Raw genomic sequence first — 57,671 nt, 5'->3', positions numbered from 1 at the left:
CGAGAGGTCGCCTGGAGAAATTAGTTTCCAAGTTAGGCCTGATCGAAATATTGGGTGTATTCGAAAACCCATTGCAAGCAATTGACGTTTTAAGACAGCACGAGGTAGATCTCATTTTATCGGATATAGATATGCCTGAAATGGATGGAATTACCTTTCTCAAAGGACTTGCTCATCCACCATTTGTTGTTTTTATAACTGGGCATTATGAGTATGCGGTCGATGGATTTGAGCTGGATGTGATCGATTATATCTTAAAGCCACTCCTGACGGAAGAGCGCTTGATCAAGGCAATTGAAAAAGTTCAAAAGGCAATTTTGTTTTCTAGAAGGGGCCCACAAGGTGAAAGAAAGGCGATTAAGATAAAGGATCGGAACAAAACTATTTTTATAGATCCGGCGGATATTTTCTATCTAAATGCCTGGGGGGATTACATTCAAATTTATACGTTAGAAGGTATGCAAACGTTGCTGTCTACCATGAAAGATATGGAAGCAGAACTACCTTGGGATATGTTTGCTCGTATGCATCGGTCCTATATTGTCAATATCAAACAGATCAAGGGTGTTGAGGCAAGTAAAGTCATTCTGAAAAATGGGACAGAACTCGGTATCGGTTTACAATATCGTAATCAACTTTTCGCGAAGATGGGACTTATATAATTTATCGGATTCATACGTTCTTTCTGTTTTCCAATTTGCATTTTATAATAGCCAAGCATAAAGTGGTAAACAGCAAGTTCATGTAAGCGTTGATCGGACATGAACAATCGGTTAATAAACATATGAATGTAGCTTGATAGTAACGATGTTCGGGCCGACTTGAATTCGTCTAGATCGGTATGGCTCCGTAAGGTGTTAAATATGTTGTATTGAAGTGCATTTAGTTTCTTCTGGGAGTTTTCCGTGTTGTCTAAAGGTTTGTCGAACCAGTCTTTTTTCTCTTTGAACTTCTTGTTGAGATGAATCCAAAGGTTTTTATTATTATCAAATTCTTGCTGATAAAGCGTATTCATCTGTAGGCAGAAATCTCTTTTTTCGATCAGCGTAAATTTTGCAGCTTCTAATAGCGACTCAATATTTTCGAAAGCCAGGCGCCATCGATCATTGTTTGAAGTACTTTGTTGAATAACCTTCAGTACCGTTTCGCTCTGTTGATAGAATAGCTCCTCACTAAGTTCCATACAAAATGGGGTATAGCGTTCAATCTCCCGTGTATAAGTGTCAACGGATAGCGTTGATATCTGACCATCTTTAATAAACTGTTCTAATAGGGTATTCAGCGTGGATATAACGGAATAATACTGGCTTGGATCTGAAAGCTCAACTCTAAACCTAATGTGGGGCGATGGATCGTTGTACCGTATAAAAAACCATTTTTTTAGGACATTTTGCTGACTAATTGTCGCTACGATAATGGGGAAAACTTCCTTTAACAAGGTGTCTGCAAAATGTAAACCACAATAGATCTTGGCGTAAAGCCATTCACTGCCCAAAGGGAAGCATCTTTTTAGGTTATTGTCTTGCGGAGCTGATTCATTTGTGAAAGTCTCCTGTTGTGATTCTATTGGAATAATGATTTCGTTGGCAAAAATATGTCCATCTTTATCCCTGGCTACTGATGAATAGTCATTCAGGATATATTCGGTTAATATGGTCTCTCTTTTGCACATATGATCCAATACGATTTCTATGCAAAAAGGATTGTCTAAATTTATCAACAGTTCATTATCGCCGCTGCTGATGATGACCATTGCAGGGATTGCTAATTCCGCTTGTATATTTTTTATGAAAGCCTGAGGGTTACTGGGGTATTTCGCTATTTTTTGAATTCGCCACTGGGCTCTAGACAAGATAATATTTTTGTAGCTTATTCTTGGGAGCCTCGGCTGCTCTTTCATAATCCCCCAATTCCAGGAAAGATCCAACCTATTATTTTGGAACTGAAAATCTGCGAGAAACTTGTAAATATTCATACCCTGTTCAAAATTGTGGGCCGTCGTCAAACGGGGGATAACCATTTTATTGAATTTCTTGGACCACAAGATTAGACGCTGTCCTTTAAGGAACAGGTATAAGTCATTAACATCAATTTGCTCTTGTTCTTCGTCGATTGTTGGGCTTAGGCAAATTGATGCCTTTCGCAGCGCAGGTCTATAAATTATATTACCAGCATTATTGTCTGGGTAATGACAAATCTCGGCAAGTATTGCATTGGGAAAATGCTGCTGCTCTTTGTTGGCCGATTCTTTTAATTTGTTATGCAATTCTTCATCCAAATGTGCAAATCTGGAAATTAAGTTTCCTGATGACGAACCACCAATAGTACCTAGATTGAAGAATAAATTTTCCTGACATGAACTTCTAAGGAGATTGCCGATGGCATAGAATGAAGAAGGGATAGTATGGACTGTTTGTTTACGCTGTTTAGCGATATGATCTAGATCTTTGCCGGTCAGCCGAATTTCGGTGAATTGATTTTTTACACTTTCTACAAATTTTTCAATGACCAGATCTTGATAATGGTGGTCCCCATATTTTTTTTCGCCCGTCGGAGGGATGTTTTTAACTTCCCCGAGTATTTCATCCGTTATATTGTAAACACCTTCTTGACGTCCGTAACCAATCCCAATATCGGGGTCTAGAGCTGTCGTTAGCGGGACCATTCTATCTTCATATTTAACAGAGAACGCAGCTCTAAACTGGTCAAAATCTGTTAACTTAGCCTGGCTGCAAAGTGGTAGTAAATCCTGAAATTGATCTCTTATGTGATTTAATGCGGTATCTGATAAGTTATTTTCGTCCATCCCCATGAGGAGGTCCCCCTGTAACGAATTGGTCATATCAAGGTCTGGAGCTAAAGGCTGCAATAATTTAAGGATGGCGTTTTGGATCTCAATGACAGATTGAGAACTATGAAGCCATTTTTTTACTGTTAATAAAGGATTTAAATAATTTTCCACCTTATCCACTCTTTCAAGCGAGGTTATCAGGCTGTCCAGATAACCTCGGCCAATTACATTGGGCTGTAATTCAGAAGATATGATTCCAAGGCTGATGAGGTTATTGACGAATAGGCTCGCATGCGTTGTTGATGCTCCAAGACCTTGCAGCAGATCGATTAATGATTGATAGTGGCTGGTTCTCTTATTGCGTTCAAAGTATTGGATGACTCGATCCAAAACTGGAGTAAGCCTTATGCGTTTTAGGATATGCTGTCCTTTCTTCCCATTTGCCACTTTTTGATAATATTTGTAATATTTACCATCTAAGTATAAGGTCGGATTGATACGATAATAGAGTTGACTGTAAATTCTTTTGTCTTTTGATAGCTGTTCAATAATTCCTGTCAAAATGGTGGCATCCAGTTTTAATACAGCTTTATTCGCATTAGCCCTAATTAACGATACCTTTTTTTCGGAGACGGTAAGGTTCCCAAAAGATACCCCTGCGAATAACCCGAAAGGCGTACTTCTGGTGCTCATCCTAATCGCATATTTGAGTAGTGAAGCGATCATTTTTGAGCTGCTCTCTTTCTTATATTCAAGCCATTTTTGAACCTCTACAGAGAAGGCAGGGCTCGCCAAAAATAAGGCTTCTTTTAATTGCTCATCTTGAAACAAATGACGAAGTTTCTCTTCCATTTCATTTCTCTCTTTTATCGTTAAAAGATCAACGGTAAATGCAGCTGGAAGTAGCGGCGTGCGCAGAAGAAAATAATCGGATAAGTGGAATAATGACATGAATTAGTAGGACTAGTATTGCATGACTTGTTTTATACAAGACTGAAACATTTCGGGCGAAATTGGTTTTTGTAGCGCAAAATGCTTCCTATTTTTGATAAATTCCGGATAATGCCAGCGTGACACAGCGGACGTAATGATCAGGATAGGAATATCAGCGATCAATTCGGCAAGTGTATTAATATTACCGCCGCTAACAATGAGATCGAGGAATAGGATGTCTGCAGATTTTAGATCATGACTAAATAATGCTGGATTTTCAATGTCTTCAACCATCTTTATCAATTGAAGATCTGGAAACATGTGAATGTATTCAACTATCTTTTTTGTCGCCAGGGGTTCATCCTCAATGAGAATACATTTAAGCTTGGGTGAAGTCATATACTCGGTTCTTTTTTTATTTAGTAGGCAATAAAGACGATTGCTGTAAAGGCGCCTACCAGAACGCCTTCACAGCATTATCCTCTTTTATATTACTTTTGAAGATGTAACTGTCTTAATAGTTACCAGTTCCATATCATCAAAATCAAAAAATGAGATCGGTTCGACCACGCAGACAGTTTGTACATCCAATACAAAATCCTCCGCTAAAAAATTTTCAATGTTTTCCATAGTTATACGTTTAAATTGTAAACAAATGTGCTTTCTATGAAAAAGAACAACGAAAAATATCGACAGAATTGAAAATGAATCGGACGAACTAAAGAATCTATTCGACGAAAAAATAGCGCCTGTTCCTATTTCTGTTCGCAGTGTATTAGACGCTGTTCGAATAGTCTGCCAGATTATAATTAGCATTGAAAGAAGGTCCATCGTATGCTGTTGGAAAATTCGACGAAACAGCATTTGAGTACGATGAAATAGCAGCTACTTCATTGTAGGATTCCATCTGGTTCATTATTTTAGACCTATCTATTTTAGCAGCGAAAAACCATTTCTTTAGCCATTAAAGCCATATAGCGTAAATAGATAAACTAATGAGAGGGCTTGAGGTAAGTCCTTCCAAAAAAGCATCTGCCAAATAAATAGGTGAGTAGTGTGGGCGCGTAAAACAATTGAGAATATGAATTTATCTAATGAAATGCACAGTTTTTTGAAAAGAGAAGGTTTACGGTTATTTAGAAAAAAAGTAAGCTGGCAGACCTCTGCGAAATATCAGATCTATGCAGATGGGAAAACAAAGATTGGTGTCGCATTTGACAGAATTCAAAATTTTATCGATGAAAATACCAATGCATCCGGCTGGAGTGGAATGGAAACGATTAAACTCGAAGAACGCGGTGATTATATTATCTATGGTTTTGTTGAAGAAGTTGAAAGCTAAAGAAGAATTGAGTTCAACCTGTCGTATCGTATTATCGAATAAATATTACAAATCAATTCCCTAATTGTGTAATGATTTCGATGTTATTTGTGGCCAAATTTGTTGTGTAAAATAAAACAATCAGTTATGGCGACAGATATTTATAAAGATACGGTTTATCTACCTTTAGAAGATGTTGAAAGTGAACATTGTGCTTCAATTGTCGAAAAAGGACTAGCTCAGGTCAAAGGCTTGGCGAGCTATCGGGTGGAATTGAATAATCATAGAGCTGTTATCGTACCTAAAGATAGCGAAGCGGTCGTTAGCAGTGTAAAGACGATCAAAGATCTTGGTTATGGTGTTTCTACATTGACCAAGACATTTCCAGTTCTTGGGATGACTTGTGCCTCATGTGCCAGTAGCGCCGAAAGTATGGCGAAATATGAACAAGGGGTTGTTAATGCGTCTGTAAATTTTGCAACCGGAAACCTTACGGTTGAGTATTTGCCTAATATTACGGATCATTTAAAAATCCAGAAAGCAGTCCAGGCTGGTGGCTATGATTTATTAATCGAAGATGAATCTACACAGCAGGAAACTTTGGAGGCTATTCACGCAGCTAAATTTCACAAGCTTAAAATCAAAACACGATGGGCAGTATTGCTATCGCTTCCCATAGTCGTGATTGGTATGTTCTTTATGGATATGCCGTACGCAAATCCTATTATGTGGCTGTTTTCTACACCTGTAGTTCTTTGGCTAGGCAAGGACTTTTTTGTCAATGCGTGGAAACAAGCGAAACACCGTTCGGCCAATATGGATACACTCGTTGCATTAAGCACTGGAATAGCCTACATATTTAGTGTATTTAATATGCTCTTTGCTGAATTTTGGCATCAACGTGGCTTGCATGCACATGTGTATTTTGAGGCCGCCTCTGTTGTCATTGCTTTTATTTTATTGGGTAAATTGCTGGAGGAAAAGGCCAAAGGCAACACCTCATCTGCCATTAAAAAGCTAATGGGGTTGCAGCCCAAGACGGTTATGGTCATTCAATCGGATGGGGTAGAGTGTCAGGTCCCTATAGAAGCCGTTAATACCGGCGATATCATTCTGGTAAAACCAGGAGAGAAGATCGCTGTCGATGGTGTTGTTATCAGTGGAAATTCCTATGTTGACGAAAGTATGTTAAGCGGGGAGCCGGTCCCGGTTTTAAAAACGGGAAATGAGCAGGTATTTGCAGGGACGATCAATCAGAAGGGCAGTTTTCAATTCAAAGCTACAAAAGTTGGTCGGGAAACAATGCTTGCACAGATCATTAAAATGGTACAGGATGCACAGGGAAGTAAGGCTCCTGTTCAAAAACTGGTCGATCGAATTGCTGGTGTATTCGTTCCTGTTGTCATTGGTATTGCTATTTTAACTTTTCTACTGTGGTTTACTTTAGGTGGAGAAAACCATCTGGTACAGGGTTTATTGGCGGCAGTAACAGTTTTAGTTATTGCTTGTCCTTGTGCACTAGGTTTAGCAACTCCTACAGCGATCATGGTTGGAGTGGGTAAGGGAGCTGAACAGGGGATTTTAATTAAGGATGCGGAAAGTCTGGAGCTGGCCAAAAAGGTAAGTGCAGTTGTTTTGGATAAAACCGGTACTATTACGGAAGGAAAACCTGTTGTCACTGACGTGTATTGGAAAAATAATGAAGATAATTTGAAAGGTATCCTGTTGAGCTTGGAGAAACAGTCAGAACATCCATTGGCAGAAGCTGTTGTAGGGTATTTTAATGATGTGAAAGTTACTCCAATATCCTTTATCGAAAGTATTACGGGGAAGGGTGTAAAGGGCAGTGAAGGAATCGAAACTTACTACGTAGGGAATCGGAGGTTGTTGGATGAAAATAGAATTACAATTTCGACAGAATTGATGGAACATGCTACTCTATGGGGAAATCAATCGAAAACAGTGATCTGGTTTGCCAATAGTCATACTGCATTAGCTGTAATTGCCATTGCGGACCGGATTAAGGAAACTTCTGTACGCGCTATCAAGGAGATGCAAGCAATGGGAATTGAACTATATATGCTGACTGGTGACAACGAGGCTACAGCCAGGGCCATCGCTGCGGAAACAGGTCTTCAGCATTACAAAGCTGAGGTATTGCCAGAGCACAAAGCCGATTTTGTTAAGGAATTACAGCAAAGGGGACAGGTGGTCGCTATGGTTGGGGACGGTATTAATGACAGTACAGCCTTAGCAACAGCGGATGTCAGTATTGCAATGGGAAAAGGAAGTGATATTGCAATGGATGTAGCGAAAATGACAATTATTTCTTCTGATTTGACGAAGATACCCCAGGCAATTCGACTTTCGAAACAAACGGTCGCAACGATTAAGCAAAACTTGTTTTGGGCGTTTATTTATAATTTAATTGGGATTCCCCTCGCTGCAGGTATTCTGTATCCATTCAATGGCTTCCTTTTAAACCCGATGATAGCTGGAGCTGCAATGGCATTGAGCAGTGTAAGTGTCGTCAGTAATAGCTTGCGGCTTCGTTGGAAAAAATAGCTAACTATGGTTAAGCTGTAGACCTCGTTTTAAACGGTAAATATTGTAAAACAAAATAGAAAAACTATAAGTATAGCCGATTGATTAAAGGGATCTTTGTATAGATAATTAAATAGATTAATAACATTAAAATTAAATAACATGGAAAGCAAAGAACTTCAATTCAAAACAAACCTTACTTGCGGGGGATGTGTATCCAAAGTAAGTGCAGATTTGGATAGTGTGGACGGTATCTGTGAATGGAATGTTGACACCACAAATGCAGACAAAATTCTGACTGTAAAATCTGAAGGTGTTTCGGAGGAAGAAATAATTGAAATTATCAAAAAGAAGGGTTTTAATGCAGTGACCTACTCCGCATAATTGTTCCATAAATCTATAGAAGCCTCACACCCTAAAAGTTGGACAAAACCTTTAGGGTGTTTTTATGAAGTATAATTATGAGACGAAACTGAGCTCAGTTTTATTAGTATTAAATTTGGGGTTTACCTTTTATCCATTTTAATTTTAGATTCCTGTTAATTAAAATGGATAAACATATCTTTAAAATTAAGTGTCATTTTAGAAAATTGGCGGATAATATCTTGTCCTATATTTCCATACACGGTTTCATTCTTGATCTTCGATTTTAATAGGCTTATCTTTTTAAGAGCGATGGGTTTATCGCCGATATGGAATGTATGTTGTATGACAAAGCCATCATATTCAACGTTACCACCTGCGCCACCCATGGCGACTTTGGTCGGTATACCATATTTTTCGATATACTGTTTGTAGGTTTCGTAAAATGGCGCATAAAGGATTGTTTTTTCCGCTCCTGTATCAAAGGTATAGTGCTTTCCATCAATGGCAATAAGGGGTGATAACCCATCTATTGCAAGATTTGAAGCCTTTTTTGCAACTGTAGGTCTCTTGGGTACAATAAAAACATTATCTTGTGTAAGCTGTACTTCTTGCATTGCTTCTATGACTGGGAAGCCTATTATGCCATTGATCTGATAGCCAATTTGTGGGATATAAAGTGCACTGTCTGGGAAAACCAGAAATATAGCATTCGATATGTTGATGTTACCAAGTTTTAATTGTTTACAGACTGCTAAATCGGCTTTGATAGCAATACCTGTAATTGCGTCTACATCAATATCTGCAGGGATAATATCCATATGAAGTCGTTTGGCCACGGATTTCGAAACTGTCGATAGGTTTGCTCCGGTGTCAAATATGAAACTTGCTGTATCGCCGTCAACCTCTACTTTTAGATTCTTTAAGCCGGCTTTATCTTTCGTCATTTTAAGACGGGTATCGTCGTTGATTTGTATACGCTGCGGTCTTACATGATCAAGTGCCGACCAGATTTTTAGATTGTTTCGGAGATCCGCTCTTGTATCTGTTGACAGCAAGGGATCGAATTCGAGTAGGATTTTCTGCGTTGTCTGTTTTGCCCTAGCGTAATCCTTCAATTTGACAAAATTATCTTCCTGAATACGTCGTATTTTTAGTCGCAGTGTGTCTGGCAATTCTTCTGTTGCTGTGTTCAGCAATGCGATTTTTTTGTTTGAAGTGATGGGGCTGTTAAAGGCATTATCGAGTATTGCCAAAATAAAAAGTTGCTCATGGGCGTTTAAGAAAGTTTTATTTACCTTAAGCAGGTCGCGGGCGGTGAAGAAATCTTTTGATGCTATTAGCTGATATAGGTTGTTGAATTTAGTCGACGTGCCTTGCCCGAAATTAAGCTGGGGGGCGATGAAAAACAGGAAATATGTTAACAAGTATTTTTTGAAATGATTTGACGCGAGATTCATGATGTATTCAATAGATTGTCTTTTGTTCAGTAATATGTTCACGCTTTTAAATGTCGGAAAAGTTCTTGTTATTTTTTTAATTTTATTATTGCTTATTTTATTATTGATCAATGGTTTATGTTGTGGAGTTGTGTGCCATACTTGTGGTGTTGGATAATTAAGGTTAAATTAGCTATTGTTTTGAGAAATTTCTCCTAGGAGGATTGGATTGACGAGATCTCCGAATTCGGATTTAATCTTTTAACCCTTACTTTAAGAGAACGATTAGTGAACAGGATTTATTTTTAATAGAATAATTTAATGAAACAAAAGACGATGAATATTAGGTTTAATAGCGGGGTTATTTTTTTTGGTCTTACGGCTTTATCGACCAGTTTATTTTTTGGATGTGGAAACACAGGAACTAAAAAAGAGATCAAGGCCGAAAAGGTGGAGGAACCTGCTGCAGCTACTGTACCCACAACGCAGGAGTTATCTTTTAAGGATAAAGAGGGTAAGGTTCTTCAATTAAGTGCTTTAAAAGGTAAGGTCGTGTTTATCAATTTCTGGGCGACCTGGTGTCCTCCTTGTATTCATGAACTACCTTCTATTGACCAGCTTAGGCAATCGCTTAAAGATAATAAGGATATCGTTTTCCTCATGGTGGATGTTGATGGCGACATGGAGAAGTCTTCAGCATTCATGGCGGAAAACAAGTATGATCTGCCCCTTTATATAGCAGAGGGTGACATTCCTGCAGAATTCTTAGGGCAGTCCATCCCGACAACGGTGATCTTGGATAAAACTGGAAAGATCGTAGAGCGTTTGGAAGGAAGCCGTGACTATGGAACTCCTGAAATAAAAAAAGCATTGCAGGATATCGCGAGCGGCAGTTAAAGATCCATCGTTGTAATCGCTATTTTCTATGGATGGAGAATAGAATTTGAAGAGAAAAAACAGTATTTTCGCGGTGTCAAGTTAATTTACAGCTATGTCCGAACTTCAAGAGCAGACTGCAGTCAGAACGACTTATTTTAGTATTGTAGGCAATGCATTACTAGCATTGTTAAAATGGCTAGCTGGTTTCTTTGGAAACTCCTATGCCTTGATTGCGGATGCAATTGAGTCAACAGCGGACATATTCTCTTCATTTTTAGTGCTTCTAGGTTTAAAATATGCGCAACGACCTGCCGACGACAATCACCCGTATGGTCATGGTCGGGTAGAACCCCTCATTACATTTATTGTCGTTGGTTTTCTCATCGTTTCTGCAACCATAATTGCTTATGAAAGTATTGAGAATATAGGAACGCCACATGACCTGCCAAAGCCTTGGACCCTATTTGTTCTTGGCGGGATCATTGTATGGAAAGAAATTTCTTATAGGATCGTTATGAAGAAAAGTAAAGAAACAAATAGTTCTTCACTTCGTGCAGACGCTTGGCACCATCGAAGCGATGCGATAACGTCAGTTGCAGCATTCATTGGGATATCTATTGCATTGTTGCTCGGAAAAGGATATGAAAATGCGGATGACTATGCGGCATTATTTGCTGCTGGATTTATACTGTATAACTGTTATCATATTTTCAGACCGGCGCTTGGCGAGATAATGGATGAAAATGTATACGATGAGGTCATTGATAATATCCGGGAAGAAGCATTAAAGGTAGATGGGATAAAAGCCACAGAAAAATGTTTTGTCCGCAAATCCGGGGCTAAATATCATGTCGATCTGCACGCTATTGTTGATAGTGAAATTACCGTAAGGGAAGGGCATGAGCTGGCGCATAAACTCAAAGACCATTTGGTTGCGCATATTCCCGATCTCGGTCATGTGATGATCCATATTGAACCGAACGAATGTCTTTGGGAAGCAAATTGAAATGGCAGCACATGTTACTTTGAACCGTGCCACCATTTGATTTTTTAGAACCTTAGGTGTTTTCAGCTTCAAGCAATTCGATCTGCCATTTAATCTGATCCGCTTTAATAGGGTAATCGACATTATTTCTTAAGCTTTCATAAATGGCTTCAAACAGCTGATTGTAATCTCCTTTATGTGGTGTTACTAAAGACTCATGTTTTTGATTTGATGCGTCTATCGTAAAAAGTTTCCCCTCTTGGCCGGCTGGCTCAAGGCCATAAGATGGATTGTCAGGTAACATACCATCTAGCAATTGCTGTTCTTGCACATCCGTCATATTCTTGATAAAACTCCCTTTTGTACCATGCAAAACAAAGGCGGGCTGCGGAGAGGCGACAAGTAGACTGCCTGTTAAATATACGTTCAGTCCAGCTGGATAATAGAGCTGATAGTGAAAATAATCTGCAACTTTAGAATCCGGCCTGTTAATGGATGTTGTTTTGGTAAATTTAACCGGCTTTCCAAAAAGTGAGATTGCCTGATCAATAAGGTGAGGGCCTAGGTCATAAGTAATGCCATTGGAAATATATTGCGTATCTTCCTTAAAGTATTTTTGCCCCAATTCCATTTTATAGCGATCAAATCTGAAATGCACTTCAATCAGCTTTCCTAATTCTCCGCTGTCGATTACCTTTTTAATGTCTAAAAAGTGACCATCATACCGTCTGTTTTGATAGAAAAATAATTGTTTACCTTGTTTTTTGCTGATGGCAAGAAGAGTATCGAATTGCGTAGCGTCATCAACGGCAGGTTTTTCTATCAATACATGTTTTCCTGCTTCTAGAGCCTCTTTGGCATATTGGAAATGTGTATAGTTTGGTGTATTCACAATGACCAGTTCGATGCTTTCATCCGCTAGGAATTCAGCGATGCTATTATAGCTTTTTATTGCCGGATAAAATTCATGTGCTGCTTTTTTCGACCGTTCTACAACAGCGCTGAGATTGAAATGTGGATTGGTATGTATAAATGGTGCGTGAAAAACACGTCCTGACATGCCAAAACTCAGTATTCCTGTGTTAATTTGAGTGTGTTTCATGTTGATTTAAATTACTTTAGCGTTGTCTTGTTAGTTGTTAGACTTCAATATAAACTTTAATGCTACTGCGTGATATTCTTATTCCGTGTTTGATTCTCCAATGCGGTTTGCATATAAATGTGTTACGCCATCTTCTGTTGCCAAAAGACATACCGAACACAGCTGATAAAAAAGTGAATGTTCTACAACCCCTGTAATGAGTTTGATTTGTTTATTCAAATCAAAAATATCGGGCAGTTTAGAAAAATAAATGTCTGCCAGGAAATTACCTCTCTCAGAAAGGAGAGGACCCGATTTTTGTCCAGATTTTCGTAATACAATGTCGGATATCGTTGTAGAATAACTTGATTTTAGTTTTTTAAGTACCGATAGCCAAGCTTCGGGTATAATTTCAACACATAGTGGGTACTTTGTGCTAAGTTTTTCGACCATCTTTGAGCCATCGACCAAGAGAATAAACTGCTGTGCCATATTCGCCATAATCTTCTCACCCGTGTGTACGCCGCCGCCACTTTTGAATGCATTTAAATGAATGTCCACCTGATCACAGCTGTCAAAATAATAGTCCAGGGTTGTTAGGATACTGTTATCAACACAAATAAGTCCATTCTCTTGGAGCAGCATTTTGGTTTCCAAAGAAGGCGATGTAAATTTTAAGCGGGATCTAAAGCTGATACTACTGGCGATTAATTCGATGAAATAAGCTATTGTTGATCCAACACCTAATCCAATGAGCTGATCGGGTTCTAATAGTTGAAGAGCAGCTTTGGCAGCTTCCTGTTTGAGATTGTTCATAAACGGTAAACTTATAAGATTGTAATACCTTGTGCGGCATAAGGCTGTAAAATGCGGTCAAAAGGATCCTTTTCTGTAATTAAATAACTGATATCAGAGACGGGGCATGTTAGGAAAGAAGCCAAGGTATCCAGCTTATTGCTTGTTGTGGCAGCAACAATGTTCATTGAATTTTTACATAGTACTCTTTTGACATCTGCTTCTTCGTGTGTTCTTGATGTAAGTCCGCGGTAGAGATCCAGGCTACATACACCTATGAAGCTGATATCCGCGTATATTTTTTCAAATGTAGCGATGGTTTGCTGTCCTTGCATAGTAAGTGATGATTTGCAGAAAGTGCCACCAGCAAAAATCAAGGTGATGTTTGGGAAGTTGGCAAGTATATTGGCTATTGGGAGGCTATGTGTGACAACAGTAAGGATTAGGCTATCGGGAATATTTCCAGCAATTGTCTGTGTTGTTGTGCCGCCATCGAAAAAGACAACTTGATGATTTTTCAATAGTGTGATCGATTTTTCTGCTATGGATTGTTTCTCCATAACATCAAGGTTGTTTCGGTCGTATATGTCGAACGGCATGTTTGACCGTAGCGTGGCGCCACCCCGAATAGCACGAAGCAAGCCGGCGTCGGATAACTCTTTAAGATCACGTCGGACGGTATGTTCAGAGACACCAAGTTCGGCCGCTAAGTCTGTCATCGCTAATTTTCTTTCCTTTTTGATTTTCACTAATATAAAATCGTGGCGTTCTTCTTTGGATATCATGCTATAAATATAATGGTTTTGTGCTATATGTTGCAATATTTGACCTTATATTTGTTGTTATGTTGCAATATATTGCAATATGATAAGTTGTTTATCGATAAATTGTTTATTAGTTTTTTGGGGATGGCTTCCAATTCAATTTTTGATGAACTTGTTTTTATGGTATTTATTTCTTTCAAATAGCGTTATATTTGTGAATGATCGGGGGTAGATTCACTCACCTTTCTGTTGTAACCAATTCTAATTTTCGCCTTTACAGGTTTGCATCTTAAGCATGGGAGATCAAATAAAACATGAATGTTATCGTTAGAATTGCAGGTTCTATTGTATTCGTCTTTTTATGTAGCTGTAGCGTACAGCCTGGCGGAAAGCTTAAGAAAGAACAATGGGTATTAGGAGGCTTTGAGCGGCCCAAAGGTATCAATCCAATTATTGAGCCTGATACGAGTTCGGTATTTTATGATCCAATTCTGAAGAAGGATATTCGATGGGAGGACAACGATACTTTTAATCCTGCTGCAGTGGTAAAGGGAGATAGTGTCTATGTCATTTATCGTGCAGAAGATCGGACAGGGAAGGCTATTGGCCACCGGACTTCTCGACTGGGATTAGCAGCTAGTGCTGACGGTATTCATTTTGAACGACAGAAAACACCGGTATTTTATCCAGCTTCTGATGAGCAGCAGGATAACGAGTGGCCCGGCGGGACGGAAGATCCCCGCTTAGCACAGACGGAGGACGGGCGTTTTGTGCTATTTTATACCCAATGGAATCGGAAGGTGCCACGCTTAGGTTTAGCAATATCCACTGATCTGAAACACTGGACTAAGTATGGCCCCATTTTTAAAAAATCGAAAAACAGGCCCACTCTTGTTGATGAACCGCATAAATCAGCTTCTATTGTGACAGTAATGAAAGGTAACAGGCAGGTCATAGCTGAAATCAATGGGAAATATTGGTTGTACTGGGGGGAACATGGTGTGTATGGCGCCACATCTGATAATTTGATTGATTGGGAGCCCGTAACAGATAAAAAGGGGGGATTGATCGCTTTTATTTCGCCGAGGGATGGTTATTTTGATAGTTCATTGACGGAGTGCGGTCCCCCGGCGGTTTTGACTGATAAAGGAATTGTATTGCTGTACAATGGTAAGAATCATGCTGAGAAAGGAGATAAGCGTTTTAATAAAAATACTTATTCGGCTGGGCAGGTTTTATTTGATCCACGAGATCCGACAAGCGTATTGGCTCGAATGGATGTTCCGTTTTTGCGTCCCATGGAATCTTTCGAAAAAAGTGGGCAATATATCGATGGTACGGTTTTTATTGAGGGATTGGTCTTTTTTAAACAAAAATGGTTTTTATATTATGGCTGCGCTGACTCCAAAGTTGCTGTGGGTATTTATGATCCAGGGGATCCTTCTGTCATGGACCCCTTACCCTAATCGCTGTAGGTCTGTTTGTAGAGCATGAAAACAGTATTGAGTCTGAATTTTATATTAATTAAGGATTGATGGAGCAGTTTTGAAGGGAGACTGTATTGGTTAAATACGTAAAATTAAAAAAGGCAGATCATTTGATCTGCCTTTTGGGTAAGTAATCGGGTTCGAACCGACGACCCCTAGAACCACAATCTAGTGCTCTAACCAACTGAGCTATACCTACCGTGATTTTGATGATACAAAAGTACGATTAAACCCTATTCCCTCCAAATATTTGATTGAAAAAAAACAGCGTTTAATGCCAACTAGGTGAAGATTAGTTTATTAAATTTTAATAAAAAACATCGATACGGTTACGTTTCGATGTTGATATGCATTTCGCTTGTCTAAATTTGTCATTTGCTTCCGATCTTTAACAAAAAATGCGGTTCCTGCCATAGAAACCGCATTTTTTGTTAAAAGAAATATGATTAGATCATTTCTACACTTCTCTTCACGAAAGATGTTAGATCTGCTCCTGATAATAAACCTCTGGATAAGAGCGCTAAATCAAAAGCCTGTTTTGCTAGCTTTGAACCTTCTTCGTCCGATGACGATAAGATTCTTTTGATCAGCGGATGGTTGCCGTTGACAGTTACCTTATAATTATCGGGCAATGAACCATAAAAATTCATACCACCGCCTGTCTTGGCCATATCTTTCATTCGGCGCATAAATTCATCAATTGTTACCGACACAGGCAAATCGCCTTCATTTAACGCATCAACTTCAACTTTCATATCCTGACGGGAGATTGCTTTTTCAAAGACCGCTAACGCTTTTTTAGATTCTTCTTCCGAAAGGGCAAGTTCGACCTTTTCGTCTTTTTGGATCAATTTATCGATAACGTCAGCATCTACACGCTTCAGCTGTACCTTTTCACCGCCTTTTTGCTCCAAATAAGCTGCAAAGTGCGTATCCAGTGGTCCATCGAGCATCAAAACATCATACCCCTTATTTAATGCAGTTTGGATAAAGCCATCTTGTTGAGCAGCATCATGTGTGTATAAGTAAACAATGTTTCCATCTTTATCTACCTGAATATCTTTGACCTTTTCGTAATACTCCTTAATGGTGAAACTTTGGTTGCCTGTGTTTTTTACTAAACAGAAGTCATTTGCTTTTTCAGCAAATTTCTCATCGCTTAGCATACCGTATTTGATAAATAAACCGATATCTGTCCATTTCTCTTCAAATCCCTTACGATCAGTCTTAAATATTTCGTTCAATTTGTCAGCCACCTTTTTGGTGATATAACTGTTGATTTTTTTAACGTTACTGTCTGCCTGCAAAAACGAACGGGATACGTTTAATGGAATATCCGGCGAATCAATTACCCCATGAAGTAACATCAAGAATTCAGGAACAATATCTTTCACCTCGTCGGTGATGAACACTTGTCTAGAATAGAGCTTGATTTTATTGCGTTGGATCTCCAGTTCATTTTTAACTTTAGGGAAGTAGAGGATACCTGTTAGGTTGAATGGGTAATCTACATTGAGGTGAATCCAAAACAACGGTTCATCCATAGAGTAGGGATAGAGTTCGCGGTAGAAGGCTAGATAATCTTCGTCTTTTAATTCAGACGGCGATTTTGTCCAGGCCGGATTGGTATTGTTGATGATATTATCTACCTCTACAGATTTGTATTTTGGTTTTCCTTCTTCGTCTTCACCATCTGGTTCAGAATTTGTTTTGGTACCAAAACGAATTGAAACAGGAAGAAATTTAGCATACTTATCTAAAATATCCTGTAAGCGTGCCTGGCTTAAAAATTCAGTTGATTCTTCGTTAATATGCAAGATGACATCTGTTCCACGGGTGGTTCTTGTACCTGTAGAAATTTCGTAAGATGTACTACCATCGCAAGTCCAATGAGCAGGTTCTGCTCCATCCTGATAAGATAAGGATTGGATTTCTACCGTATCGGCTACCATAAATGCGGAATAGAAGCCTAAACCAAAGCGGCCAATGATTTCATTTGCATCATTTGCTTCTTTGAATTTTTCCATGAACTCTGTTGCTCCTGAGAAAGCGATCTGGTTGATGTATTTTTTTATCTCATCTGCAGTCATACCAATACCATTGTCAGAAATAGTGATGGTCTTGGCAGCTTCATCAAATTTTACGTCTACAATCAATTCACCTGTTTCACCTTGGTATTGACCCAAAGATGCCAGGCGTTTGATTTTTTGAGAAGCATCAACTGCATTAGATACCAGTTCACGCAAGAAAATTTCATTATCAGAATATAAGAACTTTTTGATTACGGGAAATATGTTCTCCGTGTGAATTGAAATACTACCTTTTTCTGGATTCATAATTTGTATGTCGCTATTTTTAATTTTATGATTTGTTTAAAACATACAATCAGTGTTCCAAATCGGCTTTATAGGACATGATGGCAGTAAACAGCCTATTTTGTCATAGGCACATTCGCTGAATTTACGGGCTCTTCAAGTAAACTGCCAGCGAGCGCAAGTCCCTAACATTAATTTAGGCCTGGGCTCTGTGGGAAATTGGCTACATGTGCATATTTGGGGCCAAGTCCAATAATGGCATCCTTCCACAACAATTCACCGTTACCTTCAAAAATGAGCTGATGGTGGTATTTGTTTTGTACAGCCCAGCTGTTTTCTTTTATTTCGCCGTCTAATTGACCGGCAGACCATCCAGAATATCCGATAAAGAATTTTAATTCGTCAGGTTTTATGCTATCCGTTTGTATGGCTTCGATAAGCTTCTCTTCATCGCCTCCAAAATAGATTCCAGGAGCCACTTCTTCGCCGCTCAACAGTAAATCAAAACGGCTATGGACAAAAAAAAGGCTTTCCTGAGCTACAGGGCCGCCGACGTAGATCGGGAAATTGCAATCCGGTATAGATTCCAATAATTGGCCTATGCGAACATTGGTTTGATTATTTAGAACAAATCCGAGTGAACCTTCCGTATTGTACTCACATAACAATATCACAGATCTGAGGAATCTGGGGTCTAGCATAAAAGGTTCGGAAATCAATAAACTTCCTTTTTGTGGGTCTAGTTCGGTAAACATATAGCGCGAATTTTAATTATTTATTGAATTTAATCTTTTTTATTTAATCTATGCGAGATTTGTGCCAAAATTAGGATTTTGTCAATTTCTACTAACTTTATAGAGAAAAAGCAATGATTTTAGTAAGTTTGTAGGATATAAAAACAGGTTTCTATGTCCATTCAACATAAAGATATTGCAGCAATCAGACAGGATTACGTATTAGGTAGCCTATCTGAATCGGATGTGGATCATGATCCAGTCCACCAGTTTAAAAAATGGTTTGACGAGGCTATTCACAGCGAGGTAATCGAGCCCAATGCCATGGTACTTTCAACGGTGTCTTCCCATCAATTACCGTCCTCGCGAGTTGTTTTATTGAAGGACATCATAGCAGAGGGACTGGTCTTTTTTACAAACTATGAAAGCCGTAAAGGGGAAGACATGAAAGCTAATCCGCATGTTGCATTGTTGTTTTTTTGGCCTGAATTACAAAGACAGGTCCGGATCGAAGGTGTTATTGATTTTGTGAGTGAGACCGATTCGGATGAATATTTTCAATCGCGGCCAAAAGCAAGCCGTATCGGTGCGTTAGCATCCCCGCAGAGTCACGAAATCCCTAACCGCAGTTTTTTGGAAAACAGGGTAGAGGAACTCGAGAACCAATATATTGGAAACGATTCTGTACCGAGACCACCACATTGGGGTGGCTATCTATTGAAACCGATTTATTTCGAGTTTTGGCAAGGGCGTGCAAGTCGGCTACATGATCGTATGGTCTATAAAAAAGTGTCAGATTCCTGGAAGATTACGCGCATAGCTCCATAAATATGACATTTGACGAAATTAAATCGATGCTTGTTTCCAAATTTGGAACTCAAATTATTCTTAAAGAAGATCGGAATGGGCTGCAGCCAGCACTTTTTATTGATAAAGCAGATCTTGTAGCCGTTTGTTTATTTCTGAGGGATACAGAAGGCTTGTACTTTGATTTTTTAAGCAACCTAACTGCAGTGGATTATCAAATGCATTTTGCCATTGTTTACCATCTAAATTCCTTGCCTTATCAACACGGTTTGGTCTTAAAAGTTGAGTTGGCTGGTAATCGTTCGCTGAATGAACTACCTGAGATTCCTTCGCTTACTTCGGTGTGGCGCACTGCAGACTGGCATGAGCGCGAAGCATTTGACCTTATGGGGATATATTTTGAGGGACATCCGGACCTGAGAAGGATTTTGCTGCCTGACGATTGGGAAGGCTATCCTTTACGAAAGGATTATGAGGAAGCAGAAAAATATCATGGCATTCATATTAATTGATAAAAATGGCGAATCCAAAATATAAAGAGGCATTAATGCGCTATGAAAAACACCTCACAGAGATCTCAAGCCAGGAAATGGTGTTGAATATGGGACCTCAGCATCCTTCGACGCATGGTGTACTTCGGTTACAACTGATTACAGACGGAGAGATCGTGAAAGAGGTTGTTCCACACTTGGGTTATCTGCATCGTTGTTTTGATAAGCATGCTGAATCGTTGAATTATGCAAAAACAATTCCATTTACTGATCGCCTGGACTATCTGGCCTCGATGAACAATAGCCATGCTTTCGTAATGGGGGTTGAACGTATGCTTGGACTCGACAGTAAAATACCTAAGAGAATAGAGTACATTCGGGTTTTGGTCTGTGAGCTCAACCGGATAGCATCCCATCTTATAGCTATTGGTACATATGGTATTGATATCGGCGCAACAACGCCATTTCTGTGGTGTTTTAGGGATCGTGAACATATCATGAATATGTTGGAATGGGCCTCAGGTTCCCGGATGTTGTACAACTATATCTGGGTAGGAGGTTTATTTTATGATTTACCCGTTGGCTTTGAAGAGCGTTGTACGGAATTTATTGCCTATTTCAAGCCTAAATTGGTCGAACTTGATGAGATATTGACACAGAATCAAATATTTATTTCCCGTACAGCTAAAATAGGTGTACTTCCTGCTGATGTTGCCATAAATTATGGTGTATCGGGGCCTATGCTGCGTGCTTCGGGGATAAAATGGGATTTGAGAAGAATAGATGGCTATTCTGTTTACCCAGAAATTGATTTTGAGATACCTGTGGGAAAAGGTGAAATGGGGACACTTGGTGATTGCTGGGATCGTTATAAAGTTAGAGTAGATGAGGTCAAGGAATCTGTTCGCATTGTTGAGCAATGCCTTGAGCGATTACAGAAAGACTTTATACGCACAGCCGAATTTGATCCGCGAGCTTTGGTTCCGAAGAAAGTGAATTTGAAAGCGCAGGACTACTACGTCCGTGCTGAAAATCCGAAAGGAGAATTAGGGTTCTACTTTGTCACAAAAGATAAATCAGATATTCCATTACGTGTAAAATCAAGGGGGCCAAGTTTTAATAACCTTTCGGTGATTTCAGAACTCGGAAAAGGGGTGCTGATCGCTGATTTGATAGCGATCCTTGGGTCGATTGATATCGTTTTGGGGGAGGTGGATCGTTAGATTGCGGTAGTATGCATGTTTTATAAACGATTTAGCAAAATAAAATAGAGATTGTATTGAAAATGTTGCATGAAAACGCAAATAAATTTGTAAATGAAAGCAATTTTCATCATATTTGCAGTCTCATAATTTAAGTTTATAATTGGTTAATGAAAGCTCGTTACTCCCAAAGTAGCGGGCTTCTCTTTTTATAGGGTGTAACTTATTGATGCCGCTTATTTATGATGCCGGTGTGTTGGTTTGAGCTTGAAGGGTTTACTGTCTTTTCTCCCGAGTATTGTTGATTATCCTGTAGATTTCATCGAATTCCTGTATTAGAATTTAACGTAAATGATTACCTTTACTGGTCTTAAATATAAAAAAGTGACGGATAGTTTAGTTATCATTCCAACATATAATGAAAAGGAAAATATTGAAAAAATCATTCGCAAAGTTTTTTCCTTATCACACGCATTTGATATTTTAATTGTAGATGATGGTTCTCCCGATGGGACGGCTACAATCATCAAGAATTTACAGGTTAATGAATTTACTGGCCGTTTGTTTATCGAAGAGCGAACCGGGAAGCTGGGGTTAGGAACGGCATATATCCATGGGTTTAAATGGGCACTATCCCGCGAACATTACCAATATATTTTCGAGATGGATGCTGATTTCAGCCACAATCCAGAGGATCTGCTTCGCTTACGGCAGGCTTGTGTGGACGGCGCAGACATGAGCATAGGTTCGCGTTATATCAAGGGCGTGAATGTTGTCAATTGGCCGATGAGCCGTGTGCTGATGTCCTATTTCGCTTCGGTATATGTTCGTTTTATAACTGGAATAAATATCCAGGATGCTACTGCGGGATTTGTTTGTTTCTCCAGGGAAGTCCTCAAGACAATCCCACTCGAAAAGATTAAGTTTGTAGGCTATGCTTTTCAGATTGAGATGAAATTCACTGCCATAAAATATGGCTTTAATGTGGTTGAAGTACCCATTATATTCACAGACCGGACCGAAGGTACATCAAAGATGAGCACAAGTATCTTTAAGGAAGCTTTTTTTGGAGTTATCCAATTGAAATTAGGAAGTATCGGAAAGCGCTACAAGAGAAATTAAATATTGCCACAATGAACGAGAATTTAGATCCAAATCCAGAACGTCTGAGCAATACAGATCGTGATATTGAACGGGCCTTGCGGCCTCAGGCTTTTGAAGATTTTACGGGACAGGCTAAAATATTAGAAAACCTCAATATTTTTGTGAAGGCAGCTAGGCTGAGAGGAGAGGCGCTGGATCACGTTTTGCTGCATGGCCCCCCAGGCTTAGGAAAGACGACCTTATCCCATATTATTGCTAATGAGATGGGGGTTGGTATCAAAATTACTTCGGGACCTGTATTGGATAAACCGGGTGATTTAGCAGGATTATTGACAAATCTTGAAGAAGGAGATGTCCTGTTTATCGATGAGATCCACCGTTTAAGCCCTTTAGTAGAGGAATATCTCTATTCGGCAATGGAAGATTTCAAAATTGACATTATGCTGGAAACGGGGCCAAACGCACGGTCTGTTCAGATTTCCCTGAACCCGTTTACCTTGATAGGGGCAACAACCCGCTCAGGTCTTTTGACAGCCCCCTTGCGTGCACGTTTTGGAATTAATTCACGCTTACAATATTATGATGCAAAACTGCTGACAACTATTGTGCTGCGCTCGGCTCATATCTTAAACACACCGATTTCTGATGAAGGCGCCTATGAGATTGCACGAAGGAGCAGAGGGACGCCCCGGATAGCCAATGCTTTACTGCGTCGTACACGGGATTTTGCACAGATAAAGGGCAATGGGAGCATCGATAAAGAAATAGCGAAGTATGCTTTGCATGCGCTTAATGTGGATGAAAATGGTTTAGACGAGATGGACAACAAAATCTTAACGACCATTATCGACAAATTCAAAGGTGGTCCTGTAGGATTAAAAACCATAGCCACAGCAGTTGGGGAGGATGAAGGTACGATTGAGGAAGTCTATGAACCCTTTCTGATTCAAGAAGGATATATTATGCGGACGTCAAGGGGACGCGAATGTACCGAGGCTGCTTATAAGCATTTGGGCCGTGTCAACCTCTCGAAAGGAAATACACTGTTTTAAGCGCGAGTGAAAAGTATATTTTAATTTTTCTGCTGAATAATTTTATTAGTCCGGCTCAATAAGGCTGGACTAGGTTTTGTCCGTTGAAAATAGCTTATCTGGGCCTGCAACTCCTCATATACCCAAGGGTGCTTCTTTCGCAAGTTATTTAAGATGTCCAGGCAGTTGACCAGTACAGCGACAGGACATGTAGGTTCAATCATCCATTGGAAGGAATGCTCGATAATTTCTTCTTCTATCTCATTTTGAAGCGTATATTCTTTGTTTTTTTTCGACGTCAAAAATAGCAAAATTTTAGTGTAGCTTCTAAGGCAGCTCCAGTTCTTTTGTTTTTTTAAATTGTCCAAGAACTGTGGGAGAACAGATTTTAGCAACGTTGTATTCTTTAAAACGATGGTTTCAAATACCCAAGCGGCGCGAAAGGCAATCTTTTTGTCCTTCTCTAAGGAGATGTTCAGCAGATCGGCCAGGGTTATTCCTTGAAGAATATCCAAAGAAAAATCCGTTACCTCGAAAGATCTCAAGGTAACGGATAAAAATGCTAATTTTTCATCGTAGGTCATGTAACCGTTATTTTTGTGGTTTTTCTCGATTCATTTCAGTCATGTCAACTTCGTTCATCTTGGAATCACCCAACAGATATTGGCTAAAGTAATCGCCCATTTTCCAAAAGAAATACTCAGTCATATCGCCAAAGCCATGTCTTTGTCCAGGTAATAGCAGGAAATCAAATCTTTTGTTAGCCTTTATCAATGCGTCTACCATTCGAATGGAATTTGCCGGGTGTACATTATTGTCAATATCTCCGGTAGCGATAAGTAGTCTACCTTTTAGGTTTTTTGCGAGCTCCGTATTTTTATTGATTTGGTAGGAGAATGTTGTATCGCCTTTAGCGGATACTTTTTCTGTTACCCCATGATGGCGCTCACTCCACCAACGGTTGTAAATCTGATTTTCATGGTTTCCAGCACCAGATACCGCAACTTTAAAGAAATCAGGGTAAACAAGCATTGCGGCTGTAGACATAAATCCACCTCCGGAGTGGCCAGTTATACCAACGCGGTTAATGTCGATGTATTTATAACGATCTGCAAGCTGTTCTGCAGCGACTTTTTTATCTTCCAAACCATAGTCGCGCAAATTGCCATAACCATAGGTATGATACCATTGTGAACGTGAAGGATGTCCGCCACGGTTGCCGACTGTGATGACGATAAAGCCAAACTGCGCTAGCCTGTCGATTCTGTCCATACTTCTTCCAAAAGATTTATTGACAGCCTCGGTTTGGGGTCCGGGATATACATATTCCACAATGGGGTAAGTTCTGGTACTGTCAAAGTCAAATGGTTTATACATGACTCCATAAAGATCCGTGGTACCATCTCCGGCTTTTACTTTAAAAGGTTCCGGGAATTTGTACCCCGCAGCAAATAGTAAGGATAGATCTGCCTTTTCCAGTGTCATTACTTTCTGTCCATTGCTATTGTATAAGACAGATTCAGGAGTCGTGTTTACTCTAGAGGAATTATTGACAAAGTATCGGGAAGATTCGCTCATTTCCACTTGGTGATCAAAGTTTCCTGAGTTTAATAATTTAATTCCGGAGCCATTTGTATTTACACTGTACTGATGTAGATAATAGGGGTCCTCGTTTTTCTCACGCCCCGATGCTGTAAAGTATAGTGTACCTGAAGCAGGGTCTAAACCGGTAATTTCCTCCGTATGAAAGGCACCTTTTGTGATTTGATTAATCAATTTTCCATTCGTGTCGTAAAGGTAGTAGTGACCCCAGCCATCTCTTTCTGACCAATGGACTAATTGCTTTTTGTTTTCGATAAGGAATGGTTTTTGAACATCCAAATATACATTGGAACGCTCCTGGATAATATTGTTTACCGTACCATTTATATTGACCTTTAGGAGATCAATCCGTTTGAGGTCACGGCTAGCGCGTGAAATATAGAACTCGTCGTTATTGCCTAACCAGTAGTTGATAAAATAATCCTCTTTATAAGAATTTTTATCCGGAGTTTTTGTCCAGGTAGAGATGGTCTGATTTTTAAACGCGGCTATATTGATGCGGCGTGGAGTTTTTGCTGCTGCATCGAAGATATATAGTTCAGTTTCTGTCGAATCGACTTCGCCCGGCATTTGGTATTTATAAGTTTCAAGTGTTGGTCTAGATGAGCCAACATTATTGATTACCCATAAGGGTTTTAGAGAACGGTTGTCCTTTCTGGTCAAGGTAAAATAACGTCCATCCGGCGACCAGCTGACCCATACTCGTTTACGTTTCTGATCGTTGTCTTTGTCTTTGTCCTCACCTGTAGTAGTGCTGTATTCATCGCCGCCCCAAGCATAATATTGTACACCGTCTTTTGTTATCTGGTGCTCTACAATGGTGCTGTCTTTTTCATTCTTTACCGCTTTAATATAGTTGGATTTATCCATCCAATACAAGTTGTAATCTTTCGCAAAATAGACTGTATTGGTGTCAGGGGAGAATGTCGCCCACCCCAATGGTGATTTTACTTTTGTTGAGTCACTGATTTCAACGACAGACTGTGCTGCTAAGTCATATTCCAAATAAAATAGTTTCTTTTTGGTCGTATCGGACTTGTTCTTGAGCTTTTGTATTTCATCTTTGGATTTCACCGTATCTTTGGTACTCTGAACCTGGAACCTTAATTTTTTCTCATCTTTGGTAAATCGAAGCCCCTGTAATTCCAGATGCTGGGCATCTACAGGATTTTTAACGATTTTAGTAATCTGAGCGGCGATGTTTTCATTATTGAAAAGAAGTTCTTTCTTTTTCAGCGCAGGGTTTACAATGTACCAGTTTCTTCCCTGTGGACTTGCGTAATCATACCAAAAGCGATCGGAAAAATTGATCCAATTTGGTTTGATGCTAGTCGAAAAAATCATTTTCTTTAATTTTTCAGGGGAGAATTTTGCAGCCAACTGATAATTGGGCTTTATAGGCGCTTCCTTCGCCTGTTGTGCAGTGCTAACATAGGGCAATAAGCTCGCCGCTAAGATTAAGTAGTACTTATGCATTAATAATATAGATAATTGTATAATAATGGTTCCGAACGTAAAAATATCTATTATTAGGTTCTTTTGCGAATGATTCGTGTAATAATCCTATGATGGATAGAAGTTTTCATTGAAATTGACCAGAAAAAGTTCCTTTGTTGCCCGGGTAACCCCAGTGTATAGCCATCTTAAAAATTCAAGATCCAACATGTCATCGTTTATATAACCCTGGTCGACAAATACGATTGGCCACTGGCCGCCTTGTGCTTTATGGCAGGTAATTGCAAATGCAAATTTAATCTGAAGCGCATTATAATAAGGATCTTTTTTAATTGCTTCGAGTCTGTCCTTCTTATCCATGATGTCGGCATAATCCAAAGCAATCTCTTCGTAGAGTGCTTTTTGGGTTTCATAGGGCAGATTGGGACTGTCTGTATAAAGGCTGTCTAGGATAACGCGGCAGGTGATGGGTTCTATTTCATCAATGTCTACAAATTCAAGTGTGACATCTGCAAATCGAAATCCATGCTGACCGTGGATATTACTTACTTTTCGGACTTTCGCCATATCGCCATTTGCAATAAATCCATCGCCCATGTTGTTTTCCTGCAGCCAGAAGTAGTTGTTTTTTACAACCATAATATAATCTCCGCCAGTGAGCTCCTCGTCCCGGAACAAAATCCTGTTCCTTATATTCTGATTGTATAAATTTGCTGATCGATTAGAACGGCAGATAATCATTGTATTTTCGAGCCCATATTTGTCATATGCATAGTTTATTCCCTCGATTAACCGTTCACCTGTCATCCTGTAAAGGTCTTTAAATCCATTTGTTATGAATTTTGGAAAGGGGAAGTCATTTTGATCTTCCTCTGCCGAGGCTATCTCTTCGCGTATTTTGGTTGCATTATACAATATACCGGAGTCTTTGGATTGGCGGACAACCGTGGTTAGCTCAAAAGGATAAACGCAAAGATGGAATTCACTTTCGAGATAGCTTGGGTTTAAGGCAGGACTATCCAAGAGTCCCACTGGAGGTAATTGAGCCGTATCTCCAACAAATAATAGGGTACAGTTCTTCCCTGATTGCACATAACGGATCAAGTCGTCCAAAAGGCTTGCCGAAAATGCATTCACAGACGCATTGGAGATCATTGAGGCTTCATCGATGATAAATAAAGTGTCTTCATGCAGGTTCTCCGCCAAGGTGAAATCCAGCTGGAATGAAACAGCAGATTTTTTACGGTATATTTTCTTGTGGATCGTCAGTGCCTTGCGTCCCGAATAATAGGTGATCACTTTTGCAGCCCTTCCTGTTGGCGCGAGCAGAACAGCTTTTTTTCGCAATGCAGGTAGCACTTTAACTAGCGCAGAAATTAACGTTGTTTTTCCCGTACCCGCGTATCCTTTAAGTACAAAGCAGGATTGCTTGTCAAAAGCGAGTAGAAATTCTTGCAATAATTCGAAAGCCTCCAACTGCTGTTCGGTGGCTTGCCAAGGGAATTGCTGTATTAACAGATTTTTGATGAACACCCTCAAAGTTATTTAAAAGGTTTGTCTTATCCTCTAGAAAAAGCTATTTTTGCTCTAAGAAGTTTTAATTTTTACAATTCAGCGAATGAATTATATTTCAAAACAATTTAATATTCATTATTTACCGGAATACAATCTTTTGGTCAAGGCTGGCTTTCAGAAGGATGTCTTGGCGGTGGTTGATAAAAAGTCGATCGTACCGATTTTGATCGAGTATCCGTCTGAGGAGCCAATTTTGGATGCCACACGAATTATGAGCCTTCCGTTTCGGTTTGTCCGCGTTGTGATACCACATCAAACTTTTACATTTATTCCAAAAGAATTTTTTCTGAGCGAAAACATCAGCGATTACCTACAGTTTTTAGGTACAACTGATCTTGAAAATACATTTAGCTATTCTTTAGATAATCTTAATTTAGTTGCTGTATATCAGTTTGATGGACTTTTATTGAATAGATGGAAGCGGTTGTTTCCTGATGCTGTTATACTTCCAGAATTTGCGGTTGTACTTGACCGTGCACAGGAGCGTGTATCCATTAGGGGGAGTGTGTTGGGGCTTCATTTTGTAGCTGACAATACAGTTGATTTTTATCTGTTTAAAAATGGTGTTTTCCAGCTTTATAATAGTTTTGAAATTCATAATCTAGATGATATCAGCTACTATGTGCTTAATATTTTAACACAATTCAATCTAGGGGACTCCATCAATAAAGTGCTCCTTTCAGGAGAAATTCCAAATGAATCCTATTATAAACGTATCTCTACTTATGCGGGTGATATCGAAATATTGGATTTGAAGACAAAAGTCGTATTGGCAGATAGCGAGATCGAGTCAAATTTGGCCCCATATAATGTATTGTTTGATTCTATACTATGCGAATAATCGGAGGTCGTTTAGGTGGTTTAAGGCTGAACCCACCGACCAATTTACCTGTGAGGCCAACCACGGATATCGCTAAGGAAGCGCTGTTTAATATTTTACAGAATCGACTGGATTTTGATCGTTTAAAGTGTCTGGATCTTTTTGCAGGAACAGGGAATATTAGTTTTGAGCTCGCATCACGGGATGTGGAATCAGTAGATGCAATAGATCTTCATTTCAAATGCGTGCAATATATTAATGATACGGCCGGGAAGATGAAACTGGAGCAAATTAAAGCAAGGAAAGCCGATGTATTTAAGTTTATTGCCAGCTGTAAGAATACTTATGATTTTATTTTTGCAGACCCACCTTATGATATTCCCAAATTGCCACAATTGCCAAAATTAATTTTTGAACAAGAATTGTTACATGAACATGGGCTTCTTGTTGTTGAGCATCCGTCAACAAGACAGATGGAAGATCATCCAAATTTTATAGAAACTAGAAAATACGGGTATTCATCATTTTCCTTTTACGCTAAGACTATCTAATATGAAAATTGCTGTTTTTCCGGGCTCTTTTGATCCCTTTACTTTAGCTCATCAAGATCTTGTTGAGAGAGCAATGCCGCTATTTGATAAAATTATTATTGCCGTGGGCTATAACGCCAATAAAAAAGGAATGTTAGATCACGACGAGCGGGTAGATTCAATTAGCCGTGTTTTTAAGGACGTAAGTAGGGTTGAGGTGCATAAATATAAAGGTCTTACAGTAGATTTCTGTAAGCAAGTTAAAGCGCGTTTTATATTGCGTGGGCTCCGAAATACTAATGATTTTGAATTTGAAAACGCTGTTGCTCAAAATAATTTATTGCTCAATAATGATGTTGAAAGCTATTTTTTAATGAGTAGATCTGGAAAGGCTCATATTTCTTCATCCATTGTTAGAGACGTATGGTTTAATGGAGGAGATATCAGTACAATGGTGCCTGTTTCCATTCTATCTTTGTTGAATGAAAAGATAAGATAAGTCACCTGAGTAAAGTCAACGAGGTATTAACAAAAATGGCTAACAGAATATTATTTTGTTAGCCATTTTTTATATTTGAAAAACAAGGACTTATATTCGTTATCTAACTAATATGTTTTCTTAAATTAAGGTCATTTCACTTTCTTGTATGCTGTGTGGCCAAATATTATTTGGTAATGCAATTGAAGTGTTTTTAATACTATTATTTTCAGTGTGTTAAATTGTTTTTCCCTTGTTTTTAGTCTAGTAAGAGCTTGCTTTGTCCAAGAGAAAACACTCTTCCGGTGTCAGCTTAATTTCTACAGCTCTGCTGAGCTCCTCGAGCTGTTGGATACTGGTTGCACTTACAATAGGCGCCGTAACTGAGGGCCTGTGTAAATTCCAGGCTAAGGCAATAGCTGACATACTAGCTTGTTGTGTGTGTGCTATCTCAGCCAACACATCTAAAATGCGCAGGCCGCGCGCGTTAAACCTGTCTTTTAATGCATCGTAACGCTTAGTCTCTTTGATGTCATCAATAGAGCGGTATTTGCCCGACAGGAAGCCACTGGCAAGTGAATAGTAACTGATTACGCCCAGATGATTATCAACGGCCAATTGTTCATACTGCTCTTCGTATTTCATACGGTCGTAAAGGTTATATTCAGGCTGGATAGCGATATAATATGGTAAATTGTGGTCTTCGGCTATTTGGAGGGATTCTGAAATACGTTCTGGACTTAGGTTTGAAGCACCGATCCATTTTATTTTTCCAGTCTGGATCAGGTGATGATAAGCCTCCAGTGTTTCATCGATTCCAGTTGTCAGATCATCGTGATGAGATTGATAAAGATCGATTGTGTCTACGTTCAACCGAAGGAGGGAATCTTCCACAGATTTAATAATATACTCTTTTTTAAGATTAGGTTTACTATTGTCTATTCGACGTCCGCCGACTTTTGTTGCAATCTGAATTTTATCGCGAATATCTCTTTTGCTGATCCATTTGCCAATAATTGTTTCTGATTCGGACCCACTGTGCCCCGGGACCCAATGTGAATAGTTGTTGGATGTATCAATAAGACTGAATCCCATATCGATAAAAGCATCTAACAGGGCGAAAGACTGTTTCTCATCGACGGTCCAGCCAAATACATTTCCACCAAAGACAAGAGGTTTGAATTCAATTTCACTGTTTCCGAGTTTTACTTTTTCCATGATCATTTGATTGTTTCCTGATTAAAATTACGTAAAAAAGGCCATTTTCAATCAATTGATAGGGCAGTGAAAAGTTTTTTTAAAATTTTCTCATTCATTTTCAGTGAGTTTTAAAAATGCGCGTTATGGTGATTTGGAATAATAAAAACTTTGCTTACTTTTGCATCATCCCAAACGGATATGCCCGGATGGCGGAATTGGTAGACGCGCTGGTCTCAAACACCAGTGGGAAACCGTGCCGGTTCGACTCCGGCTCCGGGTACTAAAGCTTCTCAATAGAGAAGCTTTTTTTATTTACTTACTTCTTACTTACTTGCTCACTGCTTTTTATGCTTAGCTTAAGGTCATTTCCAAAACTAATGGCCTCATTCTTCTGCTTTTCAGCTTTCTCCATTAAAATGTATTAGAAATAAAAAACACCATAATACAGGGTATTATGGTGTTACATGAATATGTGGTTTGATTAGTTTTTTGCCAAGACCATCTCTGGTTCTTCTTTTCCGCCATGACAGGTTTTACAGGAAATAGCTTTGGCAGGCGAGCTATCCCAGCTACGATTAAAATACTTTTTGTTTATCTTTTGGGTCATCTTAATCATCGCTCGTCCAATTTCTTTTTTGTGGTTATCGTCACTTGCAAAATCCATTTTTTTAGGATCCTCTTTCGATGGTGCGTGACAGAAACCACATTTTACGCCCAAAGCGACATTAAATTCCTTCATCGTAGAAATCAATTCATCGTGGGAGATATTCTTGGGAAGAACTTTTAGATTGGTCGGTTTTGGTTCTTCTTTAGGTTTTTCCTGTTGGAAGCTAAATGCACTCAAAGCAAGGGCGATAGCAAACACCGATGCAATTGCACCTAATTTATTTATTTTTTTCATTTCTCTTTTCCTTTATGCTTACCTAAATATAGGGAGAAAGCGATAATTTTCAAACAGAAAATGAAGTTAATATGACAATTTAGATTGATTATTATTTACGTACTGCATCCGTAACGTTCCAGCTTTGACTATTGGACTGGTAGTTAATTGTCAGCATTTTCCCCTCAATCGTCACGTTTTTTAAGCCGGTGGTGTCGGAAGAGACCCAGGTACTATCATTTGTTTTATTTAATACAAAGTCTGTAATATTCGGAATGCCTGTATAAAATTCAATTTTATAGGTGTTTCCGCTCACTTGTAAAACACGTATCAAACGATTATCCCGATCCACATCCAATGAATTATCCTGATATTGAACACGGCCTATAAAACTGCCGGAAGCCCCTGCAGATCCGTCCCCTGTGTTATCTTTTTTTGCACATGAGGTGATTAGAATAATAGATAAACTGAGCGCAGCTAAGGGGATGAACAATTTCATGTGTGTAATTTTTTGTGCTAAAATAAGCTTTTTTGGCCAAAATCTCAATTGATCAAACCAGAAATGATGTTAATAGTCAATGCAACGACAAACGTATTTAAAGCAAAGGAGAGGAGGCCGTGAAATAATGCTACTCTTCTTATTTTTTTTGAAGAGACTCCCACATCAGATACTTGAAAGGTACAGCCCATTACAAATGAAAAATAAGCAAAATCCAAATAATCTGGCTGATCATCTCCTGGAAACTCCAGTCCAGTTCCACATGCATTATGTTCGTAGTATAGGCGTGCGTAATGAAAGGTATATATGGTATGAACCAATATCCATGAGGCCAACATGGCTAGCATACAAATAATGATAATGTAAGCATCATTCAGCTGTTTATCCTTACTTGATATGATAATCATTAATACTGAAATAAAACAGCCTATGGTCACTAAAATAATAAAAAGGGATACGAAGAGACGACTACCATCTTCTTGCTGTGCTTTTCGAGCAATTGTAGAAATAGGTGTGGTGTAGAATATATACCAAGATATAAAAACGTAGGAAAGACAAAAACCAAACCAGCACAACATTAAATTGAGCAAGGGGATGGTTTTAATGGGAGAGATGAAGTAGATCAATAAAAAAATACAGACCGAAATCAGTGCCCTATGAATGGATTGCATTCGATGTAGGTAATAGTTTATTTTTCCCATTTCACGTTCTATTAACAATCAAACTGTTCTTCTGCATCAAAAATCAGTGGGTTGCCATGATTTGAAAGCAACAGCAATAGCGCCTCTTCCTCATAATTTCTTGGATTGGAAAAAATAAAATCGAGAGCGCCATCCCGGTCAATATCTCCAACAAATAATGTCTTCATAAACACATGGTCATATTGATCTACCTGGAAAAGTGTCTTTTCTTTATTTCCATTAGTTGCACTATAGTTGAGTCTATAATTGGCAACCTCATGAAATACTTTCTCGTGACCATTTTCGTCAGTTTGCACTTCAGTGGATTTAATATCTCCTAGTGCTTTAAGGTTTACTTTTTGGTTCTTAAAAGTATACTGGACGGATTCTTTTGGCCAAATCTCGGACTGATTTATTTTAACATGTTCTATAAGACCGGGCTTAAGGCCGCTAAATTTCAGGAATAACAAAGAATTTCTTCGTGATTCGACACTTTTAGAAGGCACTTGAGCACAATCATCAAAACCATCTTTAATTACATAATCCGCCTTTGCCAAATAGTATTGGCCATTTTCTTCGTAAATATCATACCAATCTTTATTTAAGACAGCCGTTGGATCTTCCTTTTCCCAGATACGGTAACTACGAACAAGGAAAATCTGACCTTTTGAAGGATCTGCTTTTGGGTAAATAGAAGATGTTGTGTCTTCGACAGTCGATATCGTTAGACTGTCTGATACATTTTTTGTATCAGGTCGATCTTGCTGTTGTTTTGTTGTATGGTTGGTGCATGCCTGCAGGGAGAGCAAACCCAATATTAGGCTGAGGGGGAAAAAAACATTCATATACGGTGAATTTTGTTTAAATATATAAAATTCACCGTATATAAAGTAGCTTGGATCCTTAAGTGAGTATTTCTTTCAACAATGACAACGAGTGGAGACACTTTTCATCATCAAAGATATAGGAAGTGGCCATGATCTCGTCCACTTTGTGATCGTTTACGAATTTTTCTATTTCTGGAAGAATTTTAGTGCCATCGCCAATAAATGCACAGGAAGCCATACTTTGCACGGCTTGCTCTATAGCTGGAATGCCTTTATAGATAACTTCTTGAGTAGGTTCTGAAAGTGGCCTTCTGGTATTTGTCACAATACCAGCAAATAGATTATAGAAACTGGTTGCCAAAAAATTGGCTTCTTCGGTACTATCGGCAGCAATAACATTGACACAAGAGATGAAATATGGCTTTTCCAATGCATTAGAAGGAACAAAATTTTGATGATAGATCATGCTTGCTGAGGCAAACTGAGCTGGAGCAAAATGCGTTGCAAAAGCATAGGGAAGACCTAAACTAGCGGCTAAATAGGCACTATCGGTACTTGACCCGAGGATATAAAGTGGAATATCCAGTCCTTCTCCCGGAAAGGCACGTACTTTTGCGTCATAGTTGTCTGCACTGAAGTAGCGCTGTAAGTCTTTTACCTCTTGTGGAAATTGAAAGGCTGTATTCAAGTTGTTTCTACGTAAAGCCATTGCGGTCAATTGATCAGTGCCTGGTGCACGTCCTAAACCTAGGTCAATACGCCCTGGAAATAAGGTTTCTAAGGTTCCAAATTGCTCTGCGATGACTAAAGGAGCGTGATTTGGCAACATGATCCCACCAGAACCCACGCGAATAGAACTGGTATTTGATGCGATATGTTGTATTAGGAGTGAAGTTGCTGAACTGGCAATATATTCCATATTATGATGTTCGGCCATCCATATTCTTTTAAAATCTAATTTTTCTACATGTCGGGCAATTTTTACGGTGCGAGCCAACGCGCTCGCTGTATGCTCCCCTTTTTTGATCGGAGCTAAATCCAATGCTGATAATGCTATTTTATCCATACATTAAAATTACGGAGAAGATTTTCGACAATTGTAATGAAAATGTCTATTCTAGTATTCGCTGTGTATGTATGACACTAAATTGATCATTTAGGGTTGTCGTAAAAAAAGAAAAGGAGTCCCCAGCATCCTTGATTTTAAATTTCTTTTTAATCTCTTCTGTTTTGAGCGGGAAATTTTTGGCAATGATCCCTGATTGCAATGATTTCTTGTTTTTCTTGAAATCAGAAAAGGATTCTACCTGTTTTACGATAAATGTTTTACCAGGAAAGTTTTCGATCTTTTGATCGGAAGTGTAGAGATGCGTGTTTTTATGAAGTTTTTTAATGTCAAATAATTGGCCAACCGTTTTAAAGGCGCCAGCTTTGGAGAGAGCAACATCTGGTTCATATAAATAGGATAGTGGTTCGCTATATTCATTTACGAGAGCGCGCTCACTTTCATAGGTGAAGGAGATAACTTGTTGCTGTCCGTGATATAATCTGACGGCATGAATGACGGCGTCACCTTCATGATCTTTTTCTTGCACGAAAATAAGCTCTTTGCAGTCATTTTGTGAGGATACAACATAAACATCTTTCACATGTCTCAGCTGTTGTATGGCAGAAGAGATATCCAATAGTGGTGCAAGTTTGCTGATGATGGTGTTGCTGCGCTGAAAAAAGTCATCCTGCAATTGCACTAAATTAGGTTCACATTCATCCAATAAAAAGACCTTTTTGTTTTGAACTCTTCTCGAAGGATCTAAATAGATGTAATCAAATTGTTTGATTGGATCATTGAGAATATAATCGACACCGTTAGCGGCAATGATCTGAAGGTTATCCGCTTTTAATAAAGCGGCATTATGCTTTGTGATCGCTGCCAAATCAGGATTTAGCTCGCAAGACGTAACCTGTGCAGCCTGTTTTGAGAAATAAAAGCTATCTACGCCAAAGCCACTGGTGGCATCAATTAAGCTTGTACCTTTTTTAATCAGTGAACTTTTGAATACTGCCGTTGTTTCCGAAGAACATTGCTCCAAGTTAAGCTTGGCAGGAAAATAGATTCCTGGCGTTTCCGCCCATAAGGGAATTTTTGTGCTAGCCCGTTGTCTTCCGTCGAGTTGTGCGGCAAGCTCGGAAGACGATATTCCTTCAAAAGGAGATTTTTTTAATACAATTTTAGTAGGGGACTCAAGTGCGTTTTTTTCTAAAAACTGTTGAATCTCCTCTTGAAGGATCAATGTATTCATTTATATTTTCTTTACGAGAAGCTGACAGGTATATGTATCCTTTAATTCACTAATAACTTGCTTATCAACCAAAACGCGATCAATTGTTTCTTGATTGTAATAACGAATTGTAATAAGCTCGAGTCCGGATTCATATTTGACTTTGAATCTTTGCTCCAGCTCATTGATTAAGTCCACCAGATTTTTTCCAGTATCATCTACTGCAACGGTGAAATTGATAGCTGTGTTGTGCATCATATTGATTTTGATACGATGCTCGTAGAATAGATTGAAGATATCTCTTAAATTATCTTCCACGATAAAAGAGAAGTCCCTTGGAGAGATGGAAATAAAAATTTGATTTACCTTGAATATGAAAGAAGGAACAGGTAAGGTTTGATTCGTACTTTTTATCATAGTACCCGGAGAATCGGGGTCGACAAAGGAACGTACGTTCAATGCGATTTTCTTATTCTGTAATGGTTTGATGGTTTTAGGGTGAATGACCGTTGCACCATAATAGGTAAGTTCGATGGCATCCGTATAGGATAACTCGGGAATTAGCTCGGTTTTCTCAAACCATTTTGGATCGGCATTAAGTACACCCGGAACGTCTTTCCAAATCGTTACATTTTCGGCATTTAGGCAGGAAGCAAAGATCGCAGCCGAATAATCGGAGCCTTCACGACCCAAAGTAGTTGTGAAATTTTCAGAGGTAGAGCCCAAAAAACCTTGCGTAATCACGATATATTCGTCAAGTATTGCAGGCAGCTCCGTGCGAATTTTTTCTTCAGTTTTATTCCAGTCTACAACTGCTTCGCGATACGTATTGTCTGTGAATATATAATCACGCGCATCGAGCCATTTTACCTTTTCACCGATAAAAGCAACATAAGCTGCCACGATCTTTGTCGAGATAAGTTCACCCATCGATACAATTTGATCGAAAAGATAGTCATATGAATCTTGAGGTTCCTCCTCTAAAATCCACTCGATCTCCACAAAGCAGTTAGAAATTTCATCAAATATAGGGTGTTCAGCCTCAGGAAATAATTCTCGAAGGATATGAAAGTGAAATTCTTTGGCCTCTTCCAATGTCTGAAATTGGTTGCCAGTATTGTTAAAATATTCTTTGGTCAATTTTTCTAGAAGGTTTGTTGTCTTTCCCATCGCTGATATGACAACTAACAAGGCTTCGCCCTTGTATTTTGAAATAATCCGCGCTGAATTTCTGACACTTTCTGCATCCTTTACTGATGCGCCCCCAAATTTAAAAACCTGCATTTATTTATTAGTTTAGTTGATTGCTAATTGATACTATTTATATAATGTAATCCTTTGTCCGAAATCAAATGTTTGAATGTCGTGTAGGGAATACGTAATTCTGTATTTCCCTCCGCATAGGATTTGATCTCATATACGTTATAATAAAATAGAATATCGTCCTTTTCAAACGTAAAATTATCTGCGAGCGAAAACCTACCATCTTCAAAAAAATACTTTCCACTTAAAGAATCGTCCGTGCTTAACCCTTCTTGTTTGCGGAAATATTGCTCAGCGATTTTGACAAATTTATCTTTATTCTCTTTCTGAATAATGTCATCAATCATAATCTGTTTGTTTGACTGTCTATCGAAGTTTGAATAAAGGGTAAAGTGGTCACCATGTGCACCGCCCGTGTATTCGTCCTGCTTTGTCCTTAGTCCCAGAAAAACAGGAGTATTGGCAATCACATCGACCTGTAGGTCCCGGTTCCAGGTTGAAGTGGATTTGCCGTTATTATCCTCCACATATTCATTGTAAGAATTAATAAAACGACGGGCGGCCTCCTGCATACTTGTGTCGCCTTCGAGATGAACAATAGTGGTGATAAGTTCATTAATATTATCTTCTTGAAAAACAGGGTATTTTGCGCGAAAATACGTTGTATCCAGTCGATCATCTTCTTTTAGAAAATAATTGCTATGCTCATCTATGCTTTTTTGACTATAGGAGAGTGTGTCTGTGGGCTGTGTCGCTATAGCGGCCTTTTTGTGGTCATTGCAAGCGGACAGCAAACAGCTGATAACTAATACTATTAAAGAAAAGTAAAATCGCATTGAATAGATTATCTCTGTTATTTAATAAGTGATTGACACATTGATCCATTCGGCATCAAAGTTTGCTTTATATTTTTCATAAAACTTTATAGCGGGCTCATTCCAATCGAGGACTTGCCATACCATGCCATGGAATCCACATTGTTTACCGTAAGCTAAAGTTTTATCAAAAAGCAGTTTTCCTATCCCCAGACCTCGCATTCTTTCGGTGACAATCAGATCCTCCAAATAGAGTCTTCTGCCTTTCCACGTCGAATATCGGACATAATATAATGAAATTCCGACAATTTCGCTATCCACTTCAGCAACAAATGCGCCCCAAACGGGATTCTTTCCAAAGCCTGCATCTTTAAATTCTTCAAGTGATACTGTGACTTCGTCTGGTGCTTTTTCAAAAATAGCCAATTCTTTAATCAGCTCGAGCATTTGTGGGCAATCATTGTCAATTGCCTCTCGTATGGTTGCTTTAATCATTGTTTTTGAAGTGCTTGATTACTCTTTTACCAAATATTGTGCTTCCGATGCGTACCATTGTTGAACCTTCTTCAATCGCCAGCTTATAGTCTGAAGACATCCCCATGGAGAGAATATTGAAATACTCTTCCTTCCGATAAAAACTTGCCTTAATCCCATCGAATAACATTTTTAACTCATAGAATTCAGCTTTAATGACTTTTTCTTTATCCGTATTGGATGCTATGCCCATTAAGCCACAAATTCGAATATTTTTTAATTCTAGAAACTCGTCGTCGCGAAGAAGCTCAACTAGCTCAGCATGGTCGAAACCAAATTTTGTTTCTTCTTCTGCAATATATACCTGCAACAAACAGTCGATTGTACGCTTCGCTTTCTGAGCATGTTTGTTAATCTCTTTTAATAATTTTAATGAATCAACTGACGCAATTAAGCTGATGAATGGTGTAATATATTTAACCTTATTTGTTTGAAGGTGACCAATCATATGCCACTGAATATCTTTAGGTAAAAGCTCTGCTTTTTCAACTAATTCTTGAACATGATTTTCACCAAAGATACGTTGTCCTGCCTCATAGGCTTCCATAATGTCCGAATTGGATTTTGTTTTTGAAACTGCTACAAGTTGTACCCCAACAGCCTCGGTTTCCAATCTTAACGTTTCTAAATTATTAGCAATACTCATTTCCGATATAGTTTTGATGATGTAAAAAGTGCCAAATGTCGGTGCTTTTTGTAAATTTGTACAAAACTACGAAATGCTACGATTAATACTGAATCTACTTGCAGTGATTTTTTTATTTGGTTCTTGTGTCGGAACTGGGGGGAAAGATATTATCTCTCAAAGTAAGTTTGTGGATGCATTGACAGAAATTCAGCTGACAGACTCTTATCTTAATATTTTACCCATTGATAGTGCACGTAAAGTGATGTTGCCATTGTATCAAGTGACCTTTGATAAATATGGATTGGATTCGATTTCTTTTCGAAAGAATTTAGACTATTATGGTAAGGATGCTGAAGTGATGTCTGCGATTTATAAAAAAGTGGAGGATAATTTAACGAAGGAGAATAAGATTTACGCAGATATAGAACGTAAAAAACAAGATTCAATTCGAACGCGCGATTCAATACAGAATATGCGTATTCAAGATAGCACCAATCGCGTTATGCGTGCACAGCAGGCTTATCAGGAACGAATTGCAGCCCTTATCCATTATCTGCCAAATAAGACGAAATTCAACTTTAGAGAAGCTTCTTCCTTGTTTAATACAAGCTTTCAGACAAAGACTGGTATAAGCTTGAACGGCTATCTCATGAACCAATTGTCGGTTGGTAATTCAAATTTACCAATTGAATCACCTTCTCCACAGAAAGATACAGCTTCCAAACTGAAAACACCTGGTACTTCAGTCAAGGATACTGTTGTGACACAAAAGCGTGTGGAGCCACAATTACCAACAAATGAATTGGAAAAAAGACCAATTCTTACGCCGCCGCAACATATCAAGCCGCCGACGAAACTTTAACCATCAAAGAATATAATTTCTATGGTATATCCAATAAATGCAATTGATAAACTCGGATTTTCCGAGATAAAAGATAAAATAAAACAAAAATGCTTAAGCGAGTCGGGGCGTGAGCTAGTTGAAAAAATTCAACCTCAAACCCGGTTTGACCAAATCGACCGATTTTTAAGACAGACCAGCGAGTTTAAGGATCTTCTAATGAATGATGGCGCATTTCCAGTTGAAAATTTCTTTCCGCTTAGATCCATTATTGAGAAGGCTCGGGTTGAGGGAGCATTTTTATTCGAGGATGAATTCTTTCGGGTGTTATTATCCCTCAAGACTGTTTACGCGATTATTCGTTATTTTAATGAACGGGAAGGACTCTATCCCAATCTAGAAATATTGTTTGAACATTTACCGATCGAAAAGGGGATTATTCGCGATATCGAAATGGTCATTGATGAACGTGGAAAGCTTAAAAATAATGCTTCCCGATTACTATTGGAAATAACCCAACAGATTCAACGAGCAGAACAGGAGGCACTTAAACGTATCAATAGTATCTTTAAGAGCGCACAGGACAGTGGCTGGACAGCGGACGGGAATCTGACGATACGGGATGGAAGGCTCTGTATTCCTATTCTTGCGGAAAATAAAAGAAAGCTCAAAGGTTTGATTCATGATGAGTCAGCTACGGGACAAACAGCTTATATAGAACCTGAAGAAGTATTTCAGTTAAACAATAAGATTAGGGATTTAGAGTTTGAACGTAGACGTGAGGTCATCCGTATTTTAGTGGAGCTAACGGACAAGGTCCGACCACATATTCCGCTATTGCTTTCCTATCATAGCCTATTGACCAAAGTAGATTTTGTGCGCGCGAAAGCACTTTTTGCCTTGGATATTGAGGCGGAGATGCCCGAGTTATCGAAGGAGGCCGAGATTAATTTGGTCAATGGTCGACACCCGCTTCTATTGCTGAATCAGCATCATACTGTTGTTCCGTTGAATATTCAAATCGATAATATTCAACGCATTATTGTTGTCTCAGGGCCAAATGCGGGAGGGAAATCTGTATGTATGAAAACGGTTGGTCTGTTGCAAATCATGGTGCAATCGGGCTTATTAATACCAGCGGAACCGACAAGTAAAGTCGGTGTTTTTAAGCAAATATTTGCAGATATAGGCGATGATCAATCCATTGAGAGTGATTTAAGTACCTACAGTGCACATCTGTCCAAGATGAAATATTTTACAGAATTTGCAAACGGGCGTACTTTGGTACTGATCGATGAGTTTGGAACAGGTACTGACCCTTTGTTTGGCGGACCTATTGCTGAGGCTGTATTGGAATCACTTAGCAAAAAACAAATTAGGGGAGTTGTGACAACACACTATTCAAATCTTAAAGTATTTGCTAGTAACACGACGGGTTTGGAAAATGCTTCAATGTTATTTGACAATCGCGAAATGAAACCGATGTATATCCTTCAAATTGGCAAGCCAGGAAGCTCTTATGCTTTCGAAATCGCGCAGAAAATAGGATTAAGTAAGGATATTTTGGAATCTGCTAAAAGTAAAATTGGTGTTCAACAGAAGAAGGTAGATACACTATTGATCGATCTTGAACGAGAAAAGAAAGAGGTGTTTGATACAAAAGTTGCTATTAATAAGCGCGAGAAGGAACTGGAGTCAATTAAATCGGAGTATTTGGAATTGCAAAGTTATTTGGAAGAAAATAAGCGCGTGATTTTGAAGAAGGCGAAAGAGGAAGCACAGCAGATTATTAAAAGTTCGAATAAGTTAATCGAAAATACGGTAGCACAGATCAAATCTGCAAAAGCGGACAAAGAGAAAACACGTGAGTTGCGCAGCAATTTGGATCAGGCACTTCAAGCTGTTCTCCCCAAAGAGCAAAAACCAGCAAAGCAAATCGTCAAAGAGAAAATGCCTGAATCCACCGTATTAAATATTGGGGATTGGGTACAGATTATAGATAATGGTGCTGAAGCGCAGATTGTCGAAATTGCAAAGAACAATCTTATTCTTGCCATGGGTGAATTGCGTACTGTTCAAAAGCGAAAGAATGTGCTTAAACTCGAAGGTCGGGAAGGGAAGAAGTCTGCAAAAAGCCTATCAAAATCACTATCTTCTGGTAGTGTAGCTGATTTTAAACCAGAACTTGATTTAAGAGGCATGCGCACAGAAGACGCACTGAATGAATTAGAACGTGTTCTGGATCGGGCTGTCATGATAGGTTATCCATCCTTAAAAATTATTCATGGTAAAGGTGATGGTATTTTGCGCAAATTTATTCGCGACTACCTTCGTAAATATAGCCATGTAAGCCGTTTTGAGGACGAGCATCAGGATCGTGGGGGCGATGGTATAACTTACGCTTATCTATAGCCTAAATTGCATGGAGCTCCGAACATTCGCAGCTCCATGTTTCATCTTTCTGCAAAGTTTAGTATGGAGAATATTATTAACTTTTTGACTAGTGAGCCTCTGTTAAACGCTGTCACTTCAATTTTGTGTGGCAGTTTAATTGGTTTTGAACGTGAGTATAGGAATAAATCTGCTGGATTTCGAACGGTAGTGCTTATTTGTTTCGGTTCGGCGATGTTTACTATTGCCTCCTGTTTGTTTATTGGAAATAGTACGGATCGCGTTGCTGCAAATATTGTGACTGGTATAGGCTTTATTGGCGCAGGTGTGATCTTTAAAGGTAAGCTATCTGTTAGCGGTCTCACAACAGCGGCCGTTATTTGGGCGACAGCTGGTATTGGCATGTTTGCCGGATTGGGGCAATTGGTTTATGCCATTTCCTTTGCTGTCTTTATGGTGGTAATACTCGCACTTTTTCAGCGGATCGAAATTCTTCTGGCTCGTTATTACCTAATCCGTTCTCTACACGTGAAATTTAGTTCCAATGAGTTTTATCACTTACATGAGTTTGAACAGTTGGCATTGGATTTTAAGATTAAAGCTACCAGGCGTATTATTGAAAAGATCAATGGTAAGTTGGAGGTAATGTATGATATTTCTGGCAAAATGAACGATCTAGATCGTTTTAACCAACAATTGGCAGGTTCATTAGTTATAGATGAGTTTTACTATAACAAATAAACAGATCTATAACTAATCTCAGCATAGCTTAGGTCGTTTCTTTACCTCCAAAAGTAATCAAAACCATACCTGAAATAATGACAAACATACCCAATACTTGCTGCCAGCTCAATGGAATTTTAAAATATAGCGCCATCGCTAACTGGACGGTCAAAAATGTACCGCCAGAACATAAGGCAATTACGATAGGTTGAGAGACATTTTTAAATAACTGTACAAGAAACCAACTTGCCGATAAAAGAATAATGTTTCCAATAATTAAAGTTGTCCATTTATACTTTGGATGTATCCCGCCAAGTTTAAACAGGATAGATGAAATAATTTGGCAGGCCCAAAATGCCACAAAATAGATATAGTTCAGCATGGATTTTTTATTCGTATCTACTGTAAGCACTGTTAAAAGATTGGCGCATCGATGCGAATTGATCGATCACACTTTTTAGAAATTCTTCGTCGAGTAAATCAAAGACCCCATTTACACCGCCAATTATATCCATTTCTGCAATTTTATAGGATTGTTCTAAGTTTCCTTGCTCGAATTTAATAATGAATTTTTGATTCATACCAAAAATTGAAATCTTGCAATCGGGATGGGGGAGTTCAGCTATTAATCTCATGTAAATTTCGTGTTTTTTAAAATTAGCATAAAAATATAAAAAAACGCCCAAATGCAATGCATTTGAGCGCTCAGGATTATGATATGATTAGAAAAAGGCGTGTTATACGATACCTTGTGCTTTCATCGCGTTAGCGACTTTTATAAAACCACCAATATTGGCACCTTTCAAATAATTAACGAATCCACTGTCTTGCCCATATTTCAAACAAGTTTCGTGAATGCTTTCCATAATAGTTTTTAAGCGGTTGTCAACTTCTTCTGTACACCATTGTGTACGGATTGAGTTTTGAGACATTTCCAGGCCACTGACAGCAACACCACCAGCATTCGCAGCTTTACCAGGAGCAAAACTGATTTTTGCGTCTAGAAAAACTTTAATAGCTTCTGCAGTAGAAGGCATATTAGCACCTTCAGCTACGCAGATACAACCATTTGCTACAAGCGCTTTAGCATCCGATTCTTCTAATTCATTTTGTGTTGCACATGGTAATGCGATATCACATTTAAATTGCCAAGGCTTTTGACCAGGTAAGAACTGGGCATTCGGATAACGTGCAGGATATTGATCGAGGTTTCTTCCCAAAGTAGCCCCAAATGCCATTTTTTCAGCATCAAAACCATCAGGATCATAAAGTGTACCCAAACTATTTGAAACTGTAATTACTTTGGCGCCAAGTTGAACGGCTTTTTCAACAGCGTAAAAGGCTACGTTGCCAGCACCAGATACTGTCGCTACTTTACCTTGTAAAGATTTTCCTTGATATTTGAATATACAGTCAACAAAATATAGAAGCCCATAACCAGTAGCTTCAGGACGAATATATGATCCACCCCATAATTCACCTTTACCCGTTAGAACCCCTGTAAAATTGTTTTGAAGTCGTTTAAATTGACCAAATAAGAATCCAATTTCACGTCCACCAACGCCAATATCTCCCGCAGGAACATCTGTATCTGCGCCAATATGACGATAAAGTTCAGTCATAAAGCTTTGACAAAAACGCATAATTTCATTATCTGTTTTACCTTTAGGATCAAAATCAGAGCCCCCTTTACCACCACCAATTGGCAGTCCTGTTAAGCTGTTTTTAAATACTTGCTCAAAAGCGAGGAATTTTAAAATACTTTGGTTAACAGAAGGAGCGAAGCGGAGACCGCCTTTATATGGACCGATTGAACTGTTCATTTGAACTCGATAACCACGATTTACCTGTACCTGGTGGTTATCATCCAACCAAGTTACACGGAAGGATATAATCCGCTCTGGTTCAGTCAGTCTTTCAAGAATCTTTTGGTCGAAAAATTCAGGATGGTTTTCGGTAATATAAGGAAATAAATCCTCGGTAACTTCTTTTACAGCTTGTAAGAATTCTGGTTCATTTGGATTGCGTTTCTCAACGATTGAGATGAACTCGTTAAAATTTTTTGACATGTTTTAATTAGTAAAATTTCCCTTTGGCTGGCACTAATTTATGTATTTTTTAATGAAAAACCAATATTTGTTAATTATTTACAAATATTAATCTGTTTTAATGAAATTTCATATTTTATATTTTTCGTTTAAAATCGATGATTCGTTGGTGAAATGTGTGTGTAGTGATGTATTAACTGTATTTTGTTCGATTTTTGTTATTGAAAAACGAAAATAATTCTATTTTGATAAAATACTTTAAAATGAGGTCTATAATTATAAAATATCTAACATCTAATGCTTTTTACTGATTATTTGGCAAATATTCAGCTTAGTTTTAATCCGGATGCCTACGCCCTCTTTGTACATTATTTGTTTATAATTTATATTATGTTAAATATCTTAAATCGGGACCTGCCCTGTTAGTTAAACTTCGTAAAAAAAGGAACTCAGACAATGTCTGAGTTCCTTGAAAAATATTTAGGTTGAATATTTACGTTTAAAAAATATTAATCGACAGCTTGAATCATTAAAGCTCCAACGGTTAGATTTGTCCGTGGATCAATAACAATGGCTTGAGAATTTGCAGCATTTTCCTGCTGCAAATCAAATACTAGATTCTCAGCGGATTTAATGGCTATTCGACCAATATCATTGAGTTTGATCGGGTCGCTATATATTTTTTCCTGTGTATTGATATCAAATTTATACAACACATCTACTATCTTAACTTTGGTTAATTTACTGTGGCTTTGGACAAGATAAACTTGTTCTGTATCCAAAGGTTTATTGTCGAACCAACATAAATTTGCTTGAATATTACGCTCAAACTTCGGTGGATGTTCTACACTCGCAATGGTATCGCCACGACTAATATCAACATCATCACTGAGGTGTACAATGACAGATTGTCCGTTTTCAGCCCGTTGAAGTTGTTGTCCGTTTAATTCAATCGCTTGAATTGTGCTATATGTTTCTGCTGGATAAACAATGACCTGGTCACCAACCGTTAAGCCCTCTCCTAGTACGCGGCCTGCATAACCTCTATAATCGTGCAAATCTTCTGTTTGTGGTCTTACAACCCATTGGACGGGAAACCGCCAACTGGCTGCTTCCTGTTCGTGAATTTCTACATTTTCCAGGTAATCCAATAAAGATTCGCCTGCATACCAGCTCATTCTTTCGGACTTATGGACAATATTGTCTCCTTTTAAGGCTGAAACAGGTATGAAATCAATATCCTTAAGTCCGAGATTAGTTGCTAAAGTTAAATAATCGGCTTTGATCTGTTCGAAAACAGAAGCGCTATAATCGACCATATCCATCTTGTTAATGCAGACCAAAACTTGTTTCATGGCCAATAATTTAGCAATGAAAGAATGGCGTTTTGTTTGCTCTATTACGCCTTTTCTAGCGTCAACCAAAATGATTATAAGATCGGAATTGGAAGCGCCAGTTACCATGTTTCTGGTGTATTGGATATGTCCTGGAGCATCGGCTATAATATATTTTCGCTGTTCAGTCTGGAAATATTTATATGCTACATCGATTGTTATCCCTTGTTCGCGTTCAGCTTTAAGTCCATCAGTCAATATGGCCAAGTCTACTGTCCCGTCGTCATTTTTCCGGTTGGCACGTTGTATAGCTTCCAATTGGTCATCCAAAATGGAGTTTGTGTCGTATAGTAATCGGCCAATCAAGGTACTTTTACCATCATCTACAGAACCGGCCGTTATAAATTTCAATATATTCATTGTTGTCAATATCAGGTGTTTGATTTGAATTAAAAGTATCCTTGTTTTTTACGTTCTTCCATAGCTGCTTCAGATACTTTGTCGTCCATTCTGGCACCACGTTCACTTACCGTTGAGGCCTTGATTTCAGCGATAATATCATCTAGCTCAGTTGCCGTTGAATCTACCGCTGCTGTACAAGTCATGTCACCCACAGTTCTGAAACGTACAGATTTACGTTCTATATTATCCTCTGCATCGATATTTAAGAATGAGGCGGCAGCCATCAATTGCCCATTGCGGGTAATAACCTCCCGTTCATGGCTGAAATAGATAGATGGCAATGCGATCTGTTCGCGTTTAATATAATTCCAAACATCGAGCTCGGTCCAATTTGAAATGGGAAACACGCGGACATTTTCACCCTTATTTATTTTGCCATTAAAGATGCTCCAAAGCTCAGGTCTTTGGCGTTTGGGATCCCATTGTCCAAATTCGTCACGCACTGAGAAGATTCTTTCCTTGGCACGGGCTTTTTCTTCGTCCCTACGTGCGCCACCGATACAAGCGTCAAAACCATGTTTTGAGATTGTATCGAGTAAGGTAACTGTCTGCAAGGCATTTCGACTTGCATTTTTTCCCTTTTGTTCAACAACTTTCCCTTGATCAATGCTGTCTTGAACATAACCAACAATAAGTTTTTCTCCTATATCTTCAATCAGAGAATCCCTGAAAGTGATTGTTTCGGGAAAATTGTGACCAGTGTCAATGTGAACTAATGGGAAAGGAAATTTACCCGGTCTAAATGCTTTTTTTGCCAAGTGAACAAGTGTAATCGAGTCCTTACCACCAGAGAATAATAGCGCTGGTTTTTCAAATTGTCCGGCTACCTCTCTTAAAATATATATTGCTTCCGCTTCTAAATGATCTAAATAGTCCATTCTCTGAAATAATAAAATTTGATTTAATGAATTTGGGTTTCTGCTTCGCTATTTTATGATTTAACACCGTGCAAACCACATTCTTTTTTACTTTGATCTTCCCACCACCATCTACCAGCGCGGAAGTCCTCTCCTTCTTGTACCGCTCTTGTACAAGGTTGACAACCGATACTTGGGAAACCCTTGTCGTGCAGCACATTGTAAGGGATATATTGTTCTTTACAATATTTTTTTACTTCCTCAAAAGTCCAGTCAAATAAAGGATGGATTTTGATGATTTGGTTTGCTTCATCGTATTCGATAAAGTCCATATCGTGGCGATTGATGGATTGATCTGATCGGATGCCCGTTATCCAAATTTTTTTTCCTTTAATCGCACGTTGTAAAGGTTCAATTTTCCTTATCCTACAACATTCCTTTCGATTCTCAACCGACTCATAGAAGGAGTTTGGGCCTTTTCTGCTGATAAAATCTTCCAACAATGTTGTATCAGCAGTATAGGTTTTGATGTGCAAATGATAGCGCTCCAAGGTACGGTTCCACAGGGAATAGGTTTCTTTGAACAGTCGTCCAGTATCCAGCGTGAATATTTCGATATTGATATTATTTTTACCGACCCATTCCGTGATTACTTGATCTTCAATACCGAAAGAGGTCGAAAAAACTACCTCATTAGGAAATAAGGAGGCTATTGTTTGTAAGAGCTCCACTCCTTTTTTTTTGCCAATAATTTCTTTAATTTCCTTAACGTTCATAACGTAATATATTTTTGGTATGCTCGTTCAACTGCTTTACTTTGTATTCGAAATCTCCTCTAAGCTGCTCTCGATAAGTACTCATGAGCGACAGTGTTTCGTCAATTTCCTCCGGTAGCAGGTCATTTAATAGTTCCTTCACCCTTTTGGCAATCGTTGGTGATTTACCATTGGTGGAAATGGCTATTTTCAGGTTGCCTTTTTTTACAATGGATCCGAGATAGAAGTCGCATAATTCGGGTTTGTCCGCGGCATTAAATAGTATGTTATTTTGCCTTGTTAAATTACGCAACTGCTCGTTAAGCTCAATGTTATTGGTTGCTGCAATGACAAGTTGTTTGTCCGTAAGGTCATCTGGTGCAAAAGGACGAATGTTGAGCTGAATTTGTGCGTAATTTTGCAATAGTTCCTCAAATTCTGGGATGATTTCCCTAGTCACAATGGTCAGTTTTAAGCTTTCATCATTGGATATTAAAGCCTGAAATTTTTCCAATGCAACTTTCCCGCCTCCAACAAGTAAGGTGTCAATTTGATTTAGTTTGACGAATATTGGAAATAGCTGGTTCATATCTATAAAGCTAAAGCTTTTTCTTTAATGTGTTGGAATGAACGATGCTTAGCAACGACCTCGCCGATTACAATAATCGCCGGTACGCCGACCCTTTTCTCTGTTGATTCGTCAAGAATATTATCGATAGTACCCAGTACAACCTTTTCATTAGGCAATGAACCATTTTGAATTAAGGCTATTGGTAAATTGTGCAGATTTCTTTGACGGTAAATTTCCACGATCTCTGCCAATTTTCCATAGCCCATCAAGACAACGACAGTGGCCTTGGATTCTGCCGCCAGATAAAGATCTGTTGACAGTGAGCCGTCCGATTTGGAACCTGTAATGACCCAAAAGCTCTCACTGATTCCCCGGTAAGTTAATGGAAGTTGTTGTAGTCCGGTAAGCCCAATTGCGGAGGAAATACCCGGCACAACTGCCGTTTCAATACCATATTGTTGTACGTAATCAATTTCTTCTCCACCACGGCCAAAAACAAATGGATCACCACCTTTTAGACGGACAACATGGCCATAGTTTAAGGCATAATCCACCAAAAGGCGATTAATTTCATCCTGTGAAGTAGAGAGTTGTTCTGCTCGTTTTCCAACGTATATCTTGATGCATTCAGCCTGTGCGTAATCCAGTAATTCTTCATTCACCAAGGCATCGTATAAAATGACATCTGCTTTTTCTATTGCTTTGATGCCCTTTAGGCTGATCAGATCCGGGTCACCCGGACCTGCTCCGACTAATGTTACTTTTGCTTTTATTGACATACCTATTCCCTCCTATACCAATACTGGTTTTAAATTTTTACGTTGATAGACTCCATTGATAAACTTCGTTGCTTCCTGAAGGTAGTTGATTGCAAAATGCTCCGTTGGTTCATTTTTACTAATCTGTAAGACTAATTCCGGAAACGTTTGGTCAAAATTATATTCACCTGTTTCCACGAAATGTGTTTGGAATTCGTTTATTACGATATTTTGTGTGCTTGCGCTAACTCCCTTATCCAATAATAGGGCTTTTGCTGCTTGTACAAAGGCATTATAGGCATGATAAATTGCATCCGAGAATTTGGATTCTTGAAATGTTTCATTTGCCCATTGCAACTTTTCTTCCGCCTCATAGATCAATGTGGCAACCAAGTCAATAACGATACCCGCACACTCGCCAACCCCGATTGCCGTTTGGAAAGTTCCTTCATGCCCCCAGTCGACAAATTCGTCTTCAGCGAGATTGGTCAGATCCGATAGCGGTTTTAAAAGATTATAAAAGTAATTCTTACTTTGTCTGTCGTAGTAAGCATGGAAATTTTCATTTGCTTCCGCATTTTTTTTATAATCATTTAGCACCCATTCTACAACATGTAAGACTCTTTTTGTTGGTACTTTGATAATACGCTCTGCAACACGCCCTTCACCATTGCCAATTGTTCCACCGCCAAGCATAACTTGTGCTGCAGGAACCACTTTGCCTTCCGCTTTGACTGAACTACCATGAAAGCCAATATGTGCCAGACCATGTTGGCCGCAAGAATTCATACAGCCCGAAATTTTGATTTTTAAATCACGATTAAAGACAAAATCTTGATGAAATTCAGCGATATAAGATTCAATAACCCGGGCCATTTCGGTACTGTTTGAGATGCCTAGATTACAGGTGTCCGTACCAGGGCAAGTTGTTACATCTGCTGTACTATCAAAACCGACCTGAGCTAGATCCAAAGATTTAAGTAATTGATAAATATGTGGCAGTGACTTTTCTGTTGCGTATTTTAGCAGTAAGCTTTGGTTTTGCGTGATACGGATATCATCAGCGACCAAATTGTTCAGACCAGCAACCAACGCACGTGCTTTATCTGTACCAATATCACCCGTGGATACCCGTACATAGACACCATAATATCCGTCTTGTTTTTGTCCGAATGTATTGGTGCCCTTCCAGACCTGATAGTTTAGGTCGCTATCTAGATCAATAGCTGATAACTGGCTGTCGTCTGGTGGTAATGGCTGTTCGATTTTGGTTCGGTCGATCGGATAGCTTTTAACCTTCGTCGCAATTTTTTCGGCTTCAATTAAATTTAGCACTTCTTCTAACCCTAATTTCTGAATAAGGTATTTGAATCGAGCTTTATTGCGGTTATTTCTTTCGCCATAACGATCAAAGACACGAAGTGTAGCTTCTATATAGGGGATCAGTTCATCCTCTGGTAGAAACTCGCTTGTTACTGATGCTAAGAAAGGCTGAGATCCCAATCCCCCACCCAATAGCACTTTAAAACCCTTAGTTTCCACACCATTGACAACTTTTATTTTTGGAATAAAACCAAGGTCATGAATATAGGAAAACGCCGTGTCTTCATCACTGGCGGAAAATGACATTTTGAATTTTCGTCCCATTTCCGCACATACTGGATTACGTAAAAAATATTCAAAGGTAGCCTGAGCATATGGCGAAACATCAAAAGGTTCCTTTGGATCGATTCCTGAACTTGGAGAAGCGGTGACATTACGGACTGTATTCCCACAAGCTTCACGTAATGTAATATCGTCTTCAGCCAATTTGGACCAAAGTTCCGGTGTACGGTCAAGGCTAACGTAATGAATCTGTATATCTTGACGTGTGGTCAGGTGCAGGTTGCGGCTTGCGTATTCGTCTGATATCGCTGCAATTTTGTTCAATTGCTTAAACGTAACCTTTCCAAATGGAAGTTTTATACGAACCATTTGAACTCCAGGTTGTCTTTGTCCATATACCCCCCTAGCCAAACGCAACGATCTAAATTTCTCGTCGGCAATTTTGCCCTCATGGAACAATCGAATCTTTTTTTCAAGTTCGATAATTTCCTTTTCCACGATTGGGTTTTCTAATTCTGTGCGGAAGCTTTGCATATAACAAATAAAATCTATTGATTTAGTATTCTTTTCTCAGGGTCAAATGTAAAAATATTTTTTTAATATTCTATAATATCTACCAAATTAATATATATTTGCCCTATAAAATTTAATATACAAAACCTGTAGACTTTTAGGTGTAATGATAAGAAAGTGTTTTATAGTTCTGATTTTAAGCTATGTAATCGTATTTAAAATGACTTCCTGTGCGCCGAAAGTTAAAAATGGTTACAGCAAGGAACATGGTTTTGAAGGTAATATTTCTTTGTCCGGTGCATTTGCCCTTTATCCTTTGGCACTGGTTTGGAGTGAAGATTTTAAAAAAATACACCCCAATGTTCGCTTCAATATTTCAGCTGGAGGTGCTGGAAAAGGAATTGCAGATGTTCTTACAGGGATGGTTGATATTGGGATGGTATCTAGAGATCTACATGAGCAGGAAATAAAAAAAGGGGCTGTTCCAATTATTGTTGCAAAAGACGCCGTTATCTGTACGATCAATCCTGACAACCCTAATTATCCTACTATTTTGAAGCGTGGTTTGAGTCGCGAAGAATTGCTGAATATTTTTGTGAATCGAAAGTTTAAGACCTGGAAAGAAATTGATTCTCAGTTTACGGCGGATCCTATCAACGTGTATGTGCGTTCGGATGCTGCTGGAGCAGCTGAAACATGGGCCAAATTTTTTGGTCATAAGCAGGAAGATCTGCAAGGTATTGGCATTTTTGGTGATCCCGGGATTGCCCAAGCTATTAAGGATGATATCAATGGGATTGGATTCAATAACATTAATTACGTTTATAATCTAAAAACTAACAAGGTCTTTGACCGTATTGCTGTTGTTCCTTTGGATCTGAATAAAAATGGACATGTTGAAGATAATGAGCAGTTTTATGGTACACTATCTAATTTGACAGAGGCCGTTGCTACAGGGAAATACCCTGCTCCACCTTCAAGAGAGTTAACCTTTGTAACGCGTAATAAGACCGAATCCCTTCTGTTGAAGGAGTTTATTTCTTTTGTGCTCCAGAAACAGGCGCAATCGCAGCTCCTTGAAAATGGTTATGTCCCACTAAATGAAACACTGATAAAAGAAGAACTTAATAAGTTATAGCATGCTAAATACTCGTCTCGTTAAAGATATATTGGTCAAGCGATCCACTTTGCTCCTCTTACTGATTTCACTTTCAGTTGTGGTGATTATTGCGGTTGGTTTAACCATAAAATCGATTCCGTTATTTGAATACAGTAATATCTTTCAACTGTTAACCGATAAGGTTTGGTCACCAATGAAAGGGTCGTTTGGCTTTTTGCCTTTTATTGCAGGCACGCTTGCCGTTACCTTGATTTCTCTTATTATTGCGATTCCACTTTGTATACTGACTGCTGTTTACTTAACTGAATATGCTTCGGATGCTTTAAAGAATATGATGCTTCCTTTGGTCAATATCTTGGCTGCAATACCACCTGTACTTTATGGAGTCTGGGGTGTCTTGTTTATTGTACCCTTGATTCAGTTGTATATAGCGCCGATCTTTGGTGTTGTAACCTCTGGATATTCTGTGCTTGCTGGCGGTATTGTATTAGCGGTGATGATCTTTCCCATCATGATCTCCATCATGGTTGAGGTACTTCAGACCATTCCCTATGACTTAAAGGCGGCCTCGCTATCTTTAGGTGCGACAAAATGGGATACCATCAAACATGTTATTCTGAAAAAAGCTAGGCCGGGTATTGTTGCTGCCATTGTTTTGTCAACATCTAGAGCCTTTGGTGAAACAATAGCGGTATTGATGGTCTGTGGCAATGTTGCAAAGGTGCCGACTTCGGTATTTGATGCGGGATATCCAATTCCAGCATTAATAGCCAATAATTTTGGGGAAATGATGTCAATTCCGCTTTATGAATCTGCATTAATGTTCTCAGCGTTGCTGCTGTTCGTGATCATATTTGTTTTTAATTTAATATCTCGTCTTATATTGAGACGACTGGAAGGAGCTCAGCATGGATAATACGAAAAGACGGCTATTGAGTGAAAAGGTAGCCAAAGGTTTTATGCATCTCTCTGGGATAACTGTCACTGCTTCCCTATTTTTTATCGTAGGAACTATCTTGTATAAGGGGCTTCCTTATCTCAGTTGGGCGATGGTTAGTCAGTTGCCAAAAGGTGGATTTTATATTGGAAAGGAAGGTGGGATTTTGAATGCGATTTTGGGTTCTCTTTATTTAGCAGGTGTGGCAACAGCCCTGTCTGCAATTATAGGAATTCCGATTTCGTTGTACCTTAATGTTTATTTGGGAGCGAAATCAAAAGTGACTCAACTTTCTAAATTGTTGTTTGATGTATTGTATGGTGTTCCTTCTATTGTTTATGGGGCTGTTGGTTTTGGAATTATGGTTTATTTAGGTATTCGAGCATCGCTATTGGGGGGTATCATTACAGTGACACTGCTAACGATTCCAATTGTGGTTCGTACTGTGGACGAATTGATCAAAACCATTCCTGAAGACCTAAAGAATGTTACTCTTTCCCTAGGGACAACACGCTGGGAATTGGCTAAGGTCATGCTAAGGAGTGTCCGAACAGGGCTTCTTACTGCAATTTTGTTGGCTTTTGGGCGTGCTATTGGTGATGTTGCAGGCGTTTTATTGACAACAGGTTTTAGTGATAATCTTCCAAAATATATTGATGAACCGGCAGCAACGTTGCCATTGGCCATATTTTTTCAGTTAAGTAGTCCTATTCCTGAAGTTCAGGGGCGCGCTTATGCTTCAGCTTTAGTTTTAACAATCATTATTTTAATTATTGTAGTATGCACTCATATCCTTCAATCGAAACAAAAAAATCGTCGATAACAAATCCCTTGATCGATCCACATATTGAAATCAAGGATCTTAACGTTTATATTGACGGGCGACATATACTCAAAAATATCAACCTCGCGCTACCAAACAATAGTGTCACATCTATTATTGGTCCTTCAGGTTGTGGGAAAACAACACTTTTGAAGACGCTTAATAGATTGGTAGACGATACTAAAGGTGTTGAAATAACGGGTTCGGTTCTCGTTAATGGTGAGGATATTTATGGTAGAAATGCTGAAGTAACGCATATTCGTAAGAAAATGGGACTTTTGTCCCAAAAACCTTATCCGCTACCAATGTCGATCTATGATAATGTGGCTTATGGCCCTCGTATACATGGTACTCGAAGCAAAAAGGAGTTGGACATAATTGTGGAAACACAATTGCGAAATGTGGCTCTATGGGACGAAGTCAAGGATCGCCTCGGACATTCGGCTAGCGGATTGTCCATTGGTCAGCAACAAAGGCTTTGTCTTGCAAGAGGTTTGGCTGTAGAACCTGAGATTATCCTTGGGGATGAATCGACATCTGCATTAGATCCACTTTCTACTGCTAAAATTGAGGAATTATTAATTGAATTGAAGAAAGATTATACCATTGTATTGGTGACGCACATCTTGCGACAGGCAAGACGCGTGTCTGATTATGTCCTTTTTGTTTACGGGGGCGAGATCCTTGAGTTTGGCCCAACAGAGCAGGTTCTGTTAAATCCTCAAAATGAAATAACAAAACAATATGTAAAAGGGTTTATTTCCTAGGTGTAGCAAATGTGCAGGCGGGATCGTTCTAATTAAGATTTAAATAACTTAATTATGAAAAGTAGCTGTTTTATTGCCATACCATTGGTCCTGTCAAGTTTTTTTATTTCCTGTAGTAAAGATGTCGCTTATTCTTCTGAATTTGATAAGAGTTATGAAGCTTATCAAAAATATAAAAAGGAGAATGCTAATTCTTATCAATATACTGTTACCAGCTCTTCCTGGACAGGAAGTAATAGTACGACCACAATAACAGTTTTTAACGGTCAGGTAGAACATAGATCATATGAAGCCAAAACACACCTCGAAGATGGCAAAGTGCAGACTTATGCTAAATGGACCGAAAACAAGACTGAATTAAATACGCACGACGAAGGCTATGAAGCTTCTACGCTGGATCAAGTTTATGAGAGAGCAAAGAAGGATTGGCTGATAAAAAGAAAAGACTCAAAGATCTATTTTGAAGCCAAAAACAATGGTCTAATTTCTTCTGCGGGCTATGTTCCCGATAATTGTCAAGACGATTGCTTTGTTGGGATAAACATCAGTAAAATCAGCATGCCACCGATATCGTTTCCATAAAATCAGTTTATAAACCTCGTTTAAGGAATTATGCGGGACCATTCTAGTTAAAATATGAATAATCCCGCATTTTATTTTACCATAGTATCAGATAGATTCTACTTCCTACTTCAGATGAAATAAATCATCAACGCCAAGTATCTTCTTGGAAGTAAATCCTTCGGCATATTTCGCTTGAATGTACCGTCCAAATTCTCGCGCTCTAGCAGCAGTCGATTCCATGAAATCCGGATTAGAAATATACGTCTGTGGTTCATCAGGATTTACATTTTCTCCGGTATAGAATTGAGTTTTGTAAGCTAGTACAGATTTTTCTTTAATGTGATAATAATCTGTTATATCAATGACAACATCAGGTTTGATATAATAGTCTTGTACAAATTGCAGTACCAATCGAGGGCGGTAGGCCTCCTGAGGAATATTGTCCTGATCAAAAGTTTCCACTTTTCTCAAGCCAGCAAGAAAGCAGGCTTCGTTGACCATCTGTCCCGCTCTTCCATGGTCTGGGTGGCGATCAGTAATGGCATTTGTAATGATAATATCCGGTTGGTATTTGCGGACGGCCCTTATTACAGCCATTTTTTCTTTTTCAGCATTTTCAAAGAAACCATCTCTTAGGCCAAGATTTTCTCTAACGGCCAGCCCTAATATTTCGGCAGCATCTTTTGCTTCTTGTGCTCTAGTCTCCGCTGTGCCACGCGTGCCGAGCTCACCTTGGGTTAAATCAACAATTCCTACCTTTTTTCCTTCTGCAACATATTTTGCCATCACACCTCCTGCGCCTAGCTCAGCGTCATCTGGATGTACAGCAATGATAAGTAGATCTAATTTTAACATATAATATTTCTCTCTTTTAATTGGCTTCCCTTTTTATGACAAATCATTCCAATTGACCGATGGATAGTTTTGGCGAAAAACCTTTACTAATCCCGTGTGGTTATTGATCCCAAGTCCATATACGACTCGGCCTGTGCTGTGGGGAACTGCGGCAAATGTAAGCAGTTTATGGGTTACTCTTGTAAAAGACGCTCAATATTGCGACAAATTTTACTTGATAATGGCGAAGTAGTCGGATAATAGAAATCAATGACCTCTCCTTTTTTGTTTACCAGATATTTGTGGAAATTCCAGGAAGGTTTACTGTTAATATGTCCATTTTGATCTTTGCTCGAAAGAAAACTGTATAAAGGTGTTGTGTATTCGCCGATAACATGGCTACGCTTAAAAATAGGAAAACTCACCTGTTGATTGATCCGGCAGAATGTCTCTAGCGTACTACCGGTTAACGGTTCCTGGTTACGAAAATTATTTGCTGGAAATGCCAGAATTTCGAAACCTTGGTCTTTATATTTTTGGTAAAGTTTTTCGAGCGATTTAAATTGTCTGGTAAAGAGACATTGGCTGGCAGTATTGACAATGAGTAAAACTTTACCTTCAAAATCAGCGAGGGATT

General features: G+C 38.8%; 58 protein-coding genes and 2 tRNA genes (2 of these 60 only partly in view). 24 read left to right on the top strand and 36 right to left on the bottom strand.

Annotated features, from left to right (window positions below):
* Positions 1–662, top strand: partial view of a LytTR family DNA-binding domain-containing protein gene (locus GVK91_RS02645; RefSeq protein WP_159726770.1) — the 3' portion only. The gene continues 43 nt to the left of window position 1, outside the view; only the last 662 of its 705 coding nucleotides appear in the window; the start codon falls outside the window, past its left edge; its stop codon occupies positions 660–662.
* Here GVK91_RS02645 and GVK91_RS02640 read toward each other — a convergent pair.
* The 4 genes from GVK91_RS02640 to GVK91_RS27595 form a co-directional block, all read right to left on the bottom strand.
* On the bottom strand, positions 632–3,742 hold the full coding sequence (locus tag GVK91_RS02640; protein WP_159726768.1) for a lantibiotic dehydratase: 3,111 nt from the start codon (positions 3,740–3,742) through the stop codon (positions 632–634). The two genes, GVK91_RS02645 and GVK91_RS02640, sit on opposite strands and share 31 nt — an antisense overlap.
* 12 nt (positions 3,743–3,754) lie before the next feature.
* Positions 3,755–4,123, bottom strand: a complete 369-nt coding sequence (locus GVK91_RS02635) for a hypothetical protein (protein WP_075992579.1) — start codon at positions 4,121–4,123, stop codon at positions 3,755–3,757.
* Positions 4,124–4,210: 87 nt separating this feature from the next.
* Complete coding sequence (locus tag GVK91_RS02630) at positions 4,211–4,354, bottom strand: hypothetical protein (protein ID WP_153848663.1); 144 nt, start codon at positions 4,352–4,354, stop codon at positions 4,211–4,213.
* Between the two features lie 145 nt (positions 4,355–4,499).
* On the bottom strand, positions 4,500–4,631 hold the full coding sequence (locus GVK91_RS27595; protein ID WP_259254939.1) for a hypothetical protein: 132 nt from the start codon (positions 4,629–4,631) through the stop codon (positions 4,500–4,502).
* A 174-nt stretch (positions 4,632–4,805) separates the two neighbouring features.
* Between GVK91_RS27595 and GVK91_RS02620 the strand changes: the two genes are divergently transcribed.
* The 3 genes from GVK91_RS02620 to GVK91_RS02610 all read left to right on the top strand — a co-directional run bounded on the left by GVK91_RS02620 (position 4,806) and on the right by GVK91_RS02610 (position 7,973).
* Positions 4,806–5,066 carry a hypothetical protein gene (locus tag GVK91_RS02620; RefSeq protein WP_145330518.1) on the top strand — a complete coding sequence of 87 codons (261 nt, stop codon included), beginning with the start codon at positions 4,806–4,808 and terminating at the stop codon, positions 5,064–5,066.
* 126 nt (positions 5,067–5,192) lie between these two features.
* Positions 5,193–7,610 carry a heavy metal translocating P-type ATPase gene (locus tag GVK91_RS02615; RefSeq protein ID WP_159726764.1) on the top strand — a complete coding sequence of 806 codons (2,418 nt, stop codon included), beginning with the start codon at positions 5,193–5,195 and terminating at the stop codon, positions 7,608–7,610.
* Between the two features lie 141 nt (positions 7,611–7,751).
* Complete coding sequence (locus tag GVK91_RS02610) at positions 7,752–7,973, top strand: heavy-metal-associated domain-containing protein (protein ID WP_075992582.1); 222 nt, start codon at positions 7,752–7,754, stop codon at positions 7,971–7,973.
* Between the two features lie 155 nt (positions 7,974–8,128).
* Here GVK91_RS02610 and GVK91_RS02605 read toward each other — a convergent pair whose 3' ends face one another.
* Complete coding sequence (locus GVK91_RS02605) at positions 8,129–9,454, bottom strand: retropepsin-like aspartic protease (protein WP_159726762.1); 1,326 nt, start codon at positions 9,452–9,454, stop codon at positions 8,129–8,131.
* Between the two features lie 273 nt (positions 9,455–9,727).
* Between GVK91_RS02605 and GVK91_RS02600 the strand changes: the two genes are divergently transcribed.
* Positions 9,728–10,288: a TlpA disulfide reductase family protein gene (locus GVK91_RS02600; protein WP_235032740.1), complete on the top strand. Its 561-nt coding sequence runs from the start codon at positions 9,728–9,730 to the stop codon at positions 10,286–10,288.
* 94 nt (positions 10,289–10,382) lie between these two features.
* On the top strand, positions 10,383–11,276 hold the full coding sequence (locus tag GVK91_RS02595) for a cation diffusion facilitator family transporter (protein ID WP_153848520.1): 894 nt from the start codon (positions 10,383–10,385) through the stop codon (positions 11,274–11,276).
* A gap of 52 nt (positions 11,277–11,328) precedes the next feature.
* Here GVK91_RS02595 and GVK91_RS02590 read toward each other — a convergent pair whose 3' ends face one another.
* The 3 genes from GVK91_RS02590 to GVK91_RS02580 all read right to left on the bottom strand — a co-directional run bounded on the left by GVK91_RS02590 (position 11,329) and on the right by GVK91_RS02580 (position 13,916).
* Positions 11,329–12,357: a Gfo/Idh/MocA family oxidoreductase gene (locus GVK91_RS02590; protein WP_159726758.1), complete on the bottom strand. Its 1,029-nt coding sequence runs from the start codon at positions 12,355–12,357 to the stop codon at positions 11,329–11,331.
* Between the two features lie 78 nt (positions 12,358–12,435).
* A complete protein-coding gene (rpiA, locus tag GVK91_RS02585) occupies positions 12,436–13,152 on the bottom strand; it encodes a ribose 5-phosphate isomerase A (protein WP_159726756.1) in 717 nt (238 codons plus the stop codon).
* Positions 13,153–13,163: 11 nt separating this feature from the next.
* On the bottom strand, positions 13,164–13,916 hold the full coding sequence (locus GVK91_RS02580; RefSeq protein WP_159726754.1) for a DeoR/GlpR family DNA-binding transcription regulator: 753 nt from the start codon (positions 13,914–13,916) through the stop codon (positions 13,164–13,166).
* Positions 13,917–14,209: 293 nt separating this feature from the next.
* Between GVK91_RS02580 and GVK91_RS02575 the strand changes: the two genes are divergently transcribed.
* The gene (locus GVK91_RS02575) at positions 14,210–15,361 is read left to right on the top strand and encodes a glycoside hydrolase family 130 protein (RefSeq protein WP_159726752.1); all 1,152 of its coding nucleotides are present in this window, start codon (positions 14,210–14,212) and stop codon (positions 15,359–15,361) included.
* Positions 15,362–15,507: 146 nt separating this feature from the next.
* Here the strand turns inward: GVK91_RS02575 and GVK91_RS02570 are convergent.
* The 3 genes from GVK91_RS02570 to GVK91_RS02560 all read right to left on the bottom strand — a co-directional run bounded on the left by GVK91_RS02570 (position 15,508) and on the right by GVK91_RS02560 (position 18,452).
* Positions 15,508–15,581: transfer RNA gene (locus GVK91_RS02570), tRNA-His, on the bottom strand.
* Positions 15,582–15,828: 247 nt separating this feature from the next.
* Complete coding sequence (gene htpG / locus GVK91_RS02565) at positions 15,829–17,718, bottom strand: molecular chaperone HtpG (RefSeq protein ID WP_153848515.1); 1,890 nt, start codon at positions 17,716–17,718, stop codon at positions 15,829–15,831.
* Positions 17,719–17,888: 170 nt separating this feature from the next.
* Positions 17,889–18,452, bottom strand: coding sequence for a YqgE/AlgH family protein (locus GVK91_RS02560; protein WP_075992590.1), 564 nt, complete (start codon positions 18,450–18,452; stop codon positions 17,889–17,891).
* A gap of 153 nt (positions 18,453–18,605) precedes the next feature.
* Here GVK91_RS02560 and pdxH point away from each other — a divergent pair, with 153 nt between their 5' ends.
* From pdxH to ruvB, 5 genes are all read left to right on the top strand, one after another.
* The gene (gene pdxH, locus GVK91_RS02555; RefSeq protein ID WP_153848513.1) at positions 18,606–19,259 is read left to right on the top strand and encodes a pyridoxamine 5'-phosphate oxidase; all 654 of its coding nucleotides are present in this window, start codon (positions 18,606–18,608) and stop codon (positions 19,257–19,259) included.
* 2 nt (positions 19,260–19,261) lie between these two features.
* Positions 19,262–19,750 carry an NADH-quinone oxidoreductase subunit C gene (locus tag GVK91_RS02550; protein ID WP_159726750.1) on the top strand — a complete coding sequence of 163 codons (489 nt, stop codon included), beginning with the start codon at positions 19,262–19,264 and terminating at the stop codon, positions 19,748–19,750.
* Between the two features lie 35 nt (positions 19,751–19,785).
* The gene (locus tag GVK91_RS02545; protein ID WP_153848524.1) at positions 19,786–20,952 is read left to right on the top strand and encodes an NADH-quinone oxidoreductase subunit D; all 1,167 of its coding nucleotides are present in this window, start codon (positions 19,786–19,788) and stop codon (positions 20,950–20,952) included.
* A gap of 363 nt (positions 20,953–21,315) precedes the next feature.
* Positions 21,316–22,053 (top strand): polyprenol monophosphomannose synthase, encoded by a 738-nt coding sequence (locus tag GVK91_RS02540; protein WP_153848523.1) that lies wholly within the window; start codon positions 21,316–21,318, stop codon positions 22,051–22,053.
* 11 nt (positions 22,054–22,064) lie between these two features.
* A complete protein-coding gene (gene ruvB, locus GVK91_RS02535) occupies positions 22,065–23,087 on the top strand; it encodes a Holliday junction branch migration DNA helicase RuvB (protein ID WP_153848511.1) in 1,023 nt (340 codons plus the stop codon).
* Between the two features lie 20 nt (positions 23,088–23,107).
* On the opposite strand, the gene GVK91_RS02530 is transcribed toward ruvB, so the two are convergent.
* The 3 genes from GVK91_RS02530 to GVK91_RS02520 form a co-directional block, all read right to left on the bottom strand.
* Positions 23,108–23,650, bottom strand: a complete 543-nt coding sequence (locus GVK91_RS02530; RefSeq protein ID WP_153848510.1) for a hypothetical protein — start codon at positions 23,648–23,650, stop codon at positions 23,108–23,110.
* Positions 23,651–23,657: 7 nt separating this feature from the next.
* Positions 23,658–26,144 (bottom strand): DPP IV N-terminal domain-containing protein, encoded by a 2,487-nt coding sequence (locus GVK91_RS02525; protein ID WP_159726748.1) that lies wholly within the window; start codon positions 26,142–26,144, stop codon positions 23,658–23,660.
* Between the two features lie 87 nt (positions 26,145–26,231).
* On the bottom strand, positions 26,232–27,656 hold the full coding sequence (locus tag GVK91_RS02520) for an ATP-dependent RecD-like DNA helicase (protein ID WP_159726746.1): 1,425 nt from the start codon (positions 27,654–27,656) through the stop codon (positions 26,232–26,234).
* Positions 27,657–27,741: 85 nt separating this feature from the next.
* Here GVK91_RS02520 and GVK91_RS02515 point away from each other — a divergent pair, with 85 nt between their 5' ends.
* From GVK91_RS02515 to coaD, 3 genes are read left to right on the top strand one after another with little or no spacing between them, the layout of a single operon-like run.
* Positions 27,742–28,539: a DUF3822 family protein gene (locus tag GVK91_RS02515; protein ID WP_153848507.1), complete on the top strand. Its 798-nt coding sequence runs from the start codon at positions 27,742–27,744 to the stop codon at positions 28,537–28,539.
* Positions 28,530–29,069, top strand: coding sequence for a 16S rRNA (guanine(966)-N(2))-methyltransferase RsmD (gene rsmD / locus GVK91_RS02510; RefSeq protein WP_153848506.1), 540 nt, complete (start codon positions 28,530–28,532; stop codon positions 29,067–29,069). Before GVK91_RS02515 ends, rsmD begins: the two co-directional genes overlap by 10 nt.
* Position 29,070: 1 nt before the next feature.
* Positions 29,071–29,547 carry a pantetheine-phosphate adenylyltransferase gene (coaD, locus tag GVK91_RS02505; protein WP_159726744.1) on the top strand — a complete coding sequence of 159 codons (477 nt, stop codon included), beginning with the start codon at positions 29,071–29,073 and terminating at the stop codon, positions 29,545–29,547.
* Between the two features lie 243 nt (positions 29,548–29,790).
* On the opposite strand, the gene GVK91_RS02500 is transcribed toward coaD, so the two are convergent.
* Positions 29,791–30,744: an aldo/keto reductase gene (locus GVK91_RS02500; RefSeq protein WP_159726742.1), complete on the bottom strand. Its 954-nt coding sequence runs from the start codon at positions 30,742–30,744 to the stop codon at positions 29,791–29,793.
* A gap of 182 nt (positions 30,745–30,926) precedes the next feature.
* Between GVK91_RS02500 and GVK91_RS02495 the strand changes: the two genes are divergently transcribed.
* Positions 30,927–31,006: transfer RNA gene (locus GVK91_RS02495), tRNA-Leu, on the top strand.
* A 201-nt stretch (positions 31,007–31,207) separates the two neighbouring features.
* On the opposite strand, the gene GVK91_RS02490 is transcribed toward GVK91_RS02495, so the two are convergent.
* The 10 genes from GVK91_RS02490 to GVK91_RS02445 form a co-directional block, all read right to left on the bottom strand.
* Entirely contained in the window at positions 31,208–31,627 is a 420-nt protein-coding gene (locus GVK91_RS02490) for a c-type cytochrome (RefSeq protein WP_075992600.1), read from the bottom strand.
* Positions 31,628–31,718: 91 nt separating this feature from the next.
* A complete protein-coding gene (locus tag GVK91_RS02485; protein WP_088161542.1) occupies positions 31,719–32,105 on the bottom strand; it encodes a hypothetical protein in 387 nt (128 codons plus the stop codon).
* Positions 32,106–32,149: 44 nt separating this feature from the next.
* Positions 32,150–32,806: a DUF1345 domain-containing protein gene (locus GVK91_RS02480; RefSeq protein ID WP_159726740.1), complete on the bottom strand. Its 657-nt coding sequence runs from the start codon at positions 32,804–32,806 to the stop codon at positions 32,150–32,152.
* Between the two features lie 11 nt (positions 32,807–32,817).
* A complete protein-coding gene (locus GVK91_RS02475; RefSeq protein WP_153848502.1) occupies positions 32,818–33,630 on the bottom strand; it encodes a hypothetical protein in 813 nt (270 codons plus the stop codon).
* A gap of 58 nt (positions 33,631–33,688) precedes the next feature.
* The gene (locus tag GVK91_RS02470) at positions 33,689–34,678 is read right to left on the bottom strand and encodes an LLM class flavin-dependent oxidoreductase (RefSeq protein WP_153848501.1); all 990 of its coding nucleotides are present in this window, start codon (positions 34,676–34,678) and stop codon (positions 33,689–33,691) included.
* 46 nt (positions 34,679–34,724) lie between these two features.
* Positions 34,725–35,912, bottom strand: a complete 1,188-nt coding sequence (locus GVK91_RS02465; RefSeq protein WP_159726738.1) for a hypothetical protein — start codon at positions 35,910–35,912, stop codon at positions 34,725–34,727.
* A complete protein-coding gene (locus GVK91_RS02460) occupies positions 35,913–37,175 on the bottom strand; it encodes an aspartate kinase (protein WP_153848499.1) in 1,263 nt (420 codons plus the stop codon).
* A gap of 23 nt (positions 37,176–37,198) precedes the next feature.
* Positions 37,199–37,948, bottom strand: a complete 750-nt coding sequence (locus GVK91_RS02455; protein WP_194932945.1) for a DUF3298 and DUF4163 domain-containing protein — start codon at positions 37,946–37,948, stop codon at positions 37,199–37,201.
* Between the two features lie 63 nt (positions 37,949–38,011).
* Positions 38,012–38,464: a GNAT family N-acetyltransferase gene (locus tag GVK91_RS02450; RefSeq protein WP_153848497.1), complete on the bottom strand. Its 453-nt coding sequence runs from the start codon at positions 38,462–38,464 to the stop codon at positions 38,012–38,014.
* The gene (locus GVK91_RS02445; protein WP_153848496.1) at positions 38,457–39,149 is read right to left on the bottom strand and encodes a YggS family pyridoxal phosphate-dependent enzyme; all 693 of its coding nucleotides are present in this window, start codon (positions 39,147–39,149) and stop codon (positions 38,457–38,459) included. Before GVK91_RS02445 ends, GVK91_RS02450 begins: the two co-directional genes overlap by 8 nt.
* 73 nt (positions 39,150–39,222) lie before the next feature.
* Between GVK91_RS02445 and GVK91_RS02440 the strand changes: the two genes are divergently transcribed.
* The 3 genes from GVK91_RS02440 (at position 39,223) to GVK91_RS02430 (ending at position 43,104) form a co-directional block, all read left to right on the top strand.
* On the top strand, positions 39,223–39,993 hold the full coding sequence (locus tag GVK91_RS02440) for a DUF4296 domain-containing protein (RefSeq protein ID WP_153848495.1): 771 nt from the start codon (positions 39,223–39,225) through the stop codon (positions 39,991–39,993).
* Between the two features lie 21 nt (positions 39,994–40,014).
* Complete coding sequence (locus GVK91_RS02435) at positions 40,015–42,384, top strand: endonuclease MutS2 (protein ID WP_159726735.1); 2,370 nt, start codon at positions 40,015–40,017, stop codon at positions 42,382–42,384.
* A 63-nt stretch (positions 42,385–42,447) separates the two neighbouring features.
* Positions 42,448–43,104, top strand: coding sequence for an MgtC/SapB family protein (locus tag GVK91_RS02430; protein ID WP_159726732.1), 657 nt, complete (start codon positions 42,448–42,450; stop codon positions 43,102–43,104).
* 28 nt (positions 43,105–43,132) lie between these two features.
* On the opposite strand, the gene GVK91_RS02425 is transcribed toward GVK91_RS02430, so the two are convergent.
* From GVK91_RS02425 to GVK91_RS02385, 9 genes are all read right to left on the bottom strand, one after another.
* Positions 43,133–43,468, bottom strand: coding sequence for a hypothetical protein (locus GVK91_RS02425; protein WP_227550360.1), 336 nt, complete (start codon positions 43,466–43,468; stop codon positions 43,133–43,135).
* Positions 43,469–43,475: 7 nt separating this feature from the next.
* Positions 43,476–43,721 (bottom strand): hypothetical protein, encoded by a 246-nt coding sequence (locus GVK91_RS02420; protein ID WP_153848492.1) that lies wholly within the window; start codon positions 43,719–43,721, stop codon positions 43,476–43,478.
* Between the two features lie 102 nt (positions 43,722–43,823).
* Positions 43,824–45,155, bottom strand: a complete 1,332-nt coding sequence (gdhA, locus tag GVK91_RS02415; RefSeq protein WP_153848491.1) for an NADP-specific glutamate dehydrogenase — start codon at positions 45,153–45,155, stop codon at positions 43,824–43,826.
* A 488-nt stretch (positions 45,156–45,643) separates the two neighbouring features.
* Complete coding sequence (locus tag GVK91_RS02410) at positions 45,644–46,888, bottom strand: sulfate adenylyltransferase subunit 1 (protein ID WP_153848824.1); 1,245 nt, start codon at positions 46,886–46,888, stop codon at positions 45,644–45,646.
* A 29-nt stretch (positions 46,889–46,917) separates the two neighbouring features.
* Entirely contained in the window at positions 46,918–47,808 is an 891-nt protein-coding gene (gene cysD / locus GVK91_RS02405) for a sulfate adenylyltransferase subunit CysD (RefSeq protein ID WP_088161554.1), read from the bottom strand.
* Positions 47,809–47,861: 53 nt separating this feature from the next.
* A complete protein-coding gene (locus GVK91_RS02400) occupies positions 47,862–48,563 on the bottom strand; it encodes a phosphoadenylyl-sulfate reductase (RefSeq protein ID WP_159726730.1) in 702 nt (233 codons plus the stop codon).
* Positions 48,553–49,131: a bifunctional precorrin-2 dehydrogenase/sirohydrochlorin ferrochelatase gene (locus tag GVK91_RS02395; RefSeq protein WP_153848822.1), complete on the bottom strand. Its 579-nt coding sequence runs from the start codon at positions 49,129–49,131 to the stop codon at positions 48,553–48,555. The genes GVK91_RS02400 and GVK91_RS02395 overlap by 11 nt, the downstream gene beginning before the upstream one ends.
* Positions 49,132–49,133: 2 nt before the next feature.
* Positions 49,134–49,892: a uroporphyrinogen-III C-methyltransferase gene (gene cobA / locus GVK91_RS02390; RefSeq protein WP_120336169.1), complete on the bottom strand. Its 759-nt coding sequence runs from the start codon at positions 49,890–49,892 to the stop codon at positions 49,134–49,136.
* Between the two features lie 12 nt (positions 49,893–49,904).
* Complete coding sequence (locus GVK91_RS02385) at positions 49,905–52,010, bottom strand: HEPN domain-containing protein (RefSeq protein WP_159726728.1); 2,106 nt, start codon at positions 52,008–52,010, stop codon at positions 49,905–49,907.
* Positions 52,011–52,209: 199 nt separating this feature from the next.
* Between GVK91_RS02385 and GVK91_RS02380 the strand changes: the two genes are divergently transcribed.
* From GVK91_RS02380 to GVK91_RS02360, 5 genes are read left to right on the top strand one after another with little or no spacing between them, the layout of a single operon-like run.
* Positions 52,210–53,127 carry a PstS family phosphate ABC transporter substrate-binding protein gene (locus GVK91_RS02380; RefSeq protein ID WP_228280248.1) on the top strand — a complete coding sequence of 306 codons (918 nt, stop codon included), beginning with the start codon at positions 52,210–52,212 and terminating at the stop codon, positions 53,125–53,127.
* Between the two features lies 1 nt (position 53,128).
* A complete protein-coding gene (gene pstC, locus GVK91_RS02375; RefSeq protein ID WP_153848818.1) occupies positions 53,129–54,025 on the top strand; it encodes a phosphate ABC transporter permease subunit PstC in 897 nt (298 codons plus the stop codon).
* Positions 54,018–54,869, top strand: coding sequence for a PstA family ABC transporter permease (locus tag GVK91_RS02370; protein WP_159726724.1), 852 nt, complete (start codon positions 54,018–54,020; stop codon positions 54,867–54,869). The genes pstC and GVK91_RS02370 overlap by 8 nt, the downstream gene beginning before the upstream one ends.
* Complete coding sequence (locus GVK91_RS02365; protein WP_159726722.1) at positions 54,827–55,636, top strand: phosphate ABC transporter ATP-binding protein; 810 nt, start codon at positions 54,827–54,829, stop codon at positions 55,634–55,636. Before GVK91_RS02370 ends, GVK91_RS02365 begins: the two co-directional genes overlap by 43 nt.
* 54 nt (positions 55,637–55,690) lie before the next feature.
* Positions 55,691–56,218 carry a hypothetical protein gene (locus tag GVK91_RS02360; RefSeq protein WP_159726720.1) on the top strand — a complete coding sequence of 176 codons (528 nt, stop codon included), beginning with the start codon at positions 55,691–55,693 and terminating at the stop codon, positions 56,216–56,218.
* Between the two features lie 105 nt (positions 56,219–56,323).
* On the opposite strand, the gene bshB1 is transcribed toward GVK91_RS02360, so the two are convergent.
* Positions 56,324–57,055, bottom strand: a complete 732-nt coding sequence (gene bshB1, locus GVK91_RS02355) for a bacillithiol biosynthesis deacetylase BshB1 (RefSeq protein ID WP_153848814.1) — start codon at positions 57,053–57,055, stop codon at positions 56,324–56,326.
* 173 nt (positions 57,056–57,228) lie between these two features.
* Positions 57,229–57,671, bottom strand: the 3' portion of a protein-coding gene (locus GVK91_RS02350; RefSeq protein WP_153848813.1) for a glutathione peroxidase. The gene runs 49 nt beyond the window's last position; the window shows 443 of its 492 coding nt (coding positions 50–492); its start codon lies off the right edge, out of view; its stop codon occupies positions 57,229–57,231.

The sequence above is a fragment of the Sphingobacterium sp. 18053 genome (assembly GCF_902706145.1).
Lineage (GTDB): Bacteria > Bacteroidota > Bacteroidia > Sphingobacteriales > Sphingobacteriaceae > Sphingobacterium > Sphingobacterium paramultivorum.
The sequence above is the reverse complement of the archived record's forward strand: the minus strand, read 5'-3'. Positions and strand labels throughout refer to the sequence as shown.

Excerpts from the sequence above, each read along its gene's own strand:
- GVK91_RS02640 (WP_159726768.1), bottom strand. The coding sequence starts at position 3,742 with ATGTCATTATTCCACTTATCCGATTATTTTCTTCTGCGCACGCCGCTA.
- GVK91_RS02635 (WP_075992579.1), bottom strand. The coding sequence starts at position 4,123 with ATGACTTCACCCAAGCTTAAATGTATTCTCATTGAGGATGAACCCCTG.
- GVK91_RS02630 (WP_153848663.1), bottom strand. The coding sequence starts at position 4,354 with ATGGAAAACATTGAAAATTTTTTAGCGGAGGATTTTGTATTGGATGTA.
- GVK91_RS27595 (WP_259254939.1), bottom strand. The coding sequence starts at position 4,631 with ATGGAATCCTACAATGAAGTAGCTGCTATTTCATCGTACTCAAATGCT.
- GVK91_RS02620 (WP_145330518.1), top strand. The coding sequence starts at position 4,806 with ATGAATTTATCTAATGAAATGCACAGTTTTTTGAAAAGAGAAGGTTTA.
- GVK91_RS02615 (WP_159726764.1), top strand. The coding sequence starts at position 5,193 with ATGGCGACAGATATTTATAAAGATACGGTTTATCTACCTTTAGAAGAT.
- GVK91_RS02610 (WP_075992582.1), top strand. The coding sequence starts at position 7,752 with ATGGAAAGCAAAGAACTTCAATTCAAAACAAACCTTACTTGCGGGGGA.
- GVK91_RS02600 (WP_235032740.1), top strand. The coding sequence starts at position 9,728 with ATGAATATTAGGTTTAATAGCGGGGTTATTTTTTTTGGTCTTACGGCT.
- GVK91_RS02595 (WP_153848520.1), top strand. The coding sequence starts at position 10,383 with ATGTCCGAACTTCAAGAGCAGACTGCAGTCAGAACGACTTATTTTAGT.
- GVK91_RS02590 (WP_159726758.1), bottom strand. The coding sequence starts at position 12,357 with ATGAAACACACTCAAATTAACACAGGAATACTGAGTTTTGGCATGTCA.
- rpiA (WP_159726756.1), bottom strand. The coding sequence starts at position 13,152 with ATGAACAATCTCAAACAGGAAGCTGCCAAAGCTGCTCTTCAACTATTA.
- GVK91_RS02580 (WP_159726754.1), bottom strand. The coding sequence starts at position 13,916 with ATGATATCCAAAGAAGAACGCCACGATTTTATATTAGTGAAAATCAAA.
- GVK91_RS02575 (WP_159726752.1), top strand. The coding sequence starts at position 14,210 with ATGAATGTTATCGTTAGAATTGCAGGTTCTATTGTATTCGTCTTTTTA.
- htpG (WP_153848515.1), bottom strand. The coding sequence starts at position 17,718 with ATGAATCCAGAAAAAGGTAGTATTTCAATTCACACGGAGAACATATTT.
- GVK91_RS02560 (WP_075992590.1), bottom strand. The coding sequence starts at position 18,452 with ATGTTTACCGAACTAGACCCACAAAAAGGAAGTTTATTGATTTCCGAA.
- pdxH (WP_153848513.1), top strand. The coding sequence starts at position 18,606 with ATGTCCATTCAACATAAAGATATTGCAGCAATCAGACAGGATTACGTA.
- GVK91_RS02550 (WP_159726750.1), top strand. The coding sequence starts at position 19,262 with ATGACATTTGACGAAATTAAATCGATGCTTGTTTCCAAATTTGGAACT.
- GVK91_RS02545 (WP_153848524.1), top strand. The coding sequence starts at position 19,786 with ATGCGCTATGAAAAACACCTCACAGAGATCTCAAGCCAGGAAATGGTG.
- ruvB (WP_153848511.1), top strand. The coding sequence starts at position 22,065 with ATGAACGAGAATTTAGATCCAAATCCAGAACGTCTGAGCAATACAGAT.
- GVK91_RS02530 (WP_153848510.1), bottom strand. The coding sequence starts at position 23,650 with ATGACCTACGATGAAAAATTAGCATTTTTATCCGTTACCTTGAGATCT.
- GVK91_RS02525 (WP_159726748.1), bottom strand. The coding sequence starts at position 26,144 with ATGCATAAGTACTACTTAATCTTAGCGGCGAGCTTATTGCCCTATGTT.
- GVK91_RS02515 (WP_153848507.1), top strand. The coding sequence starts at position 27,742 with ATGAATTATATTTCAAAACAATTTAATATTCATTATTTACCGGAATAC.
- rsmD (WP_153848506.1), top strand. The coding sequence starts at position 28,530 with ATGCGAATAATCGGAGGTCGTTTAGGTGGTTTAAGGCTGAACCCACCG.
- coaD (WP_159726744.1), top strand. The coding sequence starts at position 29,071 with ATGAAAATTGCTGTTTTTCCGGGCTCTTTTGATCCCTTTACTTTAGCT.
- GVK91_RS02500 (WP_159726742.1), bottom strand. The coding sequence starts at position 30,744 with ATGGAAAAAGTAAAACTCGGAAACAGTGAAATTGAATTCAAACCTCTT.
- GVK91_RS02490 (WP_075992600.1), bottom strand. The coding sequence starts at position 31,627 with ATGAAAAAAATAAATAAATTAGGTGCAATTGCATCGGTGTTTGCTATC.
- GVK91_RS02485 (WP_088161542.1), bottom strand. The coding sequence starts at position 32,105 with ATGAAATTGTTCATCCCCTTAGCTGCGCTCAGTTTATCTATTATTCTA.
- GVK91_RS02480 (WP_159726740.1), bottom strand. The coding sequence starts at position 32,806 with ATGGGAAAAATAAACTATTACCTACATCGAATGCAATCCATTCATAGG.
- GVK91_RS02475 (WP_153848502.1), bottom strand. The coding sequence starts at position 33,630 with ATGAATGTTTTTTTCCCCCTCAGCCTAATATTGGGTTTGCTCTCCCTG.
- GVK91_RS02470 (WP_153848501.1), bottom strand. The coding sequence starts at position 34,678 with ATGGATAAAATAGCATTATCAGCATTGGATTTAGCTCCGATCAAAAAA.
- GVK91_RS02465 (WP_159726738.1), bottom strand. The coding sequence starts at position 35,912 with ATGAATACATTGATCCTTCAAGAGGAGATTCAACAGTTTTTAGAAAAA.
- GVK91_RS02460 (WP_153848499.1), bottom strand. The coding sequence starts at position 37,175 with ATGCAGGTTTTTAAATTTGGGGGCGCATCAGTAAAGGATGCAGAAAGT.
- GVK91_RS02450 (WP_153848497.1), bottom strand. The coding sequence starts at position 38,464 with ATGATTAAAGCAACCATACGAGAGGCAATTGACAATGATTGCCCACAA.
- GVK91_RS02445 (WP_153848496.1), bottom strand. The coding sequence starts at position 39,149 with ATGAGTATTGCTAATAATTTAGAAACGTTAAGATTGGAAACCGAGGCT.
- GVK91_RS02440 (WP_153848495.1), top strand. The coding sequence starts at position 39,223 with ATGCTACGATTAATACTGAATCTACTTGCAGTGATTTTTTTATTTGGT.
- GVK91_RS02435 (WP_159726735.1), top strand. The coding sequence starts at position 40,015 with ATGGTATATCCAATAAATGCAATTGATAAACTCGGATTTTCCGAGATA.
- GVK91_RS02430 (WP_159726732.1), top strand. The coding sequence starts at position 42,448 with ATGGAGAATATTATTAACTTTTTGACTAGTGAGCCTCTGTTAAACGCT.
- GVK91_RS02425 (WP_227550360.1), bottom strand. The coding sequence starts at position 43,468 with ATGCTGAACTATATCTATTTTGTGGCATTTTGGGCCTGCCAAATTATT.
- GVK91_RS02420 (WP_153848492.1), bottom strand. The coding sequence starts at position 43,721 with ATGAGATTAATAGCTGAACTCCCCCATCCCGATTGCAAGATTTCAATT.
- gdhA (WP_153848491.1), bottom strand. The coding sequence starts at position 45,155 with ATGTCAAAAAATTTTAACGAGTTCATCTCAATCGTTGAGAAACGCAAT.
- GVK91_RS02410 (WP_153848824.1), bottom strand. The coding sequence starts at position 46,888 with ATGAATATATTGAAATTTATAACGGCCGGTTCTGTAGATGATGGTAAA.
- cysD (WP_088161554.1), bottom strand. The coding sequence starts at position 47,808 with ATGGACTATTTAGATCATTTAGAAGCGGAAGCAATATATATTTTAAGA.
- GVK91_RS02400 (WP_159726730.1), bottom strand. The coding sequence starts at position 48,563 with ATGAACGTTAAGGAAATTAAAGAAATTATTGGCAAAAAAAAAGGAGTG.
- GVK91_RS02395 (WP_153848822.1), bottom strand. The coding sequence starts at position 49,131 with ATGAACCAGCTATTTCCAATATTCGTCAAACTAAATCAAATTGACACC.
- cobA (WP_120336169.1), bottom strand. The coding sequence starts at position 49,892 with ATGTCAATAAAAGCAAAAGTAACATTAGTCGGAGCAGGTCCGGGTGAC.
- GVK91_RS02385 (WP_159726728.1), bottom strand. The coding sequence starts at position 52,010 with ATGCAAAGCTTCCGCACAGAATTAGAAAACCCAATCGTGGAAAAGGAA.
- GVK91_RS02380 (WP_228280248.1), top strand. The coding sequence starts at position 52,210 with ATGACTTCCTGTGCGCCGAAAGTTAAAAATGGTTACAGCAAGGAACAT.
- pstC (WP_153848818.1), top strand. The coding sequence starts at position 53,129 with ATGCTAAATACTCGTCTCGTTAAAGATATATTGGTCAAGCGATCCACT.
- GVK91_RS02370 (WP_159726724.1), top strand. The coding sequence starts at position 54,018 with ATGGATAATACGAAAAGACGGCTATTGAGTGAAAAGGTAGCCAAAGGT.
- GVK91_RS02365 (WP_159726722.1), top strand. The coding sequence starts at position 54,827 with ATGCACTCATATCCTTCAATCGAAACAAAAAAATCGTCGATAACAAAT.
- GVK91_RS02360 (WP_159726720.1), top strand. The coding sequence starts at position 55,691 with ATGAAAAGTAGCTGTTTTATTGCCATACCATTGGTCCTGTCAAGTTTT.
- bshB1 (WP_153848814.1), bottom strand. The coding sequence starts at position 57,055 with ATGTTAAAATTAGATCTACTTATCATTGCTGTACATCCAGATGACGCT.